This window comes from Geodermatophilus sp. SYSU D00867 (assembly GCF_054050315.1).
This window is the reverse complement of the sequence record NZ_JBJGZC010000009.1, coordinates 57,165-114,835: the sequence shown is the minus strand read 5'-3', so window position 1 is coordinate 114,835 and position 57,671 is coordinate 57,165. Positions and strand designations below refer to the sequence as shown.

Sequence of the window (57,671 nt, the reverse complement as noted above, 5' to 3'; positions counted from 1 at the left end):
CTGGTCCCCGGCGTCGCCGGCGCCCAGGGCGAGCAGGTGCTGGGCACGCTGCAGACCAGCCGGTCCGGCCCGATCGAGGACGTCCAGGTGACGGTCACCACCGCCGCCGGGGACGAGGTCGACACGGTCGAGACCGACGAGAACGGCCGCTGGTCGGTCGACCTGCCCGGCCCCGGCGACTACGTCGTCACCATCGACGGCGACGACCTGCCCGAGGGCGTCGAGCTCGCCGGCGCGGACAACCGGGCGGTCACCGTCGACACGGGCCGGCGGGAGCCGGTGATCATCGGCCTCGAGGACGGCAGCCGCGGCGAGGGCGGGAGCACCGTCCGCGCCGTGCAGCTGCTGGTCGACGGCATCCGCTTCGGCCTCCTGATCGCCATGTGCGCCGTCGGCCTCTCGCTGATCTTCGGCACCACCGGACTGACCAACTTCGCGCACGGCGAGCTGGTCACCATCGGCGCCGTCGCCGCCTGGTACGTCAACGTGTCGGGAGGCGTCCCGCTCATCGCGGCGACGCTCATCGCGATGGTCGTCGGCGCGGCCGTCGGCGCCCTCAACGAGCTGGCGCTGTGGCGGCCGCTGCGCCGCCGCGGCACCGGCCTGGTCGCCGCCCTGGTCGTGTCCATCGGCCTGTCGCTGCTGCTGCGCTACCTCATCCAGATCATCTACGGGGGCCGGTCCAGCCCGTACCAGGTGGCCACCGGCCGCGCCGTCGACTACGGCCTGTTCACGCTGACCAACCGGGCGCTGATCTCGATCGTCGTCTCGATCGTCGTCCTCGTGCTGGTGGCCGTGATGCTGCAGCGGACCAAGATCGGAAAGGCGATGCGCGCGGTCGCCGACAACCGCGACCTCGCCGCCTCGTCGGGCATCGACGTCAACCGCGTCATCCTCGTGGTCTGGATGATGGGCGGCGCGCTGGCCGCCCTCGGCGGCGTCCTGCTCGGCCTGTCCGACCAGGTGCAGTGGGACATGGGCTTCCGCCTGCTGCTGCTGATGTTCGCCGGCGTCACCCTCGGTGGTCTCGGCACCGCCTACGGCGCCCTGGTGGGCAGCCTGATCGTCGGTGTGTTCGTCCAGATGTCGACCCTCGTCATCCCGAATGACGTCAAGTACGTCGGGGGGCTCCTGCTCTTGATCGTCATCCTCGTCATCCGGCCCCAGGGCATCCTGGGCAGCCGGGTCCGGATCGGCTGAACCCGTGGGCGACCTCATCGACGCCCTGGCCGTCGCCCTCAAGGCCGGCCTCGGGTTCCAGGCGATCTTCTTCGCGCTGCTCGCCATCGGCATCAACGTCCAGTTCGGCTACGCCGGCCTGCTCAACTTCGGGCAGATCGCCTTCGCCCTGCTGGGCGGCTTCGGCATCGCCATCTCGGTGAGCCAGTGGGGGCTGCCCTTCTGGGTGGGCGTGGTCGTCGGCCTCGCCGCCGCCGTCGTCCTGGCCCTGCTGCTCGGCCTGCCGACCCTGCGGCTGCGCGCGGACTACCTGGCCATCGCGACCATCGCGACGGCGGAGGGGCTGCGGCTGCTGTTCCGCTCGGTGTCGGCCACCCCGGTCACCAACGGCACCCGCGGCCTGTCCGCCTTCAACGGCGACTTCATCGCCCTCGCCCCGTGGGCGACCAACGAGCGCTACCGCATCCTCGGCACCAGCTGGTCCGGCGGCGAGCTGTGGGTCACCCTCGTCGGGTGGGTGCTCGTGGCCCTGTCGTGCCTGCTGGTGTGGGCCCTCATGCGCAGCCCGTGGGGCCGCGTCCTCAAGTCCATCCGCGAGGACGAGGACGCCGTCCGCGCGCTGGGCAAGAACGTCTACGTCTACAAGATGCAGGCGCTGGTGCTGGGCGGGATCATCGGCGCCCTCGGCGGCATGGTCTACGCCGTGGGCACCGGGTCGGCGGTCCCCGACCAGTACCAGAACGCCAACACGTTCCTGGCCTACGCCGCCCTGATCCTCGGCGGTGCCGCGCGGGTCCTCGGGCCGGTGGTCGGCGCCGTCATCCTGCTGTTCATCCTGCAGTTCGCCGACACCGGGCTGCGGCTCCTCATCGACAACGGGATCATCCCCGAGGGGCTCCTGTCGTCCACGGACGTGGCGCAGATCCGCTTCGTCCTGGTCGGGATCGGGCTCATGCTGCTGTTGGTCTTCCGGCCGCAGGGCATCTTCGGCGACCGACGAGAGGTGATGCTCGATGCCCGCTGACAACACGCCCGCCGGCGCCTCCGCGGCGTCGCTGGACAAGGGCGGCTCCGGCCGTGCCCCGCAGCGACTGGCCCAGGCGGCGCTGCGCGACGTCCCGTGGGAGGTCGGCGTCGCCAAGCCCGACCCGGCGATCGTCGTCGACGGGGTCACCCGGACCTTCGGCGGTCTGACCGCGGTCGCCGTCGACCACCTCGAGGTGCAGCGCGGCGGCATCACCGGGCTGATCGGGCCGAACGGTGCCGGCAAGACGACGCTGTTCAACCTGCTCACCGGCTTCGACCAGCCCAACACCGGCACGTGGAGCTTCGACGGCCGGCCGCTGGGCAAGCTCGCGCCGCACCAGGTCGCCCGGCTCGGCGTCGTCCGGACCTTCCAGCTCACCAAGGCGCTGTCCCGGCTCACCGTGCTGCAGAACATGCTGCTCGGCGCCCAGGGACAGCGCGGCGAGAGCTTCCTGCGGGCGCTGGTGCCCGGCACCTGGCGGTCGCAGGAGAGGGCCAACACCGACAAGGCCATGGACCTGCTCCGGCGGTTCAAGCTCGACGCCAAGAAGGACGAGTTCGCCGGCACCCTCTCCGGCGGTCAGCGCAAGCTGCTGGAGATGGCGCGCGCGCTGATGAGCGACCCGAAGGTCGTCATGCTCGACGAGCCCATGGCCGGCGTGAACCCGGCGCTGACGCAGAGCCTGCTCGGCCACGTCAAGGACCTCCGCGAGGAGGGCATGACGGTGATCTTCGTCGAGCACGACATGGACGTCGTCCGCGACATCAGCGACTGGGTGGTCGTCATGGCCGCCGGCCGGGTGATCGCCGAGGGGCCGCCCGAGTCCATCAGCCAGAACCAGGCCGTGGTCGACGCCTACCTCGGCGCGCACCACGACGCCCCGCTCACCGTCGAGGAGGAGGACCAGGTCCTCGCCCAGGCCGAGGCGCAGATCGCCGCCGAGGAGCACGGCGGCGGCGAGGTCCTGGGCTCCGACACCCGCAGGGAGACCGACCGATGAGCGAGCCGCTGTTCCGGGTCGACGAGTCCGGCGAGGACGTCACCCGCGCCGACGAGGCCGCCGCGGGCACCGCGGAGCTGTCGCCGGCGGAGAAGGCCGCCACCCGCGAGGAGCACCTGCGCCTCGCCGAGGGCGCCCTGGTGCGCGCCGACGACCTCGTCGCCGGCTACGTGCCGGGGGTCAACATCCTGCGCGGCGCCGACTTCTACCTGCAGGACGGCGAGCTCGTCGGGATCATCGGCCCCAACGGCGCGGGCAAGTCGACGCTGCTCAAGACGCTGTTCGGGCTCATCCCGGTGCGCTCGGGGTCGGTGAAGCTGCGCGGGGAGGACATCACCTCCGCGCCGGCGCACCGGCTGGTGTCCATGGGCGTCGGCTACGTGCCGCAGAACAACAACGTGTTCCCCTCGCTCACCATCGAGGAGAACATGCAGATGGGCGTCTACCTGCGGCCGAAGACGTTCAAGGAGCGCTTCGACTACGTCATCGACCTCTTCCCGCTGCTCGGTGAGCGGCGCAAGGGGAAGGCGGGCGCGCTCTCCGGCGGCGAGCGGCAGATGGTGGCCATGGGACGGGCGCTGATGATGGACCCGTCGGTGCTGCTGCTCGACGAGCCCTCGGCGGGCCTGTCTCCCGCCTACCAGGACGAGGTGTTCATCCGCTGCCGGCGGATCAACGCCACGGGGGTCTCGATCATCATGGTCGAGCAGAACGCCCGGCGCTGCCTGCAGATCTGCGACCGCGGCTACGTGCTCGACCAGGGCCGCAACGCCTACACCGACACCGGCCGGTCGCTGATGACCGACCCGAAGGTCATCGAGCTCTACCTGGGGACCCTCGCCAAGGCGCAGTGACCGCCCGAGGCCCCCTGACGAGGCCGGCGTCCCCGAGGGGGCGCCGGCCTCTCGTCGTCCGGGGTGCGGACGGGTAGGACCGGGTCGGTGAACTGGACCTGGGACCTGCGCGGCCGCGACGGCGGCATGAACGGCCTGGACTTCTGCCGGGCGCTGACCGCCGGCGGCTTCTCCCGCGTGCTCGTGCACGCCGCGCCCGCCCGCCTGGCGGTGCGGGTCACCGCCGACGACGACACCGTCGTGGCTCGCGGCGACGCCGACCGCGACGGCGACTACTCCCCCGTCACGCTGCTCGAGCTGACCGACGGCGGCCTGCGGCGCAGCGAGGTGTGGCCCGACGAGAGCCACCTGGGCCTGCCGGTGCTGCTGCCCGGTGGGGAGGTCGGCGTCCTGCTGCGCTGGGAGCACGCGCCCGACCGCAGCTGGTGGCGCTGGGCCGTGGAGTTCTCCAACCACCGCGGGCGCCCGGCCGACTGGGCGCCCGAGGGCCAGTCCCTGCAGCGCTGAGCACACGACAGCGGCCCGGCACCCCGCGAGGGGTACCGGGCCGCTGCCGGGACGGGGACTACCTCACCGCCGCGGGGTCACCGCTGCGGGCCGACGCCCTGGTCGTTGAGGCCCTGCAGGATCCGCGAGGACTCCTCGAACCCGATGACGACGATCGCGTCGGGGTTGAACTCGGTCATCTGCTGGACCTCGGCGTCGAAGTTCGCCGCCTGCGGGTCGTACGTCACGCTGACGATGTCGTCCTCGGACAGGCCCGCGCTGACCAGGTTGTTCTTGGTGTTCTCGGCCAGGCCCGTGCCGTAGGGGTCGTTGAGCGCGAGGATCCCCACGGTGTTGTTGCCGTCGGCGATGATCAGGTCCGCGAGGGCGCGGGCCTGCAGCGTGTCCGGCGGGGCGGTGCGGAAGTACAGCCCGTTGTCGTTGTAGTTCGTGAACTGGTCGGACGTGTTCGCCGGCGAGAACTGCAGGACACCGGCGCCGGTGATGGCGTCGATGACCGTCAGGCTCACGCCGGAGGACGCCGCACCGATGATCGCGTTCACACCGGACTGCAGCAGCCGGTCCACGGTCTGGGTGGCGGTGTCGGTGGAGGCGTCACCGGAGTCACCCTCGACGAGCTGGACCGGCTGGCCCAGGACGCCGCCGGCGGCGTTGATGTCGTTGACCGCCAGCTTGGCGCCGGCGACCTCCGGCGGGCCGAGGAAGGCCAGGTTGCCGGTCAGCGGCAGCAGGGTGCCGATGACCAGCGGGCCGCCGGTCGTGCCGGCCGGCGCGTAGGCCGGGCCCTCGTCGGTGGTGGCGTTGGCCTCGTCACCGGCGATGACGTACTCGGTGGCGTCGCTGTCGAGGGCGTTGTCGTCGCCGAACTGCAGCAGGCCGAAGCTGGCCGCCGCGGGCTCACCGGCGTCGGTGAAGGCCAGCGGGCCGGAGATGCCGTCGTAGTCGACGTTGCCGCCGTTGTTGATGATCTCCAGGCAGGCGGCGAAGTCGGTGCACTTGTCGCCGCCGGTGGTCATGCCGTTGACGTACGCCTTGAAGGTGTTGGCGTCGTTGGTGCCGGCCGCCTGCGCGGCGAGCGCCGTGACGATCACCGCGTCGTAGGTCTCACCCGCGTAGTTGTAGTCCTGCAGGTTGGGGTCCACCTCGAGCAGCCGGTCGGTGAACTCCGGGCCCAGCTCGGTGAGGGGCGTCGTGCCCCGCATGCCGGCCAGCGCGCCTTCCTCGGTGAAGTCCTCACCGAGGGCGTTGCCCATGTTGCCGTCGGTGCCGTAGATGTTGACCTGCTTCTCGCCGCCGCCCGAGGCGTCGCCGCCCGAGCCGCTGCCACCGTCGTCGCCGCCACCGCAGGCGGTGAGAGCGACGAGCGCGGCGGAGGTGACGGCGATGCTGCGGGCGTAGGTACGCGTGCGCATCCAGCAACTCCCAGTTGTCGTACGTCGGTCCGGCGGGCCCCGGACGTGCCGGGGCCCCGTCAGTCCGGTGAACGTAACTGCTGGACACGGGGATGGATGCGGGACGGTTGAGACCGTGATGGGGTCGTGACCTGCCCTGTTCCGGCCGGGTTACGCGTTCCCCCGGGAGGGTGCACCCTCCGCAGCAGCCTCGTCCGTGGCGAGGATCCGCTCGGCGAGCGCCTTCATCGACGTCCGCTCGTTCATGGCCGTGCGCTGGATCCACCGGAAGGCCTCGGCCTCGGTCATCCCCTGCTCGGCCATGAGCCGGCCCTTGGCCTTCTCCACGACCTTGCGGGCCTCCAGCCGCTCCTCGAGCGTGCGCACCTCGCCGTCGAGCGCGGCGATCTCGGTGAACCGGGCGCGGGCCACCTCGATGGCGGGCACGAGGTCGTTCTTGGAGAAGGGCTTGACCAGGTAGGCCATGGCGCCGGCGTCGCGGGCCCGCTCGACCAGCTCGCGCTGGCTGAAGGCGGTGAGCACGATGACCGGCGCGATGCGCGCCGAGGCGATCTGCTCGGCGGCCGCCAGCCCGTCGAGGACCGGCATCTGGATGTCGAGGATGACCAGGTCCGGCGTCAGCTCCCGGGCGCGGTCGACGGCGGTCTGCCCGTCCCCCGCCTCGGCGACGACGACGTACCCCTCCTCCTCGAGCATCTCCTTGAGGTCGAGGCGGATGAGGGCCTCGTCCTCGGCGATGAGGACCCGGGTCGGCTCGCTGCTCACGCGGAGGAGCCTAGCGACGACGGCTGGGAGTGGCGTCCCGGTTAGGCTGGCCGGGTCGTGACCTCGGTCGCGGCACCTGCCCCCGTACCCCAATCGGCAGAGGGAGCGGATTCAAAACCCGCGCAGTGTGCGTTCGAGTCGCACCGGGGGCACTCCGACATCGCGGTCCTCCGGACCGCACCGCGGCCGGGTGCCGTCCCCGCCGCCGCGGAGCCCGTCCCGGCGCTCGTCGCGGAGGCCTCCGGCCCCCACTCCTCCCACCGCCTCGCGGGGCGGCTCACGACCCGACGGGAGCGGCTCACCTCCTGCCCGCTCGGACGGAGGAGCGCCGCATACGGTGTCGGGGTGAGCGAGCCCGTGCCCCACATGACCCCCGAGCAGTTCCGGCAGCACGGTCACGAGGTCGTCGACTGGATCGCCGACTACTGGGCGCGCATCGAGTCCTTCCCCGTCCGCTCGCGGGTCTCCCCCGGCGACGTCCGCGCGGCGCTCCCGCCGTCCGCCCCCGAGCGGGGCGAGCCCTTCTCCGCCGTCCTCGCCGACCTCGAGCGGGTCGTCCTGCCGGGCGTCACCCACTGGCAGCACCCCGGCTTCCTCGCCTACTTCCCGGCGAACACCTCCGGCCCCTCGGTGCTCGGCGACCTGCTGTCGGCGGGCCTGGGCGTCCAGGGCATGTCGTGGGTGACCAGTCCGGCGGCCACCGAGCTCGAGCAGCACGTCCTGGACTGGCTGGCCGACCTGCTCGGGCTGCCGGAGGCGTTCCGCTCCACGGGCAGCGGCGGGGGCGTCGTGCAGGACTCCAGCTCGGGGGCCAACCTGGTCGCCCTGCTCGCGGCGCTGCACCGCGCCAGCGGCGGGGCCACCGTCCGGCACGGTGTCGTGCCCGAGGAGTACACGGTCTACGTCTCCTCCGAGACCCACTCGTCGATGGAGAAGGCCGTCCGGATCGCGGGCCTCGGCACCGACGCCATCCGGGTCGTGGAGGTCGACGGCGACCTGGCGATGCGCCCGGCCGCCCTCGCCGCCCGGCTGGAGCGCGACACCGCCCGCGGGCTGAAGCCGGTGCTGGTCTGCGCCACGGTCGGGACGACGTCGACCACCGCGGTGGACCCGCTGGCCACGATCGGGCCGATCTGCCGCCGGTACGGCGCCTGGCTGCACGTCGACGCCGCGTACGCGGGCGTGAGCGCCGTCGCCCCGGAGCTGCGGCACCTGCAGGCCGGCGTCGAGGAGGCCGACAGCTACACCACCGACGCGCACAAGTGGCTGCTCACCGGCTTCGACGCGACCCTGTTCTGGGTCGCCGACCGGGCGGCGCTCACCGGCGCGCTGTCGATCCTCCCCGAGTACCTGCGCAACGCCGCGACCGAGGCCGGCGCGGTCGTCGACTACCGCGACTGGCAGATCGAGCTGGGCCGCCGGTTCCGCGCGCTCAAGCTGTGGACCGTGCTGCGCTGGTACGGCGCCGAGGGGCTGCGCGCGCACGTCCGGTCCGGTGTCGCGCTGGCGCAGGAGCTCGCCGGCTGGGCCGACGCCGACGACCGCTTCGACGTCGCCGCCCCGCACCCGCTGTCGCTGGTGTGCCTGCGGCCGCGCTGGCCGGCCGACGTCGACGCCGACGTCGCGACCATGACGCTGCTGGAGCGGCTCAACGACGGCGGCGAGGTCTACCTGACCCACACGACCGTGCGCGGCTCGGTGGTGCTGCGGGTGGCGATCGGCGCGCCGGCGACGACGCGGGCGCACGTCGAGCGGGCCTGGGCGCTGCTGTGCGAGGGCCACGACTGGCTGGCCGCCGACTTCGCCGAGCAGGCCGCCGAGCGCGCCCGCGCCGAGGCCGAGCGCAAGGAGGCCGAGCGGCGGGCGGCCGAGGAGGAGGCGGCCCGGCGGCACGCGGCCGAGCAGGCGGCCGCCGGGCAGACGGTGGTGCCGGAGGCCCCCGAGGAGGCCTCGGCGGAGGTGGAGCCGGCCGAGGTGGTGCCGGCTACTCCCCCAGTGACCGGATGAGCCCCTCCTGGGCCACCGTGGCCACGTGCCGGCCGTCGGCGGTCCAGATGCTGCCGAAGCACAGCGCGCGGCCCTCGGAGGCGGCCGGGCTGTCGGTCTCGTAGAGGAACCACTCGTCGGCCCGGAACGGCGCGTGGAACCAGACGGCGTGGTCGAGGCTGGCGCCGACGTAGCGCCCGCCCCACCCGCCGCCGACCCGCGCCAGCCCCGCGGACAGCAGCGTCAGGTCGCTGACGAAGGTCAGCGCCGCGGCCTGCACCCCGGCGTCGTCGGGGAGCCGGCCGGCCACCCGGAACCAGGCGTGCGACTGGGTGGCCGGCGGGGTCTTCGGCTCCGGCGCGAACGGGTTGACCAGCGGCCGCTGCTCGACCGCGCGGCTGATCTCCAGTGCCGGCGCCGCCAGGTCGCCGTACCCGGCGGCGTGGTCGGCCAGCGACAGCAGCTCGTCGGGCCGCGGCACCTCCGGCATCGGCCGGGAGTGCGCGACGACGCCCGGCTCGCCGGCGTGGAAGTCCGCCGTCAGCGCGAAGACGGCGACGTCCTCACCGCGCCGGCTCTGGCAGGCGATGACCCGGCGGGTGGAGAAGGACCGGCCGTCGCGGATCCGCTCGACGGTGTAGCGCAGCTCCTCGTGCGGGTCGCCGGGCCGCAGGAAGTAGGAGTGCAGCGAGTGCACGCCGCGGCCGCCCGGCACCGTGCGCGTGGCCGCCATGAGCGCCTGCCCGGCCACCTGCCCGCCGAAGATGCGCTGCAGCGTGGTGGTCGGGGTCTGCCCCACGAAGACGTCGGGCGAGCGCTCCTCGAGGTCGAGGACGCTCATCAGCGCGGCGGCCTGGGTCCCGCCGCCGGTCACGAGTCGGTGCCGACTTCGTGCACCCGGATGAGGTTGGTCGACCCGACCGTGTTCGGCGGGCTGCCGGCCACGACGACGACGCGGTCGCCGACCTTGAGCCGGCCGATGGACAGCAGGGAGAAGTCCACCTGCTCGACCATGTCGTCGGTGTGCTCCACCGAGGGCACGAGGAAGGTCTCCACGCCCCAGGACAGCGCGAGCTGGCTGCGGACCCGGCCGTCGACGGTGAAGGCCAGCAGCGGCTGGCGGGGGTGCAGCGCGGCCAGCCGGCGGGTGGTCTCGCCGGTCTGGGTGAAGGTGCACAGCGCCTTGACGTCGAGCGCCTCGCCGATGTCCCGGGCCGCGCGGACGATCGCGCCCGAGCGGGACCGGGACCGGCGGGTGATCTCCGGCGCGCGCGCGTCGGAGCTCTCGACGGCGTCGATGATCCGCTCCATCGTGCGCACCGCCGCGATCGGGTAGCGCCCGACCGAGGTCTCGCCGGAGAGCATCACCGCGTCGGCGCCGTCGAGGACGGCGTTGGCGACGTCGGAGGCCTCGGCGCGGGTGGGCCGCGAGTTGGTGATCATCGACTCGAGCATCTGGGTGGCGACGATGACCGGCTTGTTGCGCTCCCGGGCGGCCTGCACGGCGCGCTTCTGCACCAGCGGCACCTTCTCGAGCGGCAGCTCCACGCCGAGGTCCCCGCGGGCCACCATGATCCCGTCGAAGGCCTCGACGATCGCCTCCAGGTTCGCCACCGCCTCGGGCTTCTCCAGCTTGGCGATGACGGGGACGTGCACGTCCTCCTGGCGCATGATGTCGCGGACCAGCTCGACGTCGGCGGGCGAGCGGACGAACGACAGCGCGACGAAGTCGACGGACAGGTGCAGGGCGAAGCGGAGGTCCTCCTCGTCCTTCTCCGACAGCGCGGGCACGCTCACGGCGACGCCGGGCAGCGACAGGCCCTTGTTGTTGGAGACCTCGCCGCCCTCGACGACCAGGCACCAGACGTCGGGCCCGTCGACGGAGACGACCGACAGGGCGAGCTTGCCGTCGTCGACCAGCAGCCGGTCGCCGACGCGGGCGTCGTTGGCCAGGCCCTTGTAGGTGGTCGAGACGCGCTCGGCGGTGCCGTCGACGTCGTCGACGGTGATGCAGACGCGGCTGCCGGTGGCCCAGTGCACCGGGCCGTCGGCGAACGTGCCGAGGCGGATCTTGGGGCCCTGCAGGTCGGCCAGGACGGCGACGGCGCGGCCGGTGCGGTCGGAGGCCTGGCGCACGTGGAGGTACGCCTTCTCGTGGTCGGCGTGCGACCCGTGGCTGAAGTTGAGCCGGGCGACGTCCATGCCCGACTCGACCAGGGCGGTGATCTGCTCGAGGGAGCTGGTGGCCGGGCCCAGGGTGCAGACGATCTTCGCGCGGCGGGACATGGGGAGAACGCTAGTGCGCCGCCTCCGGCGGATCGGACAGGGGCCGGGTCCCCGCGGGTGTCGCGGGGGCCCGGCCCCTGTGTCGTCCGGCGAGCGGAGCCCGGAGGACGACGGTGTTACCGCAGCGCCACCGCCGTCGGGGTGACCGGGCGGGGCAGCATGGAGCTGCCGGTCAGCCACTGGTCGACCGCGCCGGCGGCGGCGCGGCCCTCGGCGATGGCCCACACGATCAGCGACTGGCCGCGGCCGGCGTCCCCGGCCACGAACACGCCGGGCACGGTGGACATGAACTCGCCGTCGCGGGCGACGTTGCCGCGCCCGTCGACGTCGAGGCCCAGCGCCTCGACCAGGCCCTCGCGCTGCACGCCGGTGAAGCCCATGGCCAGGAGCACCAGCTGCGCGGGCAGCTCGCGCTCGGTGCCCTCGACCTTCTGGAACCGGCCGTCGACCCGCTCGACCTCGTGGATCACCAGGGCGCGCACGCGGCCCTCGTCGTCGCCGAGGAAGCGCTCGGTGTTGACCGAGTACAGCCGCTCGCCGCCCTCCTCGTGGGCCGAGGAGACCCGCATGATCATCGGGTAGGTCGGCCAGGGGTTGCCCTCGGCCCGCTTGTCCGGCGGCGCGGGCATGATCTCCAGCTGGGTGACCGAGCGGGCGCCCTGCCGGTGCGAGGTGCCCAGGCAGTCCGCGCCGGTGTCGCCGCCGCCGATGATGACGACGTCCTTGCCCTTGGCGGAGATCGGCGGGTCGTCCAGCTCGCCGAGCGCCTGCCGGTTGCCGAAGGGCAGGAACTCCATCGCCAGGTGGATGCCGTCGAGCTCGCGCCCGGGGGCGGGCAGGTCGCGCCCGACGGTGGCGCCGGCGGCGATCACGACGGCGTCGTGCTCACCGCGCAGCTGCTCGGCGGAGAGGTCGCCCTCCCCCGACCCGCCGACCTCGACGCCGGTGACGAAACGGGTGCCCTCGGCGCGCATCTGGTCCAGCCGCCGGTCCAGGACGGACTTCTCCATCTTGAACTCGGGGATGCCGTACCGGAGCAGGCCGCCGACGCGGTCGGCCCGCTCGTAGACGGTGACGTCGTGCCCGGCGCGGGTGAGCTGCTGGGCGGCGGCCAGGCCCGCCGGCCCGGACCCGACGACGGCGACCTTCTTGCCGGTGCGCTCGGCCGGGGCCTGCGGCTCGACGTGGCCGCGCTCGAAGGCCTGGTCGATGATCTCCCACTCGATCTGCTTGATCGTGACCGGCGAGTCCTGCAGGTTCAGCACGCAGGCGCCCTCGCAGGGGGCCGGGCACAGCTTCCCGGTGAACTCCGGGAAGTTGTTGGTCGCGTGCAGTCGCTCGATCGCGTCGCGCCAGTCGTCCCGGCGGGCGAGGTCGTTCCACTCCGGGATCAGGTTGCCCAGCGGGCAGCCGTGGTGGCAGAACGGGATGCCGCAGTCCATGCACCGCGCGGCCTGCTGGCGCAGCGCGGCGACCGGGTAGACGCCGTCCTCCCCGTTCTGCCGGGAGAGGTAGACGTCCTTCCAGTCGAGGATGCGGACGTCGACCGGCCGCCGGGGCGGCAGGGCCCGCTCGTACTTCAGGAACCCCGTGGAGTCAGCCACGTGCGGCCTCCATCACTGCTCGATCCACATCCGTGCCGGCGGCCTCGGCGGCGCGCCGGGCCTCGAGGGCGCGACGGTAGTCGCGCGGCATGATCACGCTGAACTGCTCGGACCAGCGGCCCCAGTCGGCCAGCAGGGCCGCCGCGACCGGCGACTCGGTCTCGGCGTGGTACCGGACCAGCACGTCGCGCAGCCACTGCGCGGACTCGCCGTCCAGCGGCTCGACGTCGACCATCTCGGGGTTCACCCGGTGCCGGGCGAGGTCCAGGACGTAGCCGATGCCGCCGGACATGCCGGCCGCGACGTTGCGCCCGGTGGGCCCGAGGATCACCGCGCGGCCGCCGGTCATGTACTCCAGCGCGTGGTCGCCGACGCCCTCGACGACGGCCAGCGCGCCGGAGTTGCGGACGCAGAACCGCTCGCCGACCCGCCCGCGCAGGAACACCTCCCCGCCGGTGGCGCCGTAGCCGATGACGTTGCCGGCGATGACGTTGTCCTCGGCGGCGAAGGACGCCTCGGGCGCCGGGCGGACGACGATCCGGCCGCCGGACAGGCCCTTGCCGACGTAGTCGTTGGCGTCGCCGAGCAGCCGCATGGTGATGCCGCGCGGCAGGAAGGCGCCGAAGGACTGGCCGGCCGACCCGGTGAAGGTCAGGTCGATCGTGCCGTCGGGCAGACCCTCGCCGCCGAAGCGGCGGGTGACCATCGAGCCGAGCATCGTGCCGACGGTGCGGTTGACGTTGCGCACCGGCAGCTCCAGGCGCACCGGCCGCGCGTCGAGCAGGGCGCCCTCGCACAGCTGGATCAGCGTCTGGTCCAGCGCGACGTCGAGGCCGTGGTCCTGGGTGCGGACCGCCCGGCGGGCCGCGCCCTCGGGCAGCTCGGGCTGCGCGAGCATCGGCGAGAGGTCCAGGCCGCTGGCCTTCCAGTGGTCGACCGCGCGCCGGGTGTCGAGCAGCTCGGTGTGGCCGACGGCCTCGTCGACCGAGCGGAAGCCCAGCTCGGCGAGGTACTGCCGGACCTGCTCGGCGAGGAACTCGAAGAAGGTGACGACGAACTCCGGCCGCCCGGTGAACCGCTTGCGCAGCTCCGGGTTCTGGGTGGCCACGCCGACCGGACAGGTGTCGAGGTGGCAGACCCGCATCATGATGCAGCCGGAGACCACCAGCGGAGCGGTGGCGAAGCCGTACTCCTCGGCGCCGAGCAGCATCGCGACGAGCACATCGCGGCCGGTCTTCATCTGGCCGTCGGCCTGCACCACGATCCGGTCGCGCAGCCCGTTGGCCAGCAGCGTCTGTTGGGTCTCGGCCAGGCCGAGCTCCCACGGCGAGCCGGCGTGCTTGAGCGAGGTCAGCGGGGCGGCACCCGTGCCGCCGTCGTGCCCGGAGATCAGGACGACGTCGGCGTGCGCCTTGCTGACCCCGGCCGCGACCGTCCCGACCCCGACCTCGGCGACCAGCTTGACGTTGATCCGCGCCTCGGTGTTCGCGTTCTTGAGGTCGTGGATGAGCTGCTTGAGGTCCTCGATCGAGTAGATGTCGTGGTGCGGCGGCGGGCTGATCAGGCCGACGCCCGGCGTCGAGTGCCGGGTGCGGGCCACCCACGGGTAGACCTTGCCGCCGGGCAGCTGGCCGCCCTCGCCGGGCTTGGCCCCCTGCGCCATCTTGATCTGGATGTCGTCGGCGTTGACCAGGTACTCGCTGGTCACGCCGAAGCGGCCGCTGGCCACCTGCTTGATCGCCGAGCGGCGCAGGTCGCCGTTCGGGTCGGGCACGTAGCGGTCGGGGTCCTCCCCGCCCTCACCGGTGTTCGACTTGCCGCCGAGCCGGTTCATGGCGATGGCGAGGGTCTCGTGCGCCTCCTGCGAGATGGAGCCGTAGCTCATCGCGCCGGTCTGGAAGCGCTTGACGATCTCGCTGGCCGGCTCGACCTCCTCGAGCGGCACCGGCGGGCGCACGCCCTTCCGGATCTCGAACAGGCCGCGCAGCGTCGCGGCGTCCTCCGAGAGCGCGTCGACGGTGTCGGTGTAGCGCTGGAACACCTCGAACTGCCGCGAGCGGGTCGAGTGCTGGAGCAGGAACACCGTCTCGGGGTTGAACAGGTGCACCTCCCCCTCGCGGCGCCACTGGTACTCGCCGCCGGTCTCCAGCCGCCGGTGCGCGCGCTCGGTGGGGTTCTCCGGGTAGGCGCGCCGGTGCCGCATGGCGACCTCCTCGGCGAGGACGTCCATGCCGACGCCGCCGAGGGGGCACGAGGTGCCGGTGAAGTACTCGTCGACGACGTCCTGCGACAGGCCGACGGCCTCGAAGATCTGCGCCATCGTGTACGAGCCGACGGTGCTGATGCCCATCTTGCTCATCACCTTGAGGACGCCCTTGCCGAGCGCCTTGACGACGTTGCGCACCGCCTGGGCGGGCTGCACGCCGGTGAGGACGCCGTCGCGGATGAGGTCCTCGATCGACTCGAAGGCCAGGTACGGGTTGACCGCGGCCGCGCCGTAGCCGAGCAGCAGCGCGACGTGGTGCACCTCGCGGCAGTCGCCGGACTCGACGACCAGGCCGACCTCCATGCGGGTGCGCTCGCGCACCAGGTGGTGGTGGACGGCGGCGGTCATGAGCAGCGACGGGATCGGCGCGCGCTTCTCGTCGCAGTCGCGGTCGGACAGCACGATGACCCGCGCGCCGGCCGCGATCGCCCTGCTGACCTTGCTCCGCAGCTGCTCGACCGCCTCGACCAGCGCGGGGCCGCCGCCGGTGACGTCGTAGTGGCCGGTGATCCGGACGGCGGCGAAGCCGGGCAGGTCGCCGTCGTCGTCGATGTGCAGGATCTTGGCCAGCTCGTCGTTGTCGATGACCGGGTAGGGCAGGTACACCTGCCGGCACGACGCCGGGGTGGCCGAGAGCAGGTTCTGCTCCGGGCCGAAGGTGCGCCCGAGGCTGGTCACCAGCTCCTCGCGGATGGCGTCCAGCGGCGGGTTGGTCACCTGGGCGAACAGCTGCCCGAAGTAGTCGTAGAGCTGCCGGGAGCGGTCCGACAGCGCCGCGATCGGGGTGTCGGTGCCCATGGAGCCGATCGGCTCGGCGCCGGACGACGCCATCGGGGTGAGCAGGACGCGCAGGTCCTCCTCGGTGTAGCCGAACAGCAGCTGCCGGCGGACCACCGACTCGTGGCTGGGCCGCGCCCGCCGCCGCTCGGGCAGCGAGGGCAGGTGCACCAGGCCGGCGTGCAGCCAGTCCTCGTAGGGGTGCTCGGCGGCCAGGGCGCCCTTGACCTCCTCGTCGGAGACGATCCGCCCGGAGGCGGTGTCGACGAGGAACATCCGGCCCGGCTGCAGCCGGCCCTTGGCGACGACGTCGCCGGCCGGGATGTCGAGGACGCCGGCCTCGCTGGCGAGGACGACGAGGTCGTCCTTCGTCCGCCACCAGCGCCCCGGGCGCAGGCCGTTGCGGTCGAGGACGGCGCCGATGAGCGTGCCGTCGGTGAACGCGACGCAGGCCGGCCCGTCCCAGGGCTCCATGATCGAGGAGTGGAACCGGTAGAAGGCCCGGCGGGCCGGGTCCATCTCGTCGTGGTTCTCCCACGCCTCCGGGATCATCATCAGCACCGCGTGCGGCAGCGAGCGGCCCGACAGGTGCAGCAGCTCGAGCACCTCGTCGAAGGTCGCCGAGTCGCTGAAGTCGCTCGCGGTCACCGGGAAGACCCGGTCCAGGCCGAGCTCGGAGGCCGGGCCGGCGGGGCCGTCGAACAGCTCGGTCTCGAGCTTGGCCTCCCGGGCGCGCATCCGGTTGCGGTTGCCCTTGATGGTGTTGATCTCGCCGTTGTGGGCGATGAACCGGAACGGGTGCGCCAGCGGCCAGCTCGGGAACGTGTTGGTGGAGAACCGGCTGTGCACCAGCGCGATCGCCGACTCGTAGCGCTCGTCGCGCAGGTCGGGGAAGAACGCGGGCAGCTGGTCGGTGGTCAGCATGCCCTTGTAGGTGACGGTGCGGCTGGACAGCGAGACGACGTAGAGCGAGCTGCCGGCCTCGCGGGCCTCCCGCTCGGCGCGCTTGCGGAGCACGAACGAGCGCCGCTCCAGCCGGGTGACGCCGTTGACCTCGCGCGGGCCGCCGAAGGCCTGCTGGTCGGCGCGGGCGCCCATGGTCTCGGCGACGAACAGCTGCCCGAAGTGCGGCATGACCGCGCGCGCGGTGGGGCCGAGGTCGGCGCCGTCGGGGTCGACCGGCACGTCGCGCCAGCCGAGGACGGTCAGGCCCTCCTCGGCGGCGATCCGCTCGACGTCGGCGTAGCGGGCGGCCCGCTCCTGCTCGTCGACCGGGAGGAAGGCGACGCCGACGGCGTACTCGCCCAGCGGGGGCAGGTCGAAGTCGACGCTGGCCCGCAGCAGCGCGTCGGGCACCTGGGTCAGGATGCCGGCGCCGTCCCCGGAGTTGGGCTCGGAGCCGGCGGCCCCGCGGTGGTCGAGGTTGTGCAGCGCGGTCAGGCCGGCGGCCACGATCGCGCGCGAGCGGCGGCCGCGGGCGTCGGCCACGAAGGCCACGCCGCAGGCGTCCGAGTCGTTCGCCGGGTCGTAGAGGCCGGAGGCCGCCGGCGTAGCCGAGAAGGGGACGGCCGAGAAGGGGACGGCCGAGCCGGCGGTGGTGCGGGGGGCGGGGGTGCGGGACCCGGACATGATCACTCCCGTCGTCGGCCTGCGCGCGGCCCCCTGGGGGGGGACGTCGCGGGGCGCGGGGCCCGGCCGGTGGTCAGAGGGTGCGGTGCACGGAAGCAGAGGGGGACAGCGGAGCCGGCGACCGCCCGGGACACGGTGGCCCGGGCAGGCTGAGGACCGGCGGCCCCGCGGGTGGTTGCGCGGGGTCGTCGTCCCGCGGGGCAGCGCTGGCCCGGTTACGACGCGAGCGACCCACCGGGATCACCGGCCGGTCTGGACAGGAGGGTACACAGCAGCGACACCGGGCTCACCGGCGCGAAACGATCCGTCGGCGCGTCCTGTCAGGACGTCCCCGGCGCGTCGTGAGACCGGTCACCCCGCCGCTCCTCGGCGGGCGCGTCGGTGCTGGTCGGGGCCGCGTCGGCGGTGCCGGCGTCGGCGGCGGCGGTGTCGTCGTCGTCACGTCCGCCGACGGCGGCCCGGTCGATGACCTCCCGCGGGCGGCCCCGCTGCCAGAGCATGTAGGCCACGGCGAGCAGCCCGACCACGATGCAGGTGAACACGTTGAGCCGGACGCCGAGGAAGCGGTTGGCGTCGTCGATGCGCAGCACCTCGATCCACAGCCGGCCGGCGCAGTACAGCGCGACGTAGAGCGCGAACGCGCGCCCGTGGGACAGCCGGAAGCGGCGGTCGGCCCACACCACGACGGCGGCCGCGGCGAGGTTCCACAGCAGCTCGTAGAGGAACGTCGGGTGGAACGTGGCGAACGCCTCGTAGCCGTCGGGACGGTGCGCCGCGTCGATCTCCAGGCCCCAGGGCAGCGTGGTGGGCCGGCCGAACAGCTCCTGGTTGAACCAGTTGCCCAGCCGGCCGACCGCCTGGGCCACCAGCAGGCCGGGTGCGATGGCGTCGCCGAAGGCCGGCAGCGGGATGCCCCGGCGGCGGCAGGCGATCCACGCGCCGACGCCGCCGAGGGCGATGGCGCCCCAGATGCCGAGGCCGCCCTCCCAGATGGCGAACGCCCGCAGCGGGTCCCCGCCCTCCCCGAAGTAGGGCTGCGGCGTCGTGATCACGTGGTAGAGCCGGCCGCCGAGGATGCCGAAGGGCACCGCCCAGACCGCGATGTCGAGGACCTCGCCGGGCCGGCCACCGCGGGCGACCCACCGCTTCTCGGCGATCCAGCAGGCCGCGACGATGCCCGCGATGATGCACAGCGCGTAGGCGCGCAGCGGGAACGGCCCCAGGTGCCACACCCCCTGGGCCGGGCTCGGGATCGACGCCAGGACCGTCACGTCACGGCCACCCGGCGGCGCACGCCCGCGGCGAGCTCCTCGGACAGCCGGCGCACGCCGTCGGCGCCCCGGCCCTCGAGCAGCTCCCGCACGTAGGCCGACCCCACGATGACGCCGTCGGCGAAGCCCGCCACCTCGGCGGCCTGGTCGCCGTTGGAGACGCCCAGGCCCACGCACACCGGGACGTCGGTGACCGCGCGGGTGCGGGCGACCAGCCGCTCGGCGGCGTCGCCGACGGTGGCGCGGGTGCCGGTGACGCCCATCGTGGACGCGGCGTACACGAACCCGCGGCAGGCCGCGGTGGTCGACGCCAGCCGCGCGTCGGTGGACGACGGCGCGACGAGGAAGACGCGGTCGAGGTCGGCGGCCTCGGCGGCGGCCAGCCACGCGGCGGCCTCGTCCGGGATGAGGTCGGGCGTAATCGCGCCCGCTCCCCCGGCGGCGGCCAGGTCGGTGGCGAACCGCTCGACGCCGTAGCGCTCGACCGGGTTCCAGTAGCTCATCACCACCGGCACCGCGCCCGCGGCGTCCACCGCCTCGACGGCGCGCAGCACGTCGCGCATGCCCACGCCGGCGCGCACGGCGGGGTCGACCGCCTGCTGGATGACCGGGCCGTCCATGCCGGGGTCGGAGTACGGGACGCCGATCTCCACGACGTCGGCCCCGCCCTCGACGGCGGCCGTCATCGCGGCGATCGAGTCGTCCACGCCCGGGTAGCCCACCGGCAGGTAGGCGACGAGCGCGGCGCGGCCCTCGGCGTTGGCGCCGCGGATCCGCTGCTCGAGCCGGCTCATGCCGGGCTCCCCGCGTCCCGGCCGGGCACCGCGTCGCCGGAGGCGACGGCGCCCTCGGTGGGCTGCTGGTCGGTGTCCATGCCGGGGCCGGGGTCGACCTCGTCACGGTCGCCGAGGCCGAACCAGCGCGACGCGGTCTCGACGTCCTTGTCGCCGCGGCCGGAGAGGTTGACCAGCAGCAGCGGAGGCTCGCCTCCCCGCCCGCCGTCCCCCGCGGCCACCAGCTCGCGGCCCAGCCGCACGGCGCCGGCGAGGGCGTGCGCGGACTCGATCGCCGGGATGATGCCCTCGGTCCGGCACAGCAGCGCGAAGGCCTCCATCGCCTCGGCGTCGGTGACCGGGCGGTACTCGGCCCGGCCGACGTCGTGCAGGAAGCTGTGCTCCGGCCCGACGCCGGGGTAGTCCAGCCCGGCGCTGATCGAGTGCGACTCGATCGTCTGGCCGTTGTCGTCCTGCAGCAGGTAGGAGCGGGCGCCGTGCAGCACGCCGGGCGCTCCCCCGGTGATCGTCGCGGCGTGCCGGCCGGTCTCGACGCCGTCGCCGCCGGCCTCCAGGCCGACCAGGCGCACGCCCTCGTCGGGCACGAACGCGGTGAAGATCCCGATGGCGTTGGAGCCGCCGCCGACGCAGGCGAGGACGGCGTCGGGCAGCCGGCCCTCGCGCTCGAGCACCTGGGCGCGGGCCTCGTCGCCGATCACCCGCTGGAAGTCGCGGACCATCGCCGGGAACGGGTGCGGGCCGGCGACGGTGCCGAAGACGTAGTTGGTGGTCTCGACGTTGGTCACCCAGTCGCGGAAGGCCTCGTTGATGGCGTCCTTGAGGGTGCGCGAGCCGGTGCTCACCGGGACCACCTCGGCGCCGAGCAGCCGCATGCGGGCGACGTTGAGCGCCTGCCGGCGGGTGTCCTCCTCACCCATGTAGATCGTGCAGGACAGGCCCATGAGCGCCGCCGCGGTCGCGGTGGCGACGCCGTGCTGGCCCGCGCCGGTCTCGGCGATGACCCGCTGCTTGCCGATCCGCTTCGTCAGCAGCGCCTGGCCCAGCACGTTGTTGATCTTGTGCGAGCCGGTGTGGTTGAGGTCCTCGCGCTTGAGCAGCACGCGGGCGCCGCCGCAGTGCTCGGCGAAGCGCGGCACCTCGGTGACCGGGCTCGGGCGGCCGGTGTAGTCCCGCTGCAGGGCGGCGAACTCGGCGACGAACGCGGGGTCGACCCGCATGGCCCCGTAGGCCTCGGTCAGCTCGTCGAGGGCCGCGACCAGCGCCTCGGGGACGAACCGGCCGCCGAAGACGCCGAAGTGACCGGTGGCGTCGGGCCACGCCGGGCGCGCCGGGTCGCTGCGCTGCTCGGGCGGGTGGACGGCACTCGTGGTCATGCACCCAGACTAAGGACCTCGCTGCCCCCCGCCCCTCGCAGGCTCGCGGCGGGTCCCTGCAGCGAGACCGGGGTCTAGCGGGTCGTGCGCGGCACGGCCGGGTGCGAGCCGGCGGTGACCAGGTCGGCGACCGCCTGGCGCGGGTCGCCGGCGGTGACCAGGCCCTCGCCGACCAGGACGGCGTCGGCGCCGGCGGAGGCGTAGGCGATGAGCTCGCGCGGGCCGCGGACGCCGGACTCGGCGACCTTGACCACGCCCGAGGGCAGCCCGGGCGCGATCCGCTCGAAGGTGCCGAGGTCGACGTCGAGGGTGGTGAGGTCGCGGGCGTTGACGCCGATCACCGAGGCGCCGGCGGCCAGCGCGCGGTCGGCCTCCGCCTCGGTGTGCACCTCGACCAGGGCGGTCATGCCGAGGGACTCGACCCGCTCGAGCAGGCCCAGCAGCGCGTTCTGCTCCAGCGCCGCGACGATCAGCAGGACGACGTCGGCGCCGTGGGCGCGGGCCTCGTGCACCTGGTAGCTGCTGACCACGAAGTCCTTGCACAGCACCGGCACGTCGACGGCGGCGCGGACGGCGGCCAGGTCGGCGTGCGAGCCGCCGAAGCGGCGCCGCTCGGTGAGGACGCTGATCACCCGGGCGCCGCCGGCGGCGTACTGGGCGGCGAGCACCGCGGGGTCGGGGATGTCGGCCAGCGCGCCCTTGCTCGGGCTGCGGCGCTTGACCTCCGCGATCACGCCGACGCCGGGCTCGCGGAGCGCGGCCAGGGCGTCGCGGGCGGGGCGGGCGTCGCGGGCGGCGGCTCGGACCTCGGCCAGCGGGGTGGCCGCCTCGCGCGCCGCGACGTCCTCACGGACGCCGGCGACGATGTCGTCGAGGACGGTCACTCCGCCTCCTCGCTGCTGGGTCGGCCGGTCCGGTGCCGGTCGGACGGGTGGACCCACCCTAGCGACGGCGGCCCGGGGGCCCGGCCGCCGGGTCACCGGCCGGGCCCGGTGGCGCCTCGTCGGCGGGGTCGGCCGTCGGGTCGTCGCCGCGGTCGAGGGCGCGCCAGGCGTCCAGCGCCCGGTCCTCGTCGGTGCGGGCCCGCGCCGGGGCCGGCGCGGCCGCCGCGCCGGGTGACCGCTCGTAGCGGCGGCCCATGGCCGGCCAGCGGCGGCCGCGGACCGCGACCAGCACGCCGGCGGCGAGCGCGACGACGGCGGCGACCAGGCACAGCACCGGCCAGGCGGCCGCGAGGTCGGCGGTGCGCCGCTCCCCCGGTGCCGCCGCGGAAGGGTCCACCCCGCCGGCCAGCACGCCCACCGACGACCAGGCCAGCGCGGCGCCCGCCAGCGCCACCAGGACCCCCACCGCGACCCGCCCGGCGCCGCGCACCGCGAGGACGGCGACCGCCGCGGCGAGCAGCAGCAGCCCCGCGGCGGGCACCAGCGGCGCCAGCGACGACCCGGTCAGCGTCTCGGTGACCGGCGGCAGCGGCGGGCGCCGGGTGACCGTGACCGTGGCCCAGGTCTGCCCGCCCGCCGACAGCGCCAGCCCGCCGGCGACCGCGCAGCCGGCGAGCGCCGTCCCCAGCTCCCGCCGCGCCGCCGTCACCGCACCTCCCGCATGCCCTCCGCGGTCGCGATCGCCGAGAGCACCGCCCGCGCCTTGTGCCGGGTCTCGGCCTCCTCGGTGGCGGGGTCGCTGTCGGCGACGATCCCGGCGCCGGCCTGCACGTACGCCCGGCCCTGGTGGAGCACCGCGGTGCGGATGGCGATCGCCATGTCCATGTCCCCGCTCGCGTCCAGGTACCCGACGGTGCCCGCGTACAGCGCCCGCCGGGTGGGCTCCAGCGACTCGATGATCTCCATCGCCCGCGGCTTCGGGGCACCGGAGACGGTGCCGGCCGGGAAGGTCGCGTCGAAGACGTCGAGCGCGTCGCGGCCGGGGGCCACCTCGCCGCCGACGGTGGACACCAGGTGCATGACGTGGCTGTAGTACTCGATCCGCATGAAGTCGGGCACCTCGACCGTGCCCGGCACGCACACCCGGCCCAGGTCGTTGCGCGCGAGGTCGACGAGCATGACGTGCTCCGCGCGCTCCTTGGGGTCGGCGAGCAGTCCCTCGGCCAGCCGCAGGTCCTCCTCCTCGGTGGCGCCGCGCGGGCGGGTGCCGGCCGGCGGGTGCACGACGGCCGAGCTGCCGGTCACGGTCACCAGCGCCTCCGGCGACGAGCCGACGACGTCGAAGGGCGTCTCCCGGCCGGCGAAGCGCAGCAGGTACATGTACGGCGAGGGGTTGGTGGCCCGCAGCACCCGGTAGAGGTCGAGCGCGTCGACGTCGGTGTCGGTCTCGAACCGCTGGGCCAGCACGACCTGGAAGGCGTCGCCGGCGCGGATGTGCTCGCGCACCGCCTCCACCCCGGCCTCGTACTCCCCCGGCGCCATCGTGCTGCGCACCGGCGGCGGCTCGGCGGGGGCGAACGTGGCCACCCCCGGCGGCACCGCCTTGGTGAGGTCGGCGGCCATGGCGTCGAGGCGGGCGACGGCGTCGTCCCAGGCCGTGTCGGCGTCGCCGGACCCGGTCAGGGCGTTGGCGATGAGCAGCACGGTGCCGTCGGTGTGGTCGAGGACGGCGAGGTCGGTGACCAGGGCCAGCGACAGCTCGGGCATGCCGAGGTCGTCGGTGGCGGTGACCGGCAGCCGCTCCAGCCGCCGGACGACGTCGTAGCCGAGGTAGCCGACCAGCCCGCCGGTCAGCCGCGGCAGGTCCTCCCGGCGCGGCGAGCGCAGCCGGCGGGCCAGCGTGTGGACCGCGGCCAGGGGGTCCTCGGGCAGGTCGTCGGTGAGCCCGGGCAGCGGGTCGCCGAGCCACAGGGTCCGCCCGTCCCGCTCGGTGAGGACCCCGGCGCTGCGCACGCCGACGAAGCTGTAGCGCGACCAGCGCTTGCCCTGCTCGGCCGACTCGAGCAGCACGGTGCCGGGCCGGTTGCCGGCCAGCTTGCGGTAGATGCCGACGGCGGTCTCGCCGTCGGCCAGCAGCCGCCGGGTCACCGGCACGACCGGCTGGTCCAGGGCGGCGAACGCCTCGCGCGAGGGGCTGGTCTCACCGAGCCGCACGGGTGACCTCCAGGTCGCGGGAGAAGCAGCTGCGCGCGCCGGTGTGACAGGCCGGGCCCTCCTGGTCGACGAGCACCAGCAGCGCGTCGCCGTCGCAGTCCAGGCGCACGTCGCGGACCCACTGCCGGTGCCCGGACGTCTCGCCCTTCACCCAGTACTCCCCGCGGCTGCGGGACCAGTAGGTGGCCCGGCCGGTGGTCAGGGTGCGGTGCAGCGCCTCGTCGTCCATCCAGGCGACCATGAGGACCTCGCCGGTGTCGTGCTGCTGCACGACGGCGGCGACCAGTCCCGCCGGGTCGCGGCGCAGCAGCGCGGCGACGGCGGGGTCGAGGGCGGAGTCGACGGCGGGCACGGCGGGCATGCCCGCGATTCTCCCCCGCCGCGGGGACCGGCCGGTCCGGCGGCCCCGCGCGGTCACCCCGCGGCCGGTGGCGCGTCCCCGCCGGCGGCCCACCGGCGGACGGCGCCGACCAGCAGCAGGCCCAGCCCCACGGCCGGGGCGGCGGCGTAGAACAGCACGCCGACGACGAGCACGCCGGTCGGGTCGAAGCCGGCGACGTCGGCGAGGGAGGTCAGCCGGACCAGCCAGTAGGCGGCCAGGGCGAGCTGCACGCCGAAGCCGGCGAGCAGCGTCGTCCACACCGCCCGGCTGCGCCGGTTGAGCACCAGCACCCCGGCGACGACCAGCAGCACCGCCGAGGCCAGCTGGACCGCCGAGAGCACCGTGACCTCGGTGACCAGGCCGGAGACGTCGTCGCCCCCGCCGCCGGAGTGGTCGGGGATGCCGGCGAACAGGCCGAACGTGCTGGCAAGCAGCAGCACGTAGGCCGACGACAGCGCGACGACGGCGGCCTGCACGAACGCGAGGACCGCCGCGGCGACCACCTGCCCCGGCCGGCGCGGCCGCTGCGGCACCGGCGGGCCGTAGGCCGGCCAGTACGGCGCGGCCGGCCAGCCCGGCGCGTACCCCGGGTACACCGGGGCCGGCGCGGCGTACGGGGCGGTGGCCGGCGGGCCCGCGTAGGCGACCGGCTCGGTCCCGGCGGCCGGGTCGGCCCAGGGGCTGCCGGGCGAGCTCACAGGGCCGCCGCCAGCGCCCGGCCGGCGACCCGGCCGGAGAACAGGCAGCCGCCGAGGAAGGTGCCCTCCAGCGACCGGTAGCCGTGCATGCCGCCGCCGCCGAACCCGGACGCCTCCCCGGCGGCGTACAGGCCGGGGAACGGTTCGCCGCCGGCGCGCAGCACCCGGCCGGACAGGTCGGTCTCCAGCCCGCCGAGGGTCTTGCGGGTGAGCAGGTTGAGCCGGACGGCGATCAGCGGGCCGGCCGCGGGGTCGAGCAGCCGGTGCGGCGGGGCCACCCGGATGAGCTTGTCGCCGAGGTAGCTGCGGGCGCCGCGGACCGCGGTGAGCTGCAGGTCCTTGGTGAACGGGTGGTCCACCGCGCGGTCGCGGGCGGTGACCTCGCGCTCCACGGTCTCCAGCGACACCTCGGGCGTGCCGCCGGTGATCCGGTTCATCCCGGCGACCAGCTCGGGCAGGGAGGACGCCGTCACGAAGTCCTCGCCGCGGTCGAGGAAGGCCTGCACCGGGGCGGACACGCCCGCCTTGACCCGGTTCAGCAGCAGCCGGACGTCCTTGCCGGTGAGGTCGGGGTTCTGCTCGGAGCCCGACAGCGCGAACTCCTTCTCGACGATCTTCTTCGTCGTCACGAACCAGGTGTGCTCGTAGCCGGTCTGCCCGATGTGGGCGAGGGTGCCCAGGGTGTCGAAGCCGGGGAACAGCGGGACCGGCAGCCGCTGCCCGGTCGCGTCCAGCCACAGCGACGAGGGCCCGGGCAGGATCCGGATGCCGTGCCGTGCCCACACCGGGGAGTGGTTGGCGATCCCCTCGGTGTAGTGCCACATGCGGTCGCGGTTGATGAGGTTGGCGCCGGCGGCCTCGGTGGCCTGGAGCATGAGCCCGTCGACGTGCGCGGGGACGCCGGACAGCAGCCGCTGCGGCGGGGGGCCCAGCCGGGCCGGCCAGTTCTGCCGGACCAGGTCGTGGTTGCCCCCGATGCCGCCGGAGGTGACGACGACGGCCTGGGCGGTGATCTCGAAGTCCCCGACGGCGGTGCGCGAGCTGGCCTCGCCGCGGGCGACGCCGCTGGGCTCGAGCACCTCGCCGCGGACGCCGGTGACAGCGCCGTCGGTGACGACCAGCGCGGTCACCCGGTGCCGGAAGCGCAGCTCGACCAGCCCGCGCTCGACGGCGGCGCGGACCCGGCGGGCGAACGGCTCGACGATGCCGGGGCCGGTGCCCCAGACGATGTGGAAGCGGGGCACGGAGTTGCCGTGGCCGGTGGCGGTGTAGCCGCCGCGTTCGGCCCACCCGACGACGGGGAAGAAGCCGACGCCCTGCTCGCGCAGCCAGGCCCGCTTCTCCCCCGCGGCGAACTCCAGGTACGCCTCGGCCCACTGCCGGGGCCAGTGGTCCTCGGCGCGGTCGAAGGCGGCGGTGCCGAACCAGTCCTGGCGGGCCAGCTCCAGCGAGTCGCGGACGCGCAGGCGGCGCTGCTCGGGCGAGTCGACGAGGAACAGGCCGCCGAAGGACCACCACGCCTGCCCGCCGAAGGACGCCTCCGGCTCCTGCTCGACGAGCACCACCCGCCGGCCGGCGTCGGCCAGCTCGGCGGTGGCCACCAGGCCGGCCAGGCCGGACCCCACCACGACGACGTCTGTGTCGATCACGGCGGGCACGCTAGCGGGCGCGGCCGCCCCGGGGGGTCCGCCCCGGCTGCGCCGGGGGCGGTGTCGCCCGGCCGGGACGGGTCCACTCCCGGATCGGGCGGCGCACCGTCAGCGCCAGGCAGCCGGCCGGGCCCACCAGCAGCGCCAGCGCCCACCCGACCGACGAGCCGTCGCCGAGGGCGCCGAACAGCAGGGCCACGCCGAGCAGCAGGAGCAGCGGCAGCACCGCGGCGACGGCGAGGACCAGCCACCCGCGGCCCCGGCCGGCCCACACCAGCGCCGCCCCGGCGACCGCCGGCAGCGCCAGGACGGCGGAGGCGGCCAGGTACCAGCCCCAGCGCGGGGGCAGGCCGTCCCAGAGCAGCCACCCGAGGTACAGGTCCTCGGCGGCGACGAGCAGGCCGAACGCGGCGGCGAACGGCGCGGTGAGCGGGCGCCCGGCAGCGGGCGGCGGGGCGGCCCGCCGGACGGCCGACGCCGCGGGCGCCGCCCGCGGGGAGCGGCGGGTCGTCGTCCGGCGGGGCGGGGACGACGGCATGCCGGGCAGCCTAGAGAAGGGGCCTCCCTGCCCTCCGCCACTCGCACGCTCGCGGCGGGCCCCGCAGGGAGGCCCCCGCGGCCGGACCCCGTCAGCCCGGACGGCGGCGGCCGGCCAGCCAGGCCGTCACCCGGGGACTGAGCGCGAGGCCGGCCGCGACCAGGGGGCAGACGGCCACGACGACCGGCGCGGCGCCCACGTCCTCGCCGACCGCGACCGCCGTCGCGATGACGAGGAGGGCGAACCCCAGCGAGCCCACGGCTCCCAGGAGCAGCGGCCACCGGCCCCGGCGGGAGACCAGCCAGACGACACCGAAGACCTGGAGCACGGGCAGCAGGAGCAGCGCGTAGACCCACCAGTCGCGGACGTCGTCGGACTGCACGCCGCCGAGGGCGAACGGCAGGACGGTGACCAGGGCCAGCGGCAGCACGCCGAGGGCGCCGATCGCCGCGGCGGCGATCGCCGTGCCGGGCATGCGGGAGGGGCTGGTGGAGGACGTGGTCACGCCGCGGAGCCTAGGACCGCCGCCCGCTCAGGCGACGCGTTCGGGCTCCCCCGCCGACGACCGGCGCCACGAGGCGTGCAGCCGCGCGTAGGGGCCGACGGCGTGGACCAGGTCCGCGTGCGTGCCGCGCTGCACCACCCGGCCGGCGTCGACGACGAGCACCTCGTCGGCCCGCTCGGCGGTGGACAGCCGGTGCGCGATGGTGAGCGTGGTGCGGCCCTCGGTGAGCCGGTCCAGCGCCAGGGTCAGCCGCCGCTCGGTGGCCGGGTCGACGGCGCTGGTGGCCTCGTCGAGCACCAGCAGGTCGGGCGCGGCCACGTGCGCGCGGGCGATGGCGACCAGCTGCCGCTCCCCCGCCGACAGCGACTCCCCGCGCTGGCCCACCGGCGTCGCGACGCCGTCGGCCAGGCCGGCCAGCCAGTCGCCGAGACCGAGCTCGGCGAAGGCCGCGGTCACCTGCTCGTCGGTGAGGTCCGGGCGGCCGTAGCGGACGTTGTCGGCGACGGTGGCGTCGAAGAGGAAACCGTCCTGCGGCACCATGCCGACCCGCCGGCGCAGCGAGGCGAACGCCACGTCGGGCAGCGGCACCCAGCCGGCGGCGTCGGAGCCGAGCAGCACCCGCCCCTCGGTGGGGTCCATGAGCCGGGTGACCAGCTTGGCGAACGTCGTCTTCCCCGACCCGGTCTCCCCGACGACGGCGTAGCGGCGGCGCGGCGCCAGCGCGAGGTCGACGTCGTCGAGGGCCGCCCGCGCGCCGCGGGCGTAGCGGAAGGTGACGTGCTCGAGCCGCACGCCGAGCGGCCCGGCCGGCAGCTCGCGCGCGGTGCCGCCGGCGGCGGGGTCGCGGACGTCGGGCTCGGTGTCGAGGACGTCGAGCACCCGGCGGAACCCGGCGATCGCGTTCTGCCCCTCGTTGAGCACCTCGCTGGCGGTCTGCACCGGCGCGACGAAGAGCGTGACGAGGAACAGGAAGGCGACGAGCGTGCCGGCGCTGACCTGCCCGGCCACGCCGAGCAGCACGCCGACCACGACGACGGCGGCGTTGGCGACCGCGGCCGCGAACTCGCCGGTGACGAAGACGGCCGCGGTGACCTTCTGCGCGTCGACCTGGGCGCGGTAGTGCCGGCCGATGGCCCGGTCGAGGCGGGCCGCCGTCCGCTCGCGGATGCCGTAGGCGCGCACCGTCGGCGCGCCGACGACGGACTCCGACACCGCGGCGAGCACGTCGCCGACCCGCTCGCGGACCACGCCGTAGGCGACCTGCAGCCGGCGGGCGAACCAGCGGACGGCGAAGGCCAGCGGCAGGAAGCAGGCGAGCACCAGCAGGGTCAGCTGCCAGGAGTAGACCGCCATGACGACGGTGGCCACGACCAGCTGGCCGAGGCTGACCACGCCGAGGACGCCGCCCCACTGCATGAAGGTGGACAGCTGGTCGACGTCGCTGGTGACCCGGGAGACCAGGGAGCCGCGGCGCTCGCCCTGCTGGTGCAGCACGGACAGGTCGTGCACGTGCCGGAACGCCCGGGCGCGCAGCCCGGCCAGCGCGGTCTCGGTGGTGCGGAACAGCCGGACGTTCATCCGGTAGACCGCCACCCCGGTGACCAGGACGACGACCGCGCAGACCAGCACCAGCGTGCGGACCAGGCCGAGGTCGGGGCCGCCGGGGGCGAGCAGGCCGCGGTCGATGACCTGCTGGACGGCGATCGGCACGACCACCCGCCCGGCGGTGGCGACCAGCGCGAGCGCGAACGTGGCCGGCAGTCCGCGGCGGAACTCCGGCATCATCCGCAGCCCGCGGCGCAGGGTGGCGAACGCGCCCTCCCGCCGCCCGGTGTCCACGGCGCTCACGCCGCCACCTCCGCCTGGGAGTAGGCGCGGACCAGCGCGGCGTAGCCGGGCACGGTGGCCAGCAGCTCCTCGTGGCTGCCGCGGGCGGTGACCCGGCCGTTCTCCAGCCACACCACCTCGTCGGCGAGGGCGATGGTGGCCTGCCGGTAGGCGACGACGACCACGGTCGAGGGCCGGTCGGCCGAGCGCAGCGCGTCGAGGATGCGCGCCTCGACGGCGGGGTCGACGGCGCTGGTGGCGTCGTCGAGGACGAGCAGCCGGGGCCGGCGGATGACGGCGCGGGCGAGGGCGAGCCGCTGCCGCTGGCCGCCGGAGAGGGTGGCGCCGCGCTCGCCGACGCGGGTGTCGAGGCCCTCGGGCAGCCGGTCGACGAAGTCCTCGGCGGCGGCCACGCGCAGCGCCGCGCGCACCTCGTCGTCGCCGTACCCGCCGCCGAGGGTCACGTTGCCGCGGACGGTGTCGTCGAAGAGGAAGGTGCCCTGCGGGACGAACGCGGCCTGGCCGCTGACCTCGCCCTCGCGCAGCCGACGCAGGTCGACGCCGTCGAGCAGCACCTCGCCGCCGGCCGGGTCGACCAGCCGCACCAGCAGCCCGGCCAGCGTCGACTTGCCCGAGCCGGTCGGCCCGACGACGGCGACCGTGCTGCCGGCCGCGACGTCGAAGGTGACCTGCGACAGCACCGGCTGCGACGCGCCGTCGAAGACGTGGTCGACCGCGCGCAGGCCCAGCCGGGCGCCGCCGTCGCCGGCGGGCGCGGTCTCCGGGCCGTGCGGGGTCTCGCCGGTGGCGTCGAGGACGGGGGTGACCCGGTCGAAGCCGGCGAGCGCGCGCGGGAGGTCGGCGAGCACCCAGCCGATCGCGCGGATGGGCAGCGCGAGCAGGGTGAACAGGTAGGCGATGCTCACCAGGTCGCCGGCGTCGGTGGCGCCGGAGGCGACCCGGCCGGCGCCGACCAGCAGCACGGCGAGCGTGCCGAGGTTGGGCAGCGCCTCCATGAGCGGGTCGAACAGCCCGCGCACCCGGCCGACCGAGACCAGCCCGTCGCGCAGCTCCCGGGCGCGCTCGGTGAACCGGGTGCTCTCGACGTCCTCGCGGCCGAGGGTCTTGACCACCAGGCCGGCGTCGAAGCTCTCGTGGGCGATCTCGCTGACCTCGGCGCGCAGCTGCTGCGCCCGCTGCATCCGCGGGCTCATCACCTGCGAGTAGACGGCGTTGACCACGAAGACCAGCGGGAAGACGACCAGGCCGACCAGCGCCAGCAGCGGGTCGGTGGCCACCAGCGCGACGACGGTGATGGCGATCATCACGAGCGTCCCGCAGGCGAAGGGCAGCGGGGAGACGAAGTACCAGGAGGCCTCGACGTCGGAGTTCGCGTTGGACAGCAGCTGCCCGGTGGGGTGGCGCTGGTGCCAGGCCAGCGGCAGCCGCAGGTACTGCGCGGTGACGCGGCGGCGGTAGTCGGCCTGCAGCCGGTAGGCCATCACGCCGGCGAACAGCCGCCGGCCGAGGATGCCGAGGATCTTGAGCACCGAGACGCCGAGGATCACCACGACGGCGAGGGTGAGCGCGCCGGCGGTGGTGTCGCCGTCGGCGAAGGCCGGCAGCACCACCCGGTCGGTGACCCCGCCGATGACGAACGCCGACAGCACGGTCATCGCGGCGTAGAGGCTGCTGGCGAGCAGGGCGAGGGTGAACATCCCGCGCTGCTCGCGGATGGACCGGGCGACGTGGCGCAGTCCCCGCCGGACGACGGCGTCTCGGGCGCGGGGCACGGATCTCCTCGGGGTTCGCGACCGCGGCACTCGCAGTCGTTACTCAGGCTAACCGGCGGTACCGACAGGGGCCTGCGGGTTTTCCGGGTGGACGGGATCGGTAACCCGCCGTGGTGACTCCCTCTTCCCGCCCGCTCGCCGCCCGCGAGCGCGCGGCCCTCGCCGACCTCCTCGACGAGCTCGGCCCCGACGCCCCGACCTGCTGCGAGGGGTGGACGACGGCCCACCTGGCCGCCCACCTGGTGACCCGCGACCGACGTCCCGACGCGCTGCCCGGCTACGCGCTGGAGCGCACGCCGGTCGGCGGGCGGCTGCACGCCCACGCGGAGCGGGTCGAGGACCGGCTGCGCACCTCGACGGCGTATCCCGAGCTGGTGGCGCGGGTCCGGCAGGGCCCGCCGGCGTGGCTGCCGATGGGCTGGCCCGGGGTGTCGGCGGTCGCGGACTCCGCCGAGTTCGCGATCCACCACGAGGACGTGCGGCGGGCGCTTCCCGGCTGGGCGCCGCGCGCGCTGCCGCCGGCCGACGCCGACCGGCTCTGGGGCGCGGCGCAGCTGTTCGCCCGCGCGGCGGCCGCGCGGCACCCCGGCGGCCTGGTGCTGCAGCGCAGCGACGTCCCCGGCCCCGGGAAGCGGATCCGCGCCGGGTCGGCACCCACCACGGTCGAGGGCGAGCCGATGGAGGTCCTGCTCTGGGCGACCGGGCGCACCGACGTCGCCCGGGTCGTCGTGCGGGACGGCGCCCCGGTCGGCTGACGCGTCCGGTGCACCTCCGCGGAGGTGTACGACGGCCGGGCGCGGTCAGCGCAGGGGCGTGTCCGCGGCGGTGCGCACCGGGACGCCGGCGCCGGCCAGCGCGGCCTTGACGTCGCCGATCCGCAGCGTGCCGAAGTGGAAGACGCTGGCCGCGAGCACCGCGTCGGCGCCGGCCTCGACCGCGGGCGGGAAGTGCTCGACCGCCCCGGCGCCGCCGCTGGCGACCACCGGGACGCTCACCTCGCGGCGGACGGCGCGGATCAGCTCGGTGTCGAAGCCGGCGCGGGTGCCGTCGGCGTCCATCGAGTTGAGCAGCACCTCCCCCACCCCGAGCTGCGCGGCCTGCACCACCCACTCGACGGCGTCCCGGCCGGTGCCGCGGCGCCCGCCGTGCGTGGTGATCTCGAAGCCGGAGTCGGTGGCCGCGCCGTCGCGCACCCGGCGGGCGTCGAGGGAGAGCACGAGCACCTGGCTGCCGAAGCGGTCGGCGATCTCGCTGATCAGCTCGGGCCGGGCGACCGCGGCGGTGTTGACCGCGACCTTGTCCGCGCCGGCCCGCAGCAGCCGGTCGACGTCGTCGGGGCTGCGCACGCCCCCGCCGACGGTGAGCGGGATGAAGACGCTCTCGGCGGTGCGCCGGACGACGTCGTAGGTGGTCTCCCGGTCGCCGGAGCTGGCGGTGATGTCGAGGAAGGTGAGCTCGTCGGCGCCCTCGGCGTCGTAGACGCGGGCCATCTCGACCGGGTCGCCGGCGTCGCGCAGGTCGACGAAGTTCACGCCCTTGACCACCCGGCCGGCGTCGACGTCCAGGCACGGGATCACGCGCACCGCGAGGCTCACGACGCCTCCTCGCTGGCGCTCGTCGGCGGCGTTCGCCCGGCTGCTCCGCTCGTGCGTGAGCTCGCGAGCTCGCTCACGTCCCCGCCCCCCGGACCGCGTCGGCCTCCACCTCGACCAGCATGTCGGGGTGCAGCAGCGAGGCCACGCCGATCATCGCGGTGGCCGGCCGGACCGCGCCGAAGACCTCGCCGTGCACGCGCCCGACCTCCTCCCAGCGGGAGGTGTCGGTGACGTACATGCGGGTGCGGACGACGTCGGCGGCGGTCAGGCCCGCCGACTCCAGCGCGGCGACCAGCACGCCGAACGCGACCCGGGCCTGCGCGCCCACGTCGCCGGGGTGGACGACCGCGCCGTCGACGGTGGCGGTGCAGCCGCTCACCCACGCCGAGTCCCCGGCGACGACGACCCGGCTGTAGCCGACGACGTCCTCCCAGGGCCCGCCGGAGCCGATCCGCCGCGCGGTCACGACGAGACCTCGCGGGTGACCGCCAGCGCCTCGGGCAGCGTGAACGCGCCGGCGTAGAGGGCCTTGCCGACGATCGCGCCCTCGACGCCGACCGCGGTCAGCCCGGCCAGCGCCCGCACGTCCTCGAGCGAGCTGACCCCGCCGGAGGCGACCACCGGCCGGGGCGTGGCGGCGCAGACCTCCCGCAGCAGGTCGAGGTTGGGGCCGCGCAGCGTGCCGTCCTTGGTGATGTCGGTGACCACGTAGCGGGCGCAGCCCTCGGCGTCGAGGCGGGCGAGGGTCTCGTAGAGCTCGCCGCCCTCGCGGGTCCAGCCGCGGGCGGCCAGCCGGGTGCCGCGGACGTCGAGGCCGACGGCGATGCGGTCGCCGTGCTCGGCGATGGCGCGGGCGCACCACTCGGGCGACTCCAGCGCCGCGGTGCCGAGGTTGACCCGGCGGCAGCCGGTGGCGAGGGCCGCGGCCAGCGACTCGTCGTCGCGGATGCCGCCGGACAGCTCCACGTCGACGTCGAGCTCGCCGACGACGCGCGCGACCAGCTCGCGGTTGCTGCCGCGGCCGAAGGCGGCGTCGAGGTCGACCAGGTGCACCCACTCGGCGCCGTCGCGCTGCCACTGCAGGGCGGCGTCGAGGGGGTCGCCGTAGGAGGTCTCGCTGCCGGCCTCCCCCTGGACGAGTCGGACGGCCTGGCCGTCGGCGACGTCGACGGCGGGGAGCAGCTGGAGGGTCGGCACGCTCCCAGCCTAGGGACCGGGCCGCTGTGGCCTGACCCACCCGAGGCAGGCTGCGGGGGTGGAGTTCGCCGACGTCGTCCGCAGGCGCCGCATGGTGCGCGACTACGACCCCGACCGGCCGGTGCCGCCGGAGGTGCGCGAGCGGCTGCTCGAGCACGCGATCCGGGCGCCCTCGGCCGGGTTCACCCAGGGCTGGGCGTTCCTGGTGCTCGAGGACCCCGCCGACCGGGAGCGGTTCTGGTCGGTGACCGCCGGGGAGGGCGCGCCCGACGCGTGGCTGTCCCGGATGCGGCGGGCGCCGCTGCTGGTGGTCCCGCTGTCGTCGAAGGCCGCCTACCTCGACCGCTACGCCGAGCCGGACAAGGGCTGGACCGATCGCGACGAGACCCGCTGGCCGGTGCCCTGGTGGGACGTCGACGCCGGGATGGCGGCGCTGATGATGCTGCTGACCGCCGTCGACGAGGGGCTCGGCGCCTGCCTGTTCGGCGTCCCGGCCGAGCGGGTGGACGCCGTCCGGGAGGCGTTCGGGATTCCCGGCACCCACCGGCCGGTCGGCGTCGTGTCGGTCGGCTACCCGGGCGGGGACGACCGGCGCTCGCCGTCGCTGCGGCGCGGCCGGCGGGGCGTGGACGAGGTCGTCCACCGGGGCCGGTGGTGACGCGGGCCGCCGGTGGCCGGGCTGGTTGACTGCCCGCCCGTGACCTCCTCCTCGCGCGCCGTCCTCGTCACCGGTGGCTCCCGCGGCATCGGCCGCGCGATCGCCCGCGCCTTCGCCGGGCGCGGGGACCGGGTGGCCGTCCACTGGGGCACGTCGAAGGAGCGCGCCGAGGCCGTGCTCGCCGAGCTGCCCGGGTCCGGCCACGCGCTGGTGCAGGCCGACATGACCGACGCCGAGGCCGTGGGCGCGATGGTCGACGCCGCCGCCGAAGCGCTGGGCGGGCTGGACGTGCTGGTCAACAACGCCGGCGTCTTCGTCGCCTCCCCGCCGCTGGAGTCGTCGTTCGAGCACTGGCAGGAGGTGTGGGAGCGGACGCTCGCGGTCAACCTGCTCGGCGCGGCCCACGCGACCTTCCGCGCCGTGCCGCACCTGCGGGCCGCCGGCGGCGGCGCGGTGGTCAACGTGTCCAGCCGCGGCGCCTTCCGCGGCGAGCCGCAGAACCCGGCCTACGGCGCCTCGAAGGCCGGGATGAACGCGTTCGCGCAGTCGATGGCGCTGGCGCTCGCGCCGCTGGGCATCTCGGTCACCGCGGTGGCGCCGGGCTTCGTGCAGACCGAGATGGCGCGCGAGGTGCTCGACGGCCCCGGTGGCGACGCCGTCCGCGCGCAGTCGCCGTTCGGCCGGGTCGCGCGCCCGGAGGAGGTGGCCTCGGCGGTGCTGTGGCTGGCGTCGCCGGAGGCGCGGTTCAGCACCGGGACGATCGTCGACGTCAACGGCGCGTCCTACCTGCGCAGCTGACCCCGGTCAGCCGCCGTGCGCGGCGGCCCAGTGCGGGCTGGTGATGAGGCCGAGCAGGTTGCCGAACGGGTCGGCGACCACCGCGGTGGACCAGCCCTCGCCGCGGACGGTGGGCGGGGAGACGACGGTGGCGCCGGCGTCCTCGAGGCGCCGCAGCGCGGCGGGCAGGTCGTCGACGTGCCAGTGGACGACGACGCCGGCCGGCTGCCCGGCGGCCCAGGTGGCGTAGCGGGCGTCCATGATCCCGAGCTCGTCCTCGTCGTCGCCGATGCGGAACTCGACGTAGGCCGACGGCCCCTCGACCGGCCGGGTGAAGTAGGGCCCGGTGCCGAGCACGCCGGCGTACCAGCGGACGGCGGCGGGGACGTCGTCGGCGAGCAGGGTCACGGTGGCCAGTCCTCGGAGCACGGGAGGGTCCCTCCGTCGGGCGGTCCGCCTGCTGCGTCCCGCTGGATCCCATGCTCCGCGGGGAAGTGCTCACCTCCTGAGCACTTTCCGCGGCATCCTCGGCGGCGTGCGCGCCGACCGGCTGGTGGCCCTCCTCCTGCTGCTCCAGGCCCGCGGCCGGGTCACCGCCGCGCAGGCCGCCGCCGAGCTGGAGGTGTCGGTCGCGACCGCCCGGCGCGACCTGGAGGCGCTGTCGGCCGCGGGCGTGCCGGTGTACCCGCAGGCCGGGCGGGGCGGCGGGTGGCAGCTGGTCGGCGGGGCGCGCACCGACCTGACCGGCCTGACCGGGCCCGAGGCGCGGGCGCTGTTCCTGCTGCTCGGCCCCGCCACCGCGGCCGGGCCGGACGCCCGGGGCGCGCTGCGCAAGCTGCTGCGGGCGCTGCCGGGGACCTTCCGCGCCGAGGCCGCGGCCGCCGCGGAGGCGGTCGTCGTCGACCCGTCCGGCTGGGGCGAGCGGGCCCGGGACCGGCCGGAGGTGGCGCTGCTGCTCGACGCCGTCGTCGCCCGGCGGGTGGTGGAGTTCGACTACGCCGGGCGCGGCGGCGCGCCCGGGCGGCGGCGGGCCGAGCCGTGGGGGCTCGTGGACAAGGACGGCACCTGGTACCTGGTGGCCGGCACCGCCGCTGGCCGGCGCACCTTCCGCGTCGACCGCATGGGGGCGCCGGCGGTGACCGGGGAGGGCTTCGAGCGGCCCGCCGGGCTCGACCTGCCCGGCGCGTGGGACGAGGTGGTCGGCGAGGTGGAGCGGCGCCGGTCGCCGGAGGCCGCGACGGTGGTGGTGCCCGCGCGGCTGGTGCCGGTGCTGCGCGACCGGTTCGGCCGGCACTGCGCCGTCGAGGGCGGCCCGGACGGCGACGGGCGCGTGCGGCTGCGGGTCGCGGCCCACACGGTGCGCGCGGTCGCCGAGCAGCTGGCCGGGTTCGGCGCCGCGGTGGAGGTGGTCGAGCCCGCCGCGGTGCGCGCGGAGCTGGCCGCGATCGGCGCGGAGCTGCTGGCCCGCCACGGCGGTTGAGCGCCCGGTGCCGACCTGCGGCTGCCCCGACCGCGCCGGGACGGCCACAGGTCGGCGTGCGGCGCCGGGTCAGCCGAGGTCCGTCGTCGCCCCCACGACCACGAGGTCGGAGCTGTGCGTGCCGGCCGCGTCCACGCCCGGTGGGCGGGGCTCGAAGCCGGGCAGGTCGTCCAGCCCGTCGCTGCCGTCGACCACCCGCAGCCGCAGCGGCCCGTCGCCGTCCACGGTGAACGTCGCCTCCACGCCCTGCGCGGGCGGCGCGTGGAAGGTGACCCACAGCCGGTCCTCCCCCAGCGCCTGCGCCGGGACGTCGCGCGCCTCCACGCGGGCGGCGGTGACCGTGCCGCCGTCGGCGGTCAGGTCCAGCACCACCAGCCGGACCTCGCGCTGCGGCGTGACCCGCACGGTGACCGTCCGCTGCCCGCCGGAGGAGCGGTCGTCGACGACCTCGACCCGCGACGTCGGCAGGCCCGCGACCTCCGCCGGCCCGGCCGCCACCGCCTCCCCGGCGAGGTACGGGTAGTCGTGCGGCAGCGTCCGCGGGGTGCCGACGTAGCGCGCCGTGTACTCCCCCGGGTCGTCCTCGGTGCTGGCCCACCACGCCTCGCCGGTGTCGGCCTCCAGGGCGTAGACCAGCCGGCTGGGCACCGGGTGCTGCGGGTCGAAGCGGTCCACGGCCAGCCCGACGGCGGTGAGCAGCACGGTCAGGACGACGGCGACCCCGGGCACGGCCGGCGTCCGCAGCCGCGCGCGGCCGGCCGGGAACAGCCCCTCCACCACCGGCAGCAGGGCCAGGGCGAGCACCGTCGCGACCGCCGCCGGCGCGGCCCCGCCGGCCAGGCCGAGCGCCGGGAGGAACAGCGCCACGGTCGGCGCGAGGACGACGACCGCGACCGCCCCGGCGACCAGCGCGCCGGCGGGCTGCGCGCGCCGAGGCAGCAGCCCGGTGAGCGCGCCGGCCAGCGCCGGCAGCGCGGCCAGGTACGACCCGCCGGGCGCCAGCGCCGCGAGGACTCCCGCGAGGACGGCGAGCAGGGCCAGCGCCCCGGTGCGCAGTGCCGCGGCGCCCAGGCGGCGGCGCAGCAGCGCGTACCAGGCGAGCACCACCACCGCGACGAGCGCGACCGCCGCCAGCCGGAACCAGCCCGGCTGCCACGGGTCGGTCATCGAGGCGTAGCCGGGCCGGATGAGCACCAGCAGCCGCCACAGCCCGGTCACCGCCAGCGGCGCCAGCACGAGCGGCAGCAGCGCCGCCGCCGTCCCGAGCAGCGTCCGCGGCACGGAGGAGCCGCGCCGGCGGTCCACCAGCGCCAGGACGACGACGCCGAGCACCGCCGCCCCCGCCAGCGGCCACACCAGCGCGCCCGGGTACCGCGCGAGCCCGGTGGGCAGCGGGAAGTAGGTGGCGTCGCCGTCGCCGGGGCGGGCGAGGCCGGTCAGGTCGGCGTCGCCGAGCTCCCGGGTGAGGGCGAGGGTGTTGTCGCCCAGGGCCTGCAGCGTCCGCCGGTCCAGCCGTTCGGGGGTGTCCTGCGGGGTGTGGTAGCCCGCGTTGCCGTCGATGAAGGCGGTGTTCAGGCCGGTGAAGTCGCCGTCGCCGAGCAGCACGCTGAAGTCGGTGTCGTTGGGCAGCGTCCGGTACACCTCGACGGCGAAGCTGCTGGCCACCGGGTGCGGCACCGCGGCGGCGTACCGCGCGGCCAGCCCGGCGTTGCCCGGCGACGTCTCGAACGTGATCGGCGGGCCGGTGGTGCCGCGGGCCTCGAGGTTGAGCACCACCCCGCCCTCGCTCGCCAGCGGGTGGCTGTCGGCGAACGCCTCGGCGCCGCACAGGCACGCCTCCTCGGCGTCGGTGATGACCACGACGACGTCGTTGCGCAGCGGCTCGCCCTCGCCGAGCGCGCGCACCGTCTCGAGGATCGCGGCCACGCCGGCGGCGTCGTCACTGGCTCCGGGGCCGGTCCCCACCGAGTCCGAGTGCGCGACGAGGAACAGCCGGCCGGTGCTGTCGGTGCCGGGCAGGACCGCGACGACGTTGCGCACCCGCGCCATCTCCGCCGCCCCCGGGCCGGCCTGCCGGGTGCCGACGGCGTTCTGCACCCGGGTGTCCAGGCCGAGGTCGGTGAGCGTGGCGACCAGCCCGTCGACGACGCGCTCGTGCGCCGGGCTGCCGGTGACGTGCACCTGCGCGGCGATCTCCTGCACGTGCGCGAAGGCCCGGCCGGCGCTGAACGACGCCGCCGGGGCGTCGGCGGGCGCGGGGGCCGGCGGCCGGAGCGCCAGCACGCTCCAGACGGTCAGCCCGGCCAGCAGCGCCAGGGTGACGAGCGGGCCGGCCAGCCCCCCGCGGCGCTCGGGTGCCGGGGCGGGCGTGCGCGACGCGGGCAAGCGGGGTCCTCCTCGACCGGGTGCCGGACCGGGTCACCCTAGGCGCGCGCGGAGGACACTCCGGGGATGCTGCGCGGTGCGCTCCCCGCTCGTGCCGGGCGCCGGACGAACCTCGGGCTGCTCGTGCTCCTGCTCGTGGCCGGCGGCACCGGGGTGCTCGCGTTCGGCGTCGGGACGCCGCTGCCCTCGCGGCTGGTGGCCGCCGCGCACGGGGCGGCGGGGCTCGGCCTGCTGCTGCTCGTGCCGTGGAAGGCCGTCGTCGTCCGCAGGTCGCGGGCGCGCACCCGCGGCCGGCGCGACCCGACGGCGGCGTGGGGCCTCGCGGTCCTCGTCGGGCTGACCGTCGTGACCGGCCTCCTGCACACCGTCGCGGGGCCCGGCCTGGCCGTGGGCGGCGTGGCGCTGCTGCAGGTGCACGTCGCGACGGCGGTCGGCACCGCGGTGCTGCTGGCGGTGCACGCCGTGGGCAGCCGGCAGCGGCCGCGGCGCGGCGACGCCTCCCGCCGCGCGCTGCTGCGGGCCGGCGGCCTGGCCGTCGCCGCGGCCGCGCTGTGGGGCGCGGTCGAGGGCGGCCTGCGGCTCACCGGGGCACCGGGCGCGCGCCGGCGCGGCACCGGCTCGCACGAGCGCGGCAGCGGCGACCCCGCGGCCATGCCGGTGACGCAGTGGTTCACCGACGCCGTGCCGGACGACGCCGGCGGGACCGTCGAGCTGGTCGCGGGCGGCCGCACGACCCGGCTGCGCGCCGCCGACCTCGACCGCGGCGACACGGTCACCGCCGTCCTCGACTGCACCGGCGGCTGGTACGCGACGCAGGAGTGGCGCGGCGTGCGGCTGGACCGGCTGCTGGCCGGCGCCGGGCTGCCGGAGGACGGCAGCGTCGACGTCGTGAGCGTGACCGGCTACCGGCGGCGGCTGCCGCCGGCCGACGCGGGCGCGCTGCTGCTGGCCACGCACTGCGCGGGCCGGCCGCTGTCGGCCGGGCACGGGGCGCCGGTGCGGCTGGTCGCGCCGGGCCGGCGCGGCTACTGGTGGGTGAAGTGGGTCCGCCGGGTGGAGGTGGTCGACGCGCCGTGGTGGCTGCAGCCGCCCTTCCCCCTGACGTGACGCGTCAGAGCGTGGCCAGCCAGTTGGTGAGCAGCTGGGCGCCGGCGTCGCCGCTCTTCTCCGGGTGGAACTGCGTCGCCGACAGCGCGGCGTTCTCCACGCCGGCGACGAACCGGTCGCCGTGCTCGGCCCAGGTCACCTTCGGCGGCGCCAGCCGCGACGGCGGGCCGTCCTGGCCCAGGGTGAACTCGCGGACGCCGTAGGAGTGCACGAAGTAGAACCGCTCGTCGGCCAGGCCGTCGAACAGCACGCTGCCCTCGGGCACCTCGACCCGGTTCCAGCCCATGTGCGGCAGGACGGGCGCCTCCAGCTGCTCGACCGTGCCGGGCCACTCACCGCACCCCTCGGCGTCGTGGCCGTGCTCGACCCCGCGCTCGAACAGGACCTGCATGCCGACGCAGATGCCCAGCACCGGCCGGCCGCCGGCCAGCCGCCGGCCGATGGTGCGCGGCCCGTCGACGGCGCGCAGCTCCCGCATGCAGTGGGCGAACGCGCCCACGCCCGGCACGACGAGCCCGTCGGCCTCGAGGGCGGCGTCGCGGTCGGCGGTCACGGTCACGTCGGCGCCGACGCGGGCCAGCGCCCGCTCGGCCGAGCGCAGGTTGCCGGACCCGTAGTCGAGGACGACCACCTTCTTCACGTCTGCCACGGTACGTGGCAGCGCCGCGGTCCCCGCCGGGATTCCCGCCCGGTCCCGGGGCGCCCGCTCGAGCACCGCGGCCACCGCCGGTCGGCGAGGACCGGCCCGGGGAGGCGGTCCCGGTCGCTCAGACGAGCCTCAGGATCCCCGACGCGGTGGCCAGCAGCGCCGCCACCAGCAGGACGACCGCGATCAGGACCTGCGGGCCCGTGCGGCCCCTCGTGTCGTGGTCCGCCTTCCACATGCTCCACGCCCCGCCCAGCAGGAACCCGCCGAGGACGACGAGGACGACGCCGAACTCCATCCGTTACAGCGCGCCCTTGGTGGAGGGGACGTCGGCGACCCGCGGGTCGATCGCGACGGCGGCGCGCAGGGCCCGGGCGAGCGCCTTGAACTGGCCCTCGACGATGTGGTGGGCGTCGCGGCCGGCGTGGAGCACCCGCACGTGCAGGGTGATCCGCGCGTTGAAGGCGAAGGACTCGAGGACGTGCTTGGTCAGCGACGTCGGGTAGTCCGGCCCGATCATCGGCGTCATGGTCTCGGGCTCGGCGTGCACGAAGTACGGCCGGCCGGACAGGTCGACCGCCGCCTGCACGAGCACCTCGTCCATGGGGATCGTGGCGTCGCCGTAGCGGGTGATGCCCTTCTTGTCCCCGAGCGCCTCGCCGAACGCCTGGCCGAGCGCGATGGCGACGTCCTCCACCGTGTGGTGGGCGTCGATGTGCAGGTCGCCGTCGGCCTGCACGGTGAGGTCGATGCCGCTGTGCCGGGACAGCGCGGTGAGCATGTGGTCGTAGAAGCCGACGCCGGTGCTGATCGAGCTCTTCCCGGTGCCGTCGAGGTCCAGCTCGACGACCAGCTTGGTCTCGCTGGTGGCGCGCTCCACGCGGGCGGTACGGCTCATGGGTCTCAGTCTCCCAGGCGGTGGTCGGGGGCCACCTCACCCAGCGCGGTGAGGAAGGCGTCGGTCTCCGCCGGGGTGCCGGCGGTGACCCGCAGCCAGCCGGGGATGCCGACGTCGCGGACGAGGACGTCGCGGTCGAGCAGCGCCTGCCAGGCGGCGTGCGCGTCGGCGAACCGGCCGAACAGGACGAAGTTGGCGTCGCTGGGCACGCTGGTCAGCCCCAGCGACGGCAGGGTGGCGACGATCCGGTCGCGCTGGGCCTTGACCGCGTCGACGGTGGCCAGCAGCGCGTCGGTGTGCGCCAGCGCGGCCCGCGCGGCGGCCTGGGTCAGCGAGGACAGGTGGTAGGGCAGCCGCACCAGCTGCAGCGCGTCGACGACGGCGGGGTCGGCGGCGAGGTAGCCCAGCCGCAGGCCGGCCATGCCGAACGCCTTGCTCATCGTGCGGCTGACCACCAGCCGCGGGCGGCCGGGCAGCAGGCTCAGCGCCGACGGCGTGCCCGTGCGGGCGAACTCCTCGTACGCCTCGTCCACCACGACCATGCCCTCGGTGGCGTCGTGGAGCTGCTCGACCGTCTCCAGCGCGACCGCCGTCCCGGTGGGGTTGTTCGGGCTGGTCACGAAGACGACGTCGGGCCGGACCTCGCGCACCTGGGCGGCGGCCTGCGCGGCGTCGATGGTGAAGTCCTCGCGGCGGTGCCCGTCGACCCACGCCGTCCCGGTGCCGGCGGAGATGATCGGGTGCATCGAGTAGGACGGGGTGAAGCCCAGCGCCGTCCGCCCGGCGCCGCCGAAGGCCTGCAGCAGCTGCTGCAGGACCTCGTTGGAGCCGTTGGCCGCCCACACCTGCGCGGGCTCGACCCGCTCCCCGCCGCGGCTGAGGTAGGCGGCGAGGTCGGTGCGCAGCGCGACGGCGTCCCGGTCGGGGTAGCGGTTGAGCTCCAGCGCCGCGTGCCCGAGCGCCTCGCCGAGCGTGGCCAGCAGCTCCGCGGGCAGCGGGTGCGGGTTCTCGTTGGTGTTGAGCCGGTGGGTGACCTGCAGCTGCGGGGCGCCGTAGGGCGTGCGCCCGCGCAGCTCCGGCCGCAGCGGGAGCTCGTCGATCGACGTCCTCGGGGTGGCCGTCACGGCTTCTGCCGCACCCGGACCGCGGCCGCGTGCGCGGGCAGGTCCTCGGCGTGGGCGAGGGCGTCGACGTGCCCGGCCACCTCGGCCAGCGCCTGCTCGTCGTACTCGACGACGTGGATGCCGCGCAGGAACGACTGCACCGACAGGCCGCTGGAGTGCCGGGCGCAGCCGCCGGTGGGCAGCACGTGGTTGGAGCCGGCGATGTAGTCGCCCAGCGACACCGGCGACCAGGCGCCGACGAACACCGCGCCGGCGTTGCGCACTCGCAGCGCCACGTCGCGGGCGTCGCGGGTCTGGATCTCCAGGTGCTCGGCGGCGTAGGCGTCGACCACCGCCAGGCCGGCGTCGAGGTCGTCGACCAGCACGATCCCCGACTGGCTGCCGTCCAGCGCCGTGAGGATGCGGTCGGAGTGCTTGGTGGCCGCGACCTGGCCGGGGACGAGGTCGAGGACGGCGTCGGCCAGCTCCTCGCTCGTGGTGACCAGCACCGCGCCGGCCAGCGGGTCGTGCTCGGCCTGGCTGATCAGGTCCGCGGCGACGTGCACCGGGTCGGCGGTGTCGTCGGCGAGGATCGCGACCTCGGTGGGGCCGGCCTCGGAGTCGATGCCGATCAGCCCGCGCAGCAGCCGCTTGGCGGCGGTCACGTAGACGTTGCCGGGGCCGGTGACCACGTCCACCGGCTCGCACGAGCCCGCGCCGTAGCCGAACACCGCGATCGCCTGCGCGCCGCCGACGGCGTAGACCTCGGTCACGCCGAGCAGCGCGCACGCGGCCAGCACGCCCGGGTCGGGCAGGCCGCCGTGGTCGCGCTGCGGCGGGGAGGCGACGGCGATCGACGCGACGCCGGCGATCTGCGCCGGGACGACGTTCATCACCACGCTGGACAGCAGCGGCGCCAGCCCGCCGGGGACGTAGAGGCCGACGCGGCGCACCGGCACCCAGCGCTCGGTGACCGTGCCGCCGCGGACCACCTGGGTGGTGACGTCGGTGCGCGCCTGGTCGGCGTGCACCCTCCGCACCCGGGCGATGGCCTCCTCGAGCGCGGCCCGCACGTCGGGGGCCAGCCCGTCGAGCGCGCCCTGGATCGCGTCGGCCGGGACGGCGAAGTCCTCGAGGTCGACGCCGTCGAGGCGGGCGGTGATCTCGCGGACCGCCTGGGCGCCGCGGACGCGGACGTCCTCGCACAGCGGCCGGACGGTGGCCAGCACGGAGTCGATGTCGGTGGCGGCGCGCGGCAGCAGGCCGGCCAGGTCACGGACCCCCGGCAGCGCGGATCCACGCAGGTCGATGCGGGCGAGCACGGGAGGCCTCCGGAACCAGGCGAGGGACGACCTCCCAGCGTAGTCGGGGTCCGGCCGCCCGCCGTCACGGCGCCGGGGGCCGGGGGCGCCCGTAGGCTCGCCGGTGTGGGCGACCTCATCCCGCTGTTCCCGCTCGGGTCGCCGCTGTTCCCCGGGATCGTGCTGCCGCTGCAGGTCTTCGAGCCCCGCTACCGGGCGCTGGTGCGGGACCTGCTGGCGCAGCCGGAGGACGGCGACGGCCGGTTCTTCGGGGTGGTCGCGATCCGGCAGGGCTGGGAGGTCGAGCGGGTCGCCCCCGCCCAGGCGCTCTACGACGTCGGCTGCACCGCGCACCTGCAGACCGTGCGACCGCAGCCCGACGGCGGGTTCCGCCTCACCACCGTCGGTGGCGACCGGTTCCGGCTGCTCGACGTCCTGGTCGGCGGGGACGACGAGGACGAGGACGGCACGCCCTACCTGCGCGCCGAGGTCGAGTGGCTGGCCGAGGAGGAGGCCGCCGAGGAGGCGGCCGGTGACCAGGAGGTGGGGTCCTCCCCGCCCGGCGGGGGCCCGGACGAGGGGCTGGTGGCCGAGGTGGCCCGCGGGTCGCTCGACGTGCTGGAGCGCGGGGTGGGCTCGCTGTTCACCCGCTACGTGAGCGCCGTGGCGAGCCTGCAGACCGGCGGCGCGGAGACCGCCGTGGCCGGCGACGCGCAGGACCTCGAGGGCACCGACGCGCTCCTCGACGTCGTCGACGGGGACGCCCGCGCGCTGTCCTACCTGGTGGCCTCGGCGGCGCTGCTGACCACCGAGGACCGGCAGGCGCTCCTGGCCGAGTCGGCGACCCGGCGGCGGCTGGTGGCCGAGACGCGGATGCTGCGCCGGGAGCTGACCCTGCTCCGGACGGTGGGGGCGGTCCCGGCGCCGCTGCAGCAGTTCGCCGGCCCGACCAGCCTCAACTAGGCGGAGGGCCCCCTACCCCCGTGGAGGACCTCCCTGCCCCCCACCGCTCGCGAGCTCGCGGCGGGACCCTGCAGGAAGGCCGGTGGAGGCTCGCGGCGGGACCCTGCGGGGGCCGTCCCAGGACGTCACCCCCGGCCGAGGTCGTCGCGGGCGGCGAACAGCGCCGCGACCACGTAGACCAGCAGCGCGGCGAACGGGGCCACCGCCAGCGCCGGCGGGCTGGACAGCTCCAGCCCGGTGGTCACCCGGGTGCCGACGTCGCTGAGCTGGGCCGGCGTCGGCCCGGGCGCGAGCAGCTCCCCCAGCTGCCAGGCGAGGACCCCGGCCAGCGCGGTGCCGAGCGCGGTGCCGACCACGGTGGCCACGCCCCGCCGGCGGCGCATCCCCCAGGCGATCCCGCCGGCGAGCAGGCCGAGGCCGGCGAGGACGAGCACCAGCACCGAGTCGTCGGCGACCAGCAGCTCCGCCGACGGGCGCCCGACCGGCACCGCCCCGCCCTCGACCACCTCGAACCGGGCCCGCGGCGCCAGCCAGACCCACAGCAGGCCGGCCGGGACACCCGCGAGCGCGACGAGCGCCGCCCACAGCGCCGCCCCCCGCAGGTCCCGCCGCAGCTCCGCCAGCAGCGCGGCACCGGCCGGCCGGGCGGGCGGCACCGCGGCCGGGACGGCACCGGGGGCGACGTCCCCGGCGCCGGAGGCGGCGTTCCCGGCGCCGGGAGCGGTGCCCGCGGCGCCGACCACCGAGGCGGGCGGGGCGTACGGGCTGTCGGGGAGCGGAGACGGGCTGCTCACGACCCCCAGTGAACCCCGCGGAGCGGACGGCCCGCTCCCGGGCGTGCCGGTCACAGCAGGGCGACGCTGGTCGGTCCCAGCAGTGCCTTGATGTCGCCCATGAGGGCCGTGCTCGGCCGCACCCGCAGCCCCTGGTCCAGCCGCAGCACCGTCTCGCGCCCGTTGTTGAGCAGCTTGAGGTGCACCTCGGTGGTGCCCGGGTGGCTGCCCAGCACCTCGCGCAGCCGTTCGACCACCGGCGGGGTGCAGCGGGCCGCGGCCATCGACACGAGCACCGGGCCGCGGGGGCCCTCGGTGAGCTCGGGGACGGTCACCTCGGAGCCGAACAGCGAGGGCTGGTCGTCGCGGCGGCTGATCCGGCCCTTGACCACGACGATCTGGTCGCGGACGACCTTCTCCGAGACCTCCGCCCAGGTCTTCGGGAAGAACAGCACCTCGATGCCGGACTCGAGGTCCTCCAGCGTCGCGATGGCCCACGGCGCGCCCTGCTTGTTGGTGCGGGGCTGCACCGAGGTGAGGATGCCGGCGATCGTGACGTTCGCGCCGTCCTCGACCCCGCCGGCGTTGATCTCCGCGATCGGGGTGTCCGCGTTGGCGGCGAGCACGTGCTCGACGCCGTGCAGCGGGTGGTCGGAGACGTAGAGGCCGAGCATGTCGCGCTCGAAGACCAGCCGCTCGGACTTCGACCAGTCCGCCGTCGGGACGGCGATGTCCAGCGCGCTGCCGAACGGGTCGTCCCCGTCGCCGCCGAAGCTGCCGAACAGGTCGAACTGGCCCTCGGCCTCCTTGCGCTTGAGCGACATGGCGGCGTCGACGGCCTGGGCGTGGATGGCGGCGATGCCCTGGCGCGAGTGGCCGAGGGAGTCGAAGGCGCCGGCCTTGGCCAGGGACTCGATGACCTTCTTGTTGCAGGCCACCGTGTCGATCTTGCGCATGAAGTCGGCGAAGTCCTTGAACGCGCCCTTCTCCTCGCGCGCCCGGACGATCGAGTCGACGACGTTGGTGCCCACGTTGCGCACCGACGCCAGGCCGAAGCGGATGTCGGTGCCGACCGCGGTGAAGTCCCAGGAGGACTCGTTGACGTCCGGCGGGAGCACCTTGATGCCCATCCGGCGGCACTCGGCCAGGTAGACCGGCCGGCGGTCCTTGTCGTCGCCGACGCTGGTGAGCAGCCCGGCCATGTACTCGGCCGGGTAGTTGGCCTTGAGGTAGGCCGTCCAGTAGGAGACCAGGCCGTAGGCCGCCGAGTGCGCCTTGTTGAACGCGTAGTCGGCGAACGGGACGAGGATGTCCCACAGGGTCTTGATCGCGGCGTCGGAGTAGCCGCGCTCCTTCATGCCGGCCTCGAAGCCGACGAACTCGGCGTCGAGGACGGACTTCTTCTTCTTGCCCATCGCGCGGCGCAGCAGGTCGGCCTTGCCGAGCGAGTACCCGGCGACCTTCTGCGCGATCGCCATGACCTGCTCCTGGTACACGATCAGGCCGTACGTGCCGCCCAGGATGTCCTCGAGCGGCTCGGCCAGCTCGGGGTGGATCGGCGTGATCTCCTGCTGGCCGTTCTTGCGCAGCGCGTAGTTGGTGTGCGAGTTCGCGCCCATCGGGCCCGGCCGGTAGAGCGCGCCGACCGCGGAGATGTCCTCGAAGTTGTCCGGCCGCATGAGCCGCAGCAGCGAGCGCATCGGCCCGCCGTCGAACTGGAAGACGCCGAGGGTGTCACCGCGGGCCAGCAGGTCGTAGGTGGCCTTGTCGGTGAGGTCCTTGCTGATCTCGTCGAGGTCGATCGGCTCCTTGCCGTTCGCGACGATGTTGCGCAGCGCGTCGTCGATGACCGTGAGGTTGCGCAGGCCCAGGAAGTCCATCTTCAGCAGGCCGAGCGTCTCGCAGGTCGGGTAGTCGAACTGCGTGATGATCGCGCCGTCGTTCTCGCGGCGCATGATCGGGATCGAGTCGATCAGCGGGTAGCGGCCGATGATGACGCCGGCCGCGTGCACGCCCCACTGCCGCTTCAGGCCCTCGAGCTTGCGCGCCTGGTCGACGACCTCGGCCGCGCCGGGGTCGGACTCGTAGCGGGCGCGGAACTCCGCGGCCTCCTTGTAGCGCGGGTGGGCCGGGTCGAAGACGCCCGACAGCGGGATGCCCTTGCCCATCACGTCCGGGGGCATGAGCTTGGTCAGCTCGTCGCCCACCGAGTAGGGGCGGTCGAGCACCCGGGCGGCGTCCTTGATCGCCGCCTTGGCCTTGATGGTGCCGTAGGTGACGATCTGGCTGACCCGCTCCTCGCCGTACTTCCGCGAGACGTATTGGATGACCTCCCCGCGGCGGCGGTCGTCGAAGTCGATGTCGACGTCGGGCATCGAGACGCGCTCGGGGTTGAGGAACCGCTCGAAGATCAGCCCGTGCTGCAGCGGGTCGAGGTCGGTGATGCCCATGGCGTAGGCGGCCAGCGAGCCCGCGGCCGAGCCGCGGCCGGGGCCGACGCGGATGCCGTTGTCCTTGGCCCAGTTGATGAAGTCGGCGACCACGAGGAAGTACCCGGGGAAGCCCATCTGGGTGATGATCCCGACCTCGTAGTCGGCCTGCTTGCGCACGTGGTCGGGGATGCCGTTCGGGTAGCGCTTGTGCAGCCCCCGCTCGACCTCCTTGACGAACCAGGAGGTCTCGTCCTCCCCCGGCGGCAGGGGGAACCGCGGCATGAGGTCGGCGCCCTCGGTGAAGGTCACCTCGCACTGCTCGGCGACCAGCAGCGTGTTGTCGCACGCCGAGGCCAGGTCGCCGGGGAACAGCGCGCGCATCTCGGCGGCGCTCTTCAGGTAGTAGCCGTCGCCGTTGAACTTGAAGCGGTTGGTCTCGTTCAGCCGCGCCCCGGTCTGGATGCACAGCAGGGCGTCGTGGGCCTCGGCGTCCTCCTTGTGCGTGTAGTGGAGGTCGTTGGTGGCCAGCAGCGGGATGCCCAGGTCCTTCGCGATCTCCAGCAGCTGCGGGCGGGTCTTCTGCTCGATGGACAGGCCGTGGTCCATCAGCTCGGCGTAGAAGTTCTCCTTGCCGAAGATGTCCTGGAAGTCGGCGGCCGCCTGCCGGGCGCGGTCGAGCTTGCCCGCGCGCAGCCACATGTTGACCTCGCCGGACGGGCAGCCCGTCGTCGCGATGAGGCCCGTGCCGTAGCGCTCGAGCAGGTCGCGGTCGAAGCGCGGCTTGCGGTACTGGCCCTCGAGGCTGGCCAGCGAGGAGATGCGGAAGAGGTTGTGCATCCCCTCGGTGGTGCGCGCCAGCAGGGTCATGTGCGTGTAGGCGGCCTTGCCGCGGGAGGACCCGCCCTCGCCGTCCTCGTCGATGAGGTTGTCGCCGAAGTCGAACGGCGCCCGGTCGAACCGCGAGCCGGGCGTGTAGTAGCCCTCCATGCCGATGATCGGCTTCACGCCGGCGGCCTTGGCCTGCTTGTAGAAGTCGTAGGCGCCGAAGACGTTGCCGTGGTCGGTCATGGCCAGCGCCGGCATGCCCTGCTCGGCCGCGGCCTTCGTCACCTCGGGCAGCTTGGCCGCCCCGTCGAGCATCGAGTACTCGGTGTGGACGTGCAGGTGCGCGAACGAGTCGGTGCTCTGGGCGGCGCTGCTGCTCACGGCGGTGCGGTGCTCCTCACGGGTCGTGCTGGCCCGGCCGTCGGGTGCTCCGGCGGGCGACCGGCGGGGAAGACCGGGCGGCGCGGTGCGGGCTCGGGACTGGTCCGGCCGGGCACCGACGCAGGCCCGGGCCGGTCCCCTGATCCTCGCACCGGGGACGTTCTACGCCGAGGGTCTGACAGGACGTGTCCCGGCGCGGCGGGACGACCCCGTCACAGTCGGCGGCGCATGGTGACGTGCCGGATGCCGGCCTCCTCGTACTCCTCGCCGACGGCGGTGTAGCCGGCCCGCTCGTAGAAGCCGCGGGCGGTGACCTGCGCGTGCAGCTCCACCTCGGTCAGGCCGCGCAGCGCCGCTTGCCGGTGCAGCTCGGTCAGCACCGCGGCGCCGTGCCCGGCGCCGCGGGCGGCGGCGTCGACGGCCATGCGGCCGATCACCCCCCGCCCGTCGCGCTCGAGCAGCCGCCCGGTGGCCACCACCCGGCCGGCCAGGTCGCCGTGGAGGCCCCGGCTGACCGCGTGGACGGCGGTGGCGTCGGCGGCGTCCTGCTCGACCTCCGGCGGCACGCCCTGCTCCTCGACGAAGACCCGGGTGCGCACCGCGACCACCTCCGGCCAGTCGGCGGCGGTGGCGACGACGGCCGTCGGGGCGCTCACGCGGGCGCCCCGCCGGTGGCGCGCGGCGCGGGCAGCGCCTCGGGCAGCGCCGACGACGGCACGAGCAGGAACCGCAGGTCGACCGCGGCGTGCAGCAGCACCGGCAGCAGCAGCGACCCCGTCTCCAGGTACAGCGCCGCGAACACCCCGCCCAGCACGCCGGTGAGCACGACCCCGCCCACCCCCTGGTAGGCGTGCGCCAGCCCGAAGGCCACGGCCGCGACGGCGACCAGGACCGCGTGCGGCAGCCCGCCGCCCACCGCGGCGACCACCGCGAGGAAGAACCCGCGGTAGAGCCACTCCTCGCACACCCCCGCGGTCACCCCGACGACGGTGAACAGCCGCCGCTCGGACCGGCTGCGCGGCAGCAGGGCCAGGGTGGCGTGCACGGGCGGCTCGGCGTGCCGGCCCTGGGCGGGCGGGGAGGTGCCCGGCTGCGGCGTGCCCGCACGGGTCAGCGCCCCGCTGCGCAGCGCCCGGACCGAGACCAGCGCCAGGACCAGGACCAGCAGCGCGGCGGCGCCGGTGACCGGTCCCGGCGGGCCGGTGGGCCAGGCCAGCCCGACGGCGGCGGCGTCGACGTCCGGCGCTGCCAGCCAGACGACGAGGGCGAGGGCCGCCAGCCCCCACTCGAGGACCAGCAGCCGCCGGTAGAAGGAGCGCCGGGCGGCCGGGTCGGTGCGCAGCCGGCCCTCGAAGCGGCGGTGCAGCACGTGCCCGACCAGCGGCTCGCCGGCGACGAGGTAGACCCCGACGACCACGGCCGACAGCGTGGCGGGGCCCCAGTCGGCGAGGGTGGCGGGGAGGCCGGTCACGGGAGGGTCAGGACTCGGCGCGCAGGACGGCCAGCGCCCCGGCGAGGTCGTCCGGGTAGTCGCTGGTGAACTCGACCCGGTGCCCGTCGGCGGGGTGCGCGAAGCCCAGCCGCACCGCGTGCAGCCACTGCCGGGACACCCCGAGCCGGGCGGCCAGCGTCGGGTCGGCGCCGTAGGCGGTGTCGCCGACGCAGGGGTGGCGCAGCGCGGAGAAGTGCACCCGGATCTGGTGGGTGCGGCCGGTCTCGAGGTGGATGTCGACCAGGCTGGCGGCCGGGAAGGCCTCGATCACCTCGTAGTGGGTGACCGACGGGCGCCCCCCGGAGACGACGGCGAACTTCCAGTCGTGCCGCGGGTGCCGGTCGATGGGCGCGTCGATGGTGCCGCGCGAGGGGTCGGGGTGGCCCTGTACGAGCGCGTGGTAGCCCTTGTCGACCGTCCGCTCCTTGAACGCCGCCTTGAGCAGCGTGTAGGCGCGCTCGCTCTTGGCGACGACCATCAGCCCCGTCGTGGCGGCGTCGAGGCGGTGCACCACGCCCTGCCGCTCCGGGGCGCCGGAGGTGGAGATGCGGTAGCCGGCCGCGGCGAGCCCGCCGACGACGGTCGGGCCCTCCCAGCCGGGGCTCGGGTGCGCCGCGACGCCGACCGGCTTGTCGACGACCACCACGTCGTCGTCGTCGTGGACGACGGTCAGGCCGGGCACCGGCTCGGGCGGCGGCGCCTCCCCCGGCGGCGGGGGCAGCTCGACCTCCAGCCAGCTGCCGCCGGTGAGCCGGTCGCCCTTGCCGCGGACGCGGCCGTCGACCCACACCTTGTCGGCGTCGGCGAGGTCGGCGGCGACCGCGCGGGACAGCCCGAACAGCCGCGCCAGCGCCTGGTCCACCCGCTGGCCCTCCAGGCCGTCGGGCACCGGGAGGGCGCGGTGCTGACCGGGAGCGCTCACCGGTCCATCGTGACAGGTCAGCCGCGGGACACCGCGCCGTCGCCGCGGTCGCGGGTCCGGGTGCCGTCGAACTCGACGCCGCGCAGCGCGAGGTAGGCCCCGAGCAGCCCGCCGCAGACGATCGCGGAGTCGGCCAGGTTGAAGATCGGGTACACCTCGCCGTCCGGCGCGAACACCGACAGGAAGTCGACGACGCCGCCGCGCAGGAACCCCGGCTCGCGGAACACGCGGTCGACCAGGTTGCCCAGGGCGCCGCCGAGGACCAGCCCCAGCGCGACTGCCCAGCCGGTGGAGTACAGCCGCCGCGCCGTCCGGACGATCACCACGGCGACGGCGACCGCGACCAGCGTGAAGACGACGGTGAAGCCCTCGGCGAAGGAGAAGGCGGCGCCGGTGTTGCGCGCGTGCGTGAGGTACAGCGCCCCGCCGAGCACCCGGAGGTTCTCGCCGCGGTCGATCGTGGCGACGACGAGCAGCTTGCTGCCGAGGTCGGCGAGGAAGACGGCCGCGGCGAGCAGGAGGAGCAGCCGCGTGCGCGCGCGCCGGGCCGGTGCCGGGGCGGCAGCGTCCGCGGCGGCAGCGTGCACGGCGGCGTCGTGCACGGCGGCGTCGTCCGGAGCGGCCGCGGCGGGGGCCTCCGCGGGGTCCTCGGGTCGCTCGCTCAGCGGGGGGCTCCTCGTGCTCGCGGCGGTGTGCGGGTGGCCGCGGGAGGCGGCCGGCGAGCCCGACGATAGCCTCGGCGGCCGTGCCTCCCGGCCCGCGGCGCGGCCGTACCACCGCCGCGACGGTGAGGCAGCTCACCGCCGGGTAGACGAATCTCACACCCCGCCGAGGGCGTCCCGGGACGCCGTTCGGCCGATCGTCGGAGATGGCGCACGTCCACCCGGCAGGAAGGCAGTCGTGTCCACCGACCTCGGTTCAGCCACCGACCCCGATGTGGTGCTCGTCGGCGGGGGCATCATGAGCGCGACCCTGGCGTCGCTGCTCGGTGTCATCGCGCCGGAGTGGAGCATCACCGTCTTCGAGTCCGCGGACGCGGTGGCGGGCGAGAGCTCGGACGCGTGGAACAACGCCGGCACCGGGCACGCGGCGCTGTGCGAGCTGAACTACACGCCCGCGGGGCCGGACGGCCGGGTGGACACCACCAAGGCCCGCCTCATCAACGAGCAGTTCCAGGTGTCGCGCCAGTTCTGGTCGCACCTGGTGCGAAGCGGCCTGACCGGCTCGCCCAAGGAGTTCATCTCCCCCGTCCCGCACGTCAGCTTCGTGACCGGGGAGGGCGGGCGCACCTACATGCGCAACCGCCACGCGGCGCTGTCGGCCGAGCCGCTGTTCGCCGGGCTCGAGTACACCGACGACCCCGCCGAGCTGGCGGGGTGGGTGCCGCTGGTCATGGACGGCCGCGACCCCGCGCAGGTCGTCGCCGCGACCCGCTCGGTCGCCGGCACCGACGTCAACTTCGGCGCGCTGACCCGGCTGCTGCTCGAGCAGGGCGAGGCCCGCGGCGTGCAGGTGCACACCGGCCAGCGGGTCACCGGCCTGGAGAAGCGCGACGACGGCCGCTGGAAGGTCACCGTCACCGACGGGCGGACCGGCGAGGAGCGCACCGTGCGCGCCCGGTTCGTCTTCGTCGGCGCCGGCGGCGGCGCGCTGCCGCTGCTGCAGAAGGCGGCGGTCCCCGAGATCCGCGGGTTCGGCGGCTTCCCGGTCAGCGGCATGTTCCTGCGCACCCGCTCCCCCGAGCTGGTCAGCCGGCACCAGGCCAAGGTCTACGGGCAGGCCGCCGTCGGGGCGCCGCCCATGTCGGTGCCGCACCTGGACCTGCGCCTGGTCGACGGCGAGTTCTCGCTGCTGTTCGGCCCCTACGCCGGCTGGTCGCCGAAGTTCCTCAAGGCCGGCTCGGTGTTCGACCTGCCGCTGTCGGTCAAGCCGAACAACCTCGGCTCGATGCTGGGCGTGGCCCGCACCGAGCTGGCGCTGACCAAGTACCTGGTCACCGAGCTGCTGCAGTCGCGCAAGGCCCGCCACCGCACGCTGACGGAGTTCGTGCCCCTGGCCGAGCAGGCCGACTGGGAGATGATCACCGCCGGCCAGCGGGTGCAGGTCATCAAGCGCGACCCGAGGAGCGGCAAGGGCGTGCTGCAGTTCGGCACCGAGCTCATCGTCGGCGGCGACGGCTCGATCGCGGGCCTGCTGGGCGCCTCCCCCGGCGCCTCGACGGCGGTCTCGGCGATGCTCTCGCTGGTCGAGCGGGCGTTCCCCGACCGGGTGGCCGCGCGCCGCGCCGCGCTCGAGGAGGCGATCCCCTCCTACGGCCGCGACCTCTCCTCCGACCCGGCCCTGCTGGCGGCCGTCCGCGCGGACACGACGCAGACCCTCGAGCTCAACGGCTGAGGTCCGCTCCGTTCCCGCGACTGGGGGAGTCGTCGTCCGGGCGCCGGTCCGGACGACGACTCCCCGCAGTCGTCGTCCGGGGGCCGCTCAGTCGGACTCGGTCGCGGCGCCCTGCTCGCCGCGCCAGGTGGCCAGCCGGCCCGCGCGGCTGACCGCCCGCAGCCGGCGCTCGGCCTCCGGGCGGGAGCGGCGGGCCGACACCAGCAGCGCCTGGTCCCCGCGCATGAGCCGGGTGGTCTCGTCGGGCACGAACGACCGCCCGTCGCGGACGATCAGCACCACCGCGGCGTCCTCGGGCAGCCGCAGCTCGGGCAGGTAGACGCCGTGCAGCCGGGAGCCGTCGGGCACCCGCATCTGCATGAGCTCGGCGTCGAGCTCCTCCAGCGGCGCTGACTCCACCTCGATCTCGCGCGGGGTCAGCGGCGCGGCGATGCCCAGCCGGCGGGCCACCCAGGGCAGCGACGAGCCCTGCACGACGGTGAAGACGACGACCAGCACGAAGACCGTGTCGAAGACGAACGAGGCGCCGGGCACCTGCGCGGTGAGCGGGAAGGTGGCCAGCACGATCGGCACCGCGCCGCGCAGCCCCGCCCAGGACACGAACGCCTGCTGCACCGCCGGCATGCGGAACCAGACGAGGCTCGCCAGCACCGACAGCGGCCGCGCCACCAGCAGCAGCGCCAGCCCGACCAGCAGCGCCGGGCCGATCGCGTCGGGCAGCCGGCCGGGCGAGACCAGCAGCCCGAGCAGGACGAACAGCCCGATCTGGGCCAGCGTGGCCATGCCCTCCGCGAAGCCGATCGTGACCGCCCGGTGCGGCAGCGCCGCGTTGCCGAGCACCAGCCCGCACAGGTAGACGGCGACGAAGCCCGACGTGTGCGCCAGCGACGCCGACGCGAACGCGAGCACGCACAGCGCCAGCGTGGCCAGCGGGTAGAAGCCCGACAGCGGCAGCGCCGCGCGGCGCAGCAGCCAGGCACCCCCGGCCCCGAGCGCCAGCCCGACCACCGCGCCGCCGACCAGCTCGGCGACCACCACCACCACGGTCACCCACCAGGACTCCGTCTCCTCCCCGGTGAGCGCGTCGGACAGCACTGCGACCAGCAGGATGACGGGCGCGTCGTTGAGCCCGGACTCCACCTCCAGCGCGGCCACCATCCGGCGCGGCAGGGGCAGCCGGCGCAGGGTCGCGAACACCGCGGCGGCGTCGGTCGAGCTCACGACGGCGCCCAGCAGCAGCGCGAACGGCCAGTCCAGGTCCAGGAGCCAGACGCCGATCGCCGCCGTCGTCGCCACGCTGACCACGACGCCGACCGTCGACAGGGCCAGCCCCGGCCCGACGGCGCGGCGTACGTCGCCCCACCGGGTGGTCAGGCCGCCCTCGGCGAGGATGACGACGAGCGCGGCGACGCCGAGGGTCTGGGTGAGCGCGACGTCCTCGAACTCGATGCCCAGCCCGCTCTCCCCCAGCGCCACACCGAGCGCGAGGTAGAGCAGCAGGCTCGGCAGACCCAGCCGGTCGGCCACGCGCAGGGCGACCGCGGCCACGAGCACCACCAGCGCCCCGACTGCCAGGGCGAGCGTGACCGTGGTGTTCACCGCCCGCTCCCCATGGTGATCAGTCTCCCGTACGCCCGCGGCCGGGCCGCCGCGCCTGGACGTGGGCGCGCTCGACGGCTCGGGGACGAGGGGAGGGCAGGGTGGGAGGATCGGTCCGTGAGCTCTCCGTTCCGTGCGCTGCCGCCCCAGGTCGACCTGCCCGCGCTCGAGCAGGACGTGCTGCGCCGCTGGGAGGACGCCGACGTCTTCGCCCGGTCGCTGGAGGCCTCGCAGGGCCGCCCGCAGTGGGTCTTCTACGAGGGCCCGCCCACCGCCAACGGGCGCCCGGGCACCCACCACATCGAGGCCCGGGCGTTCAAGGACGTCTTCCCCCGCTTCAAGACGATGCAGGGCTGGCACGTGCCCCGCCGCGCCGGCTGGGACTGCCACGGCCTGCCGGTCGAGATCGCCGTCGAGCAGGAGCTCGGCTTCGCCGGCAAGCCCGACATCGAGCGCTACGGCATCGCCGAGTTCAACGCCCGCTGCCGCGAGTCGGTCATGCGGCACGTGGACGCGTTCAGCGACCTCACCCGCCGCATGGGCTACTGGGTCGACATGTCCACCGCGTACTGGACGATGGACCCCTCCTACATCGAGAGCGTCTGGTGGTCGCTCAAGCAGGTCTTCGACAAGGGCCTGCTGGTCGAGGACCACCGCGTCGCCCCGTACTGCCCGCGCTGCGGCACCGGCCTGTCCGACCACGAGGTCGCCCAGGGCTACGAGTCGATCACCGACCCCTCGGTGTACGTCCGGCTGCCGGTCACCGACGGCGAGTGGGCCGGGAAGGCCGACCTGCTGGTCTGGACGACGACGCCGTGGACGCTGCCGTCGAACACCGCCGTCGCGGTGCACCCCGACGTCACGTACCTGGTGGCGCGCGACAACTCCGACCCGGCCCGCCCCACCCTCGTCGTCGCCGAGCCGCTGCTGGGCGCCGTCTTCGGCGACACCGACGACGTCGAGGTGCTGGCGCGCACGACCGGCCGCGACTGGGAGCGCACCCACTACCGGCGCCCGTTCGAGCTGGTCGACTTCCCCGAGGGCCCCGACGGTCGGCCGCAGGACGCGCACTACGTCGTCCTCGCCGACTACGTCACCACCGACGACGGCACCGGCCTGGTCCACCAGTCCCCCGCGTTCGGCGCCGACGACCTCGCCGTCTGCCGCGCCTACGGCCTGCCGGTGGTCAACCCGATCGACGCCTCCGGCCACTTCCTGCCGGAGGTGCCGCTGGTCGGCGGGCGCTTCTTCAAGGCCGCCGACGACGCCCTCGTCGTCGACCTGCAGCAGCGCGGCGTCCTGTGGCGCGAGCAGCGCTACGAGCACAGCTACCCGCACTGCTGGCGCTGCCACACGCCGCTCATGTACTACGCGCAGCCGTCCTGGTACATCCGCACCAGCGCGGTCAAGGACCAGCTGCTCGCGGAGAACGAGAAGACGCACTGGCACCCCGAGACCATCCAGTGGGGCCGCTACGGCGACTGGCTGAACAACAACGTCGACTGGGCGCTGTCCCGCGACCG

Annotated in this window: 50 protein-coding genes and 1 tRNA gene (2 of these 51 cut by a window edge); 15 read left to right on the top strand and 36 right to left on the bottom strand. The window is 75.2% G+C overall.

The annotated features are described in order from the left end of the window. From ACI8AK_RS10505 to ACI8AK_RS10485, 5 genes are all read left to right on the top strand, one after another. Positions 1–1,200, top strand: the 3' portion of a protein-coding gene (locus ACI8AK_RS10505) for a branched-chain amino acid ABC transporter permease (protein WP_387986685.1). It extends 51 nt beyond the left edge of the window; the window shows 1,200 of its 1,251 coding nt (coding positions 52–1,251); the start codon falls outside the window, past its left edge; the stop codon is at positions 1,198–1,200. A gap of 4 nt (positions 1,201–1,204) precedes the next feature. Next, positions 1,205–2,203 (top strand): branched-chain amino acid ABC transporter permease, encoded by a 999-nt coding sequence (locus tag ACI8AK_RS10500; RefSeq protein ID WP_387986684.1) that lies wholly within the window; start codon positions 1,205–1,207, stop codon positions 2,201–2,203. After that, positions 2,193–3,206 (top strand): ABC transporter ATP-binding protein, encoded by a 1,014-nt coding sequence (locus ACI8AK_RS10495; RefSeq protein ID WP_387986681.1) that lies wholly within the window; start codon positions 2,193–2,195, stop codon positions 3,204–3,206. Before ACI8AK_RS10500 ends, ACI8AK_RS10495 begins: the two co-directional genes overlap by 11 nt. After that, positions 3,203–4,060 (top strand): ABC transporter ATP-binding protein, encoded by an 858-nt coding sequence (locus ACI8AK_RS10490; protein WP_387986679.1) that lies wholly within the window; start codon positions 3,203–3,205, stop codon positions 4,058–4,060. Before ACI8AK_RS10495 ends, ACI8AK_RS10490 begins: the two co-directional genes overlap by 4 nt. Before the next feature lie 87 nt (positions 4,061–4,147). Further along, entirely contained in the window at positions 4,148–4,567 is a 420-nt protein-coding gene (locus ACI8AK_RS10485) for a DUF7712 family protein (RefSeq protein WP_387986676.1), read from the top strand. A 77-nt stretch (positions 4,568–4,644) separates the two neighbouring features. Here ACI8AK_RS10485 and ACI8AK_RS10480 read toward each other — a convergent pair whose 3' ends face one another. Both ACI8AK_RS10480 and ACI8AK_RS10475 read right to left on the bottom strand, forming a co-directional pair. Beyond that, positions 4,645–5,979 (bottom strand): ABC transporter substrate-binding protein, encoded by a 1,335-nt coding sequence (locus ACI8AK_RS10480; protein ID WP_387986673.1) that lies wholly within the window; start codon positions 5,977–5,979, stop codon positions 4,645–4,647. A 150-nt stretch (positions 5,980–6,129) separates the two neighbouring features. Then, positions 6,130–6,744, bottom strand: coding sequence for an ANTAR domain-containing response regulator (locus tag ACI8AK_RS10475; protein WP_387986671.1), 615 nt, complete (start codon positions 6,742–6,744; stop codon positions 6,130–6,132). Between the two features lie 78 nt (positions 6,745–6,822). Between ACI8AK_RS10475 and ACI8AK_RS10470 the strand changes: the two genes are divergently transcribed. Together ACI8AK_RS10470 and ACI8AK_RS10465 are read left to right on the top strand one after the other, a co-directional pair. After that, positions 6,823–6,896: transfer RNA gene (locus ACI8AK_RS10470), tRNA-Leu, on the top strand. 193 nt (positions 6,897–7,089) lie between these two features. Then, entirely contained in the window at positions 7,090–8,751 is a 1,662-nt protein-coding gene (locus tag ACI8AK_RS10465) for an aminotransferase class V-fold PLP-dependent enzyme (RefSeq protein WP_387986669.1), read from the top strand. Here the strand turns inward: ACI8AK_RS10465 and ACI8AK_RS10460 are convergent. The 17 genes from ACI8AK_RS10460 to ACI8AK_RS10380 all read right to left on the bottom strand — a co-directional run bounded on the left by ACI8AK_RS10460 (position 8,729) and on the right by ACI8AK_RS10380 (position 31,220). Then, positions 8,729–9,604, bottom strand: a complete 876-nt coding sequence (locus ACI8AK_RS10460; RefSeq protein ID WP_456956172.1) for an acyl-CoA thioesterase — start codon at positions 9,602–9,604, stop codon at positions 8,729–8,731. The two genes, ACI8AK_RS10465 and ACI8AK_RS10460, sit on opposite strands and share 23 nt — an antisense overlap. Further along, the gene (pyk, locus tag ACI8AK_RS10455; RefSeq protein ID WP_387986664.1) at positions 9,601–11,016 is read right to left on the bottom strand and encodes a pyruvate kinase; all 1,416 of its coding nucleotides are present in this window, start codon (positions 11,014–11,016) and stop codon (positions 9,601–9,603) included. The genes ACI8AK_RS10460 and pyk overlap by 4 nt, the downstream gene beginning before the upstream one ends. 116 nt (positions 11,017–11,132) lie before the next feature. Further along, complete coding sequence (locus ACI8AK_RS10450; protein WP_387986662.1) at positions 11,133–12,620, bottom strand: glutamate synthase subunit beta; 1,488 nt, start codon at positions 12,618–12,620, stop codon at positions 11,133–11,135. Continuing rightward, positions 12,613–17,292, bottom strand: coding sequence for a glutamate synthase large subunit (gltB, locus tag ACI8AK_RS10445; RefSeq protein ID WP_456902747.1), 4,680 nt, complete (start codon positions 17,290–17,292; stop codon positions 12,613–12,615). Before gltB ends, ACI8AK_RS10450 begins: the two co-directional genes overlap by 8 nt. Positions 17,293–17,612: 320 nt before the next feature. Continuing rightward, a complete protein-coding gene (lgt, locus tag ACI8AK_RS10440; RefSeq protein WP_387986656.1) occupies positions 17,613–18,563 on the bottom strand; it encodes a prolipoprotein diacylglyceryl transferase in 951 nt (316 codons plus the stop codon). Further along, positions 18,560–19,357 (bottom strand): tryptophan synthase subunit alpha, encoded by a 798-nt coding sequence (gene trpA / locus ACI8AK_RS10435; protein ID WP_456902746.1) that lies wholly within the window; start codon positions 19,355–19,357, stop codon positions 18,560–18,562. The genes lgt and trpA overlap by 4 nt, the downstream gene beginning before the upstream one ends. Continuing rightward, a complete protein-coding gene (gene trpB / locus ACI8AK_RS10430; RefSeq protein ID WP_456956170.1) occupies positions 19,354–20,730 on the bottom strand; it encodes a tryptophan synthase subunit beta in 1,377 nt (458 codons plus the stop codon). The genes trpA and trpB overlap by 4 nt, the downstream gene beginning before the upstream one ends. Positions 20,731–20,804: 74 nt before the next feature. Then, the gene (gene trpC, locus ACI8AK_RS10425; protein WP_456902744.1) at positions 20,805–21,614 is read right to left on the bottom strand and encodes an indole-3-glycerol phosphate synthase TrpC; all 810 of its coding nucleotides are present in this window, start codon (positions 21,612–21,614) and stop codon (positions 20,805–20,807) included. A 58-nt stretch (positions 21,615–21,672) separates the two neighbouring features. Then, on the bottom strand, positions 21,673–22,323 hold the full coding sequence (locus tag ACI8AK_RS10420; protein ID WP_456956169.1) for a Trp biosynthesis-associated membrane protein: 651 nt from the start codon (positions 22,321–22,323) through the stop codon (positions 21,673–21,675). Then, positions 22,320–23,828 (bottom strand): anthranilate synthase component I, encoded by a 1,509-nt coding sequence (locus ACI8AK_RS10415; RefSeq protein ID WP_456902742.1) that lies wholly within the window; start codon positions 23,826–23,828, stop codon positions 22,320–22,322. Before ACI8AK_RS10415 ends, ACI8AK_RS10420 begins: the two co-directional genes overlap by 4 nt. After that, positions 23,815–24,189, bottom strand: a complete 375-nt coding sequence (gene hisI, locus ACI8AK_RS10410) for a phosphoribosyl-AMP cyclohydrolase (protein ID WP_387986640.1) — start codon at positions 24,187–24,189, stop codon at positions 23,815–23,817. Before hisI ends, ACI8AK_RS10415 begins: the two co-directional genes overlap by 14 nt. Before the next feature lie 53 nt (positions 24,190–24,242). Beyond that, complete coding sequence (locus ACI8AK_RS10405; RefSeq protein ID WP_456956167.1) at positions 24,243–24,908, bottom strand: hypothetical protein; 666 nt, start codon at positions 24,906–24,908, stop codon at positions 24,243–24,245. Next, positions 24,905–26,557, bottom strand: coding sequence for an FAD-binding dehydrogenase (locus ACI8AK_RS10400; RefSeq protein ID WP_456902740.1), 1,653 nt, complete (start codon positions 26,555–26,557; stop codon positions 24,905–24,907). Before ACI8AK_RS10400 ends, ACI8AK_RS10405 begins: the two co-directional genes overlap by 4 nt. A gap of 10 nt (positions 26,558–26,567) precedes the next feature. Next, positions 26,568–27,095: a hypothetical protein gene (locus tag ACI8AK_RS10395; RefSeq protein WP_456902739.1), complete on the bottom strand. Its 528-nt coding sequence runs from the start codon at positions 27,093–27,095 to the stop codon at positions 26,568–26,570. 91 nt (positions 27,096–27,186) lie between these two features. Further along, on the bottom strand, positions 27,187–27,600 hold the full coding sequence (locus ACI8AK_RS10390; protein ID WP_387986629.1) for a hypothetical protein: 414 nt from the start codon (positions 27,598–27,600) through the stop codon (positions 27,187–27,189). Positions 27,601–27,627: 27 nt separating this feature from the next. Further along, the gene (locus ACI8AK_RS10385) at positions 27,628–29,448 is read right to left on the bottom strand and encodes an ABC transporter ATP-binding protein (RefSeq protein ID WP_456956165.1); all 1,821 of its coding nucleotides are present in this window, start codon (positions 29,446–29,448) and stop codon (positions 27,628–27,630) included. Further along, on the bottom strand, positions 29,445–31,220 hold the full coding sequence (locus ACI8AK_RS10380; RefSeq protein WP_456956163.1) for an ABC transporter ATP-binding protein: 1,776 nt from the start codon (positions 31,218–31,220) through the stop codon (positions 29,445–29,447). The genes ACI8AK_RS10385 and ACI8AK_RS10380 overlap by 4 nt, the downstream gene beginning before the upstream one ends. A gap of 110 nt (positions 31,221–31,330) precedes the next feature. Here ACI8AK_RS10380 and ACI8AK_RS10375 point away from each other — a divergent pair, with 110 nt between their 5' ends. Next, a complete protein-coding gene (locus ACI8AK_RS10375) occupies positions 31,331–31,975 on the top strand; it encodes a TIGR03085 family metal-binding protein (protein WP_456956161.1) in 645 nt (214 codons plus the stop codon). Positions 31,976–32,020: 45 nt separating this feature from the next. Here ACI8AK_RS10375 and hisF read toward each other — a convergent pair whose 3' ends face one another. From hisF to priA, 3 genes are all read right to left on the bottom strand, one after another. Then, entirely contained in the window at positions 32,021–32,815 is a 795-nt protein-coding gene (gene hisF / locus ACI8AK_RS10370; RefSeq protein ID WP_387986619.1) for an imidazole glycerol phosphate synthase subunit HisF, read from the bottom strand. Positions 32,816–32,888: 73 nt separating this feature from the next. Further along, positions 32,889–33,281, bottom strand: a complete 393-nt coding sequence (locus tag ACI8AK_RS10365; RefSeq protein WP_387986617.1) for a RidA family protein — start codon at positions 33,279–33,281, stop codon at positions 32,889–32,891. After that, positions 33,278–34,012 carry a bifunctional 1-(5-phosphoribosyl)-5-((5-phosphoribosylamino)methylideneamino)imidazole-4-carboxamide isomerase/phosphoribosylanthranilate isomerase PriA gene (priA, locus tag ACI8AK_RS10360; RefSeq protein ID WP_456956159.1) on the bottom strand — a complete coding sequence of 245 codons (735 nt, stop codon included), beginning with the start codon at positions 34,010–34,012 and terminating at the stop codon, positions 33,278–33,280. Before priA ends, ACI8AK_RS10365 begins: the two co-directional genes overlap by 4 nt. A 58-nt stretch (positions 34,013–34,070) precedes the next feature. Here priA and ACI8AK_RS10355 point away from each other — a divergent pair, with 58 nt between their 5' ends. Both ACI8AK_RS10355 and ACI8AK_RS10350 read left to right on the top strand, forming a co-directional pair. Further along, complete coding sequence (locus ACI8AK_RS10355) at positions 34,071–34,670, top strand: nitroreductase family protein (protein WP_456956157.1); 600 nt, start codon at positions 34,071–34,073, stop codon at positions 34,668–34,670. Between the two features lie 39 nt (positions 34,671–34,709). Beyond that, entirely contained in the window at positions 34,710–35,468 is a 759-nt protein-coding gene (locus ACI8AK_RS10350; protein ID WP_387986609.1) for an SDR family NAD(P)-dependent oxidoreductase, read from the top strand. Positions 35,469–35,474: 6 nt separating this feature from the next. Here ACI8AK_RS10350 and ACI8AK_RS10345 read toward each other — a convergent pair whose 3' ends face one another. Next, positions 35,475–35,876, bottom strand: coding sequence for a VOC family protein (locus ACI8AK_RS10345; RefSeq protein WP_456956155.1), 402 nt, complete (start codon positions 35,874–35,876; stop codon positions 35,475–35,477). 106 nt (positions 35,877–35,982) lie between these two features. Here ACI8AK_RS10345 and ACI8AK_RS10340 point away from each other — a divergent pair, with 106 nt between their 5' ends. Continuing rightward, positions 35,983–36,927 carry a helix-turn-helix transcriptional regulator gene (locus ACI8AK_RS10340; protein ID WP_456956153.1) on the top strand — a complete coding sequence of 315 codons (945 nt, stop codon included), beginning with the start codon at positions 35,983–35,985 and terminating at the stop codon, positions 36,925–36,927. A gap of 69 nt (positions 36,928–36,996) precedes the next feature. On the opposite strand, the gene ACI8AK_RS10335 is transcribed toward ACI8AK_RS10340, so the two are convergent. Next, positions 36,997–39,312: a M20/M25/M40 family metallo-hydrolase gene (locus ACI8AK_RS10335; protein WP_456956151.1), complete on the bottom strand. Its 2,316-nt coding sequence runs from the start codon at positions 39,310–39,312 to the stop codon at positions 36,997–36,999. A gap of 66 nt (positions 39,313–39,378) precedes the next feature. Here ACI8AK_RS10335 and ACI8AK_RS10330 point away from each other — a divergent pair, with 66 nt between their 5' ends. Beyond that, on the top strand, positions 39,379–40,419 hold the full coding sequence (locus ACI8AK_RS10330; RefSeq protein ID WP_456956149.1) for a molybdopterin-dependent oxidoreductase: 1,041 nt from the start codon (positions 39,379–39,381) through the stop codon (positions 40,417–40,419). Between the two features lie 4 nt (positions 40,420–40,423). Here ACI8AK_RS10330 and hisH read toward each other — a convergent pair whose 3' ends face one another. The 5 genes from hisH to hisD all read right to left on the bottom strand — a co-directional run bounded on the left by hisH (position 40,424) and on the right by hisD (position 44,388). Continuing rightward, complete coding sequence (gene hisH, locus ACI8AK_RS10325; RefSeq protein WP_387986598.1) at positions 40,424–41,059, bottom strand: imidazole glycerol phosphate synthase subunit HisH; 636 nt, start codon at positions 41,057–41,059, stop codon at positions 40,424–40,426. A 127-nt stretch (positions 41,060–41,186) separates the two neighbouring features. Beyond that, positions 41,187–41,363: a hypothetical protein gene (locus ACI8AK_RS10320; protein WP_387986597.1), complete on the bottom strand. Its 177-nt coding sequence runs from the start codon at positions 41,361–41,363 to the stop codon at positions 41,187–41,189. A 3-nt stretch (positions 41,364–41,366) separates the two neighbouring features. Beyond that, positions 41,367–41,963, bottom strand: a complete 597-nt coding sequence (gene hisB / locus ACI8AK_RS10315) for an imidazoleglycerol-phosphate dehydratase HisB (protein ID WP_456956148.1) — start codon at positions 41,961–41,963, stop codon at positions 41,367–41,369. 5 nt (positions 41,964–41,968) lie between these two features. After that, on the bottom strand, positions 41,969–43,087 hold the full coding sequence (locus ACI8AK_RS10310; RefSeq protein WP_387986593.1) for a histidinol-phosphate transaminase: 1,119 nt from the start codon (positions 43,085–43,087) through the stop codon (positions 41,969–41,971). Further along, positions 43,084–44,388 (bottom strand): histidinol dehydrogenase, encoded by a 1,305-nt coding sequence (hisD, locus tag ACI8AK_RS10305; RefSeq protein ID WP_387986592.1) that lies wholly within the window; start codon positions 44,386–44,388, stop codon positions 43,084–43,086. Before hisD ends, ACI8AK_RS10310 begins: the two co-directional genes overlap by 4 nt. 105 nt (positions 44,389–44,493) lie before the next feature. Here hisD and ACI8AK_RS10300 point away from each other — a divergent pair, with 105 nt between their 5' ends. Further along, positions 44,494–45,330 carry an LON peptidase substrate-binding domain-containing protein gene (locus ACI8AK_RS10300; RefSeq protein ID WP_387986590.1) on the top strand — a complete coding sequence of 279 codons (837 nt, stop codon included), beginning with the start codon at positions 44,494–44,496 and terminating at the stop codon, positions 45,328–45,330. A 125-nt stretch (positions 45,331–45,455) separates the two neighbouring features. On the opposite strand, the gene ACI8AK_RS10295 is transcribed toward ACI8AK_RS10300, so the two are convergent. The 6 genes from ACI8AK_RS10295 to lspA form a co-directional block, all read right to left on the bottom strand. Further along, entirely contained in the window at positions 45,456–46,124 is a 669-nt protein-coding gene (locus ACI8AK_RS10295; RefSeq protein ID WP_456956147.1) for a hypothetical protein, read from the bottom strand. A 50-nt stretch (positions 46,125–46,174) separates the two neighbouring features. After that, entirely contained in the window at positions 46,175–49,741 is a 3,567-nt protein-coding gene (gene dnaE / locus ACI8AK_RS10290; protein WP_456950677.1) for a DNA polymerase III subunit alpha, read from the bottom strand. A gap of 212 nt (positions 49,742–49,953) precedes the next feature. Next, positions 49,954–50,397 carry a GNAT family N-acetyltransferase gene (locus tag ACI8AK_RS10285; RefSeq protein WP_456903886.1) on the bottom strand — a complete coding sequence of 148 codons (444 nt, stop codon included), beginning with the start codon at positions 50,395–50,397 and terminating at the stop codon, positions 49,954–49,956. Beyond that, on the bottom strand, positions 50,394–51,212 hold the full coding sequence (locus ACI8AK_RS10280; RefSeq protein WP_456956145.1) for a CPBP family intramembrane glutamic endopeptidase: 819 nt from the start codon (positions 51,210–51,212) through the stop codon (positions 50,394–50,396). The genes ACI8AK_RS10285 and ACI8AK_RS10280 overlap by 4 nt, the downstream gene beginning before the upstream one ends. Positions 51,213–51,219: 7 nt before the next feature. After that, positions 51,220–52,155 carry an RluA family pseudouridine synthase gene (locus tag ACI8AK_RS10275; protein ID WP_387986581.1) on the bottom strand — a complete coding sequence of 312 codons (936 nt, stop codon included), beginning with the start codon at positions 52,153–52,155 and terminating at the stop codon, positions 51,220–51,222. A 17-nt stretch (positions 52,156–52,172) separates the two neighbouring features. Beyond that, complete coding sequence (lspA, locus tag ACI8AK_RS10270; RefSeq protein ID WP_456903880.1) at positions 52,173–52,757, bottom strand: signal peptidase II; 585 nt, start codon at positions 52,755–52,757, stop codon at positions 52,173–52,175. A 298-nt stretch (positions 52,758–53,055) separates the two neighbouring features. Between lspA and mqo the strand changes: the two genes are divergently transcribed. Then, positions 53,056–54,549 (top strand): malate dehydrogenase (quinone), encoded by a 1,494-nt coding sequence (gene mqo, locus ACI8AK_RS10265; RefSeq protein WP_387986576.1) that lies wholly within the window; start codon positions 53,056–53,058, stop codon positions 54,547–54,549. A gap of 87 nt (positions 54,550–54,636) precedes the next feature. Here mqo and ACI8AK_RS10260 read toward each other — a convergent pair whose 3' ends face one another. Next, positions 54,637–56,148, bottom strand: coding sequence for a potassium/proton antiporter (locus ACI8AK_RS10260; protein ID WP_456903877.1), 1,512 nt, complete (start codon positions 56,146–56,148; stop codon positions 54,637–54,639). A gap of 117 nt (positions 56,149–56,265) precedes the next feature. Here ACI8AK_RS10260 and ileS point away from each other — a divergent pair, with 117 nt between their 5' ends. After that, a protein-coding gene (gene ileS, locus ACI8AK_RS10255) for an isoleucine--tRNA ligase (protein WP_387986570.1) crosses the window boundary here: on the top strand, positions 56,266–57,671 show its beginning. It continues 1,765 nt past the right edge of the window; the window shows 1,406 of its 3,171 coding nt (coding positions 1–1,406); the start codon lies at positions 56,266–56,268; its stop codon lies beyond the right edge, outside the window.

Coding starts and splice junctions, on each gene's coding strand:
- ACI8AK_RS10495 (WP_387986681.1), top strand. CDS start 2,193: ATGCCCGCTGACAACACGCCCGCCGGCGCCTCCGCGGCGTCGCTGGAC.
- ACI8AK_RS10490 (WP_387986679.1), top strand. CDS start 3,203: ATGAGCGAGCCGCTGTTCCGGGTCGACGAGTCCGGCGAGGACGTCACC.
- ACI8AK_RS10480 (WP_387986673.1), bottom strand. CDS start 5,979: ATGCGCACGCGTACCTACGCCCGCAGCATCGCCGTCACCTCCGCCGCG.
- pyk (WP_387986664.1), bottom strand. CDS start 11,016: ATGTCCCGCCGCGCGAAGATCGTCTGCACCCTGGGCCCGGCCACCAGC.
- gltB (WP_456902747.1), bottom strand. CDS start 17,292: ATGTCCGGGTCCCGCACCCCCGCCCCCCGCACCACCGCCGGCTCGGCC.
- trpA (WP_456902746.1), bottom strand. CDS start 19,357: ATGAGCCGGCTCGAGCAGCGGATCCGCGGCGCCAACGCCGAGGGCCGC.
- trpB (WP_456956170.1), bottom strand. CDS start 20,730: ATGACCACGAGTGCCGTCCACCCGCCCGAGCAGCGCAGCGACCCGGCG.
- hisI (WP_387986640.1), bottom strand. CDS start 24,189: ATGCCCGCCGTGCCCGCCGTCGACTCCGCCCTCGACCCCGCCGTCGCC.
- ACI8AK_RS10395 (WP_456902739.1), bottom strand. CDS start 27,095: ATGCCGTCGTCCCCGCCCCGCCGGACGACGACCCGCCGCTCCCCGCGG.
- ACI8AK_RS10330 (WP_456956149.1), top strand. CDS start 39,379: ATGCTGCGCGGTGCGCTCCCCGCTCGTGCCGGGCGCCGGACGAACCTC.
- ACI8AK_RS10320 (WP_387986597.1), bottom strand. CDS start 41,363: ATGGAGTTCGGCGTCGTCCTCGTCGTCCTCGGCGGGTTCCTGCTGGGC.
- hisB (WP_456956148.1), bottom strand. CDS start 41,963: ATGAGCCGTACCGCCCGCGTGGAGCGCGCCACCAGCGAGACCAAGCTG.